Annotated in this window: 58 protein-coding genes (2 of these 58 cut by a window edge); 20 read left to right on the plus strand and 38 right to left on the minus strand. The window is 49.0% G+C overall.

The window, feature by feature from the left end:
* On the plus strand, positions 1 to 135 hold the 3' portion of the coding sequence (locus tag DS731_RS14095) for a PilZ domain-containing protein (protein ID WP_232373373.1). Its footprint begins 267 nt before the window's first position; 135 of the gene's 402 nt are visible here — the last part of the coding sequence; its start codon lies off the left edge, out of view; it ends in the stop codon at positions 133 to 135.
* A gap of 4 nt (positions 136 to 139) precedes the next feature.
* On the opposite strand, the gene radA is transcribed toward DS731_RS14095, so the two are convergent.
* A complete protein-coding gene (radA, locus tag DS731_RS14100) occupies positions 140 to 1,504 on the minus strand; it encodes a DNA repair protein RadA (protein ID WP_119501934.1) in 1,365 nt (454 codons plus the stop codon).
* Between the two features lie 167 nt (positions 1,505 to 1,671).
* Here radA and DS731_RS14105 point away from each other — a divergent pair, with 167 nt between their 5' ends.
* Positions 1,672 to 4,200 (plus strand): PilZ domain-containing protein, encoded by a 2,529-nt coding sequence (locus tag DS731_RS14105; protein ID WP_119501935.1) that lies wholly within the window; start codon positions 1,672 to 1,674, stop codon positions 4,198 to 4,200.
* Between the two features lie 55 nt (positions 4,201 to 4,255).
* On the opposite strand, the gene serB is transcribed toward DS731_RS14105, so the two are convergent.
* The gene (serB, locus tag DS731_RS14110; RefSeq protein WP_232373374.1) at positions 4,256 to 5,266 is read right to left on the minus strand and encodes a phosphoserine phosphatase SerB; all 1,011 of its coding nucleotides are present in this window, start codon (positions 5,264 to 5,266) and stop codon (positions 4,256 to 4,258) included.
* 135 nt (positions 5,267 to 5,401) lie between these two features.
* On the opposite strand from serB, the gene DS731_RS14115 reads away from it, so the two are divergent.
* Positions 5,402 to 6,007, plus strand: coding sequence for a hypothetical protein (locus DS731_RS14115; RefSeq protein WP_119501936.1), 606 nt, complete (start codon positions 5,402 to 5,404; stop codon positions 6,005 to 6,007).
* Positions 6,008 to 6,017: 10 nt separating this feature from the next.
* Here the strand turns inward: DS731_RS14115 and DS731_RS14120 are convergent, their stop codons facing one another.
* The 10 genes from DS731_RS14120 to rpoE form a co-directional block, all read right to left on the minus strand.
* On the minus strand, positions 6,018 to 6,824 hold the full coding sequence (locus DS731_RS14120; protein ID WP_119501937.1) for a TatD family hydrolase: 807 nt from the start codon (positions 6,822 to 6,824) through the stop codon (positions 6,018 to 6,020).
* Positions 6,797 to 7,435 carry a pyridoxamine 5'-phosphate oxidase gene (gene pdxH, locus DS731_RS14125; protein ID WP_119501938.1) on the minus strand — a complete coding sequence of 213 codons (639 nt, stop codon included), beginning with the start codon at positions 7,433 to 7,435 and terminating at the stop codon, positions 6,797 to 6,799. The genes DS731_RS14120 and pdxH overlap by 28 nt, the downstream gene beginning before the upstream one ends.
* A 34-nt stretch (positions 7,436 to 7,469) precedes the next feature.
* Positions 7,470 to 8,381 carry a GTPase Era gene (era, locus tag DS731_RS14130; RefSeq protein WP_119501939.1) on the minus strand — a complete coding sequence of 304 codons (912 nt, stop codon included), beginning with the start codon at positions 8,379 to 8,381 and terminating at the stop codon, positions 7,470 to 7,472.
* Positions 8,368 to 9,057, minus strand: coding sequence for a ribonuclease III (gene rnc / locus DS731_RS14135; protein WP_119501940.1), 690 nt, complete (start codon positions 9,055 to 9,057; stop codon positions 8,368 to 8,370). The genes era and rnc overlap by 14 nt, the downstream gene beginning before the upstream one ends.
* Complete coding sequence (gene lepB, locus DS731_RS14140; protein ID WP_119501941.1) at positions 9,057 to 9,962, minus strand: signal peptidase I; 906 nt, start codon at positions 9,960 to 9,962, stop codon at positions 9,057 to 9,059. Before lepB ends, rnc begins: the two co-directional genes overlap by 1 nt.
* Positions 9,962 to 11,758 carry a translation elongation factor 4 gene (gene lepA, locus DS731_RS14145; protein WP_119501942.1) on the minus strand — a complete coding sequence of 599 codons (1,797 nt, stop codon included), beginning with the start codon at positions 11,756 to 11,758 and terminating at the stop codon, positions 9,962 to 9,964. Before lepA ends, lepB begins: the two co-directional genes overlap by 1 nt.
* 172 nt (positions 11,759 to 11,930) lie before the next feature.
* A complete protein-coding gene (locus DS731_RS14150; RefSeq protein ID WP_119501943.1) occupies positions 11,931 to 12,404 on the minus strand; it encodes a SoxR reducing system RseC family protein in 474 nt (157 codons plus the stop codon).
* The gene (locus DS731_RS14155; RefSeq protein WP_119501944.1) at positions 12,397 to 13,611 is read right to left on the minus strand and encodes a MucB/RseB C-terminal domain-containing protein; all 1,215 of its coding nucleotides are present in this window, start codon (positions 13,609 to 13,611) and stop codon (positions 12,397 to 12,399) included. Before DS731_RS14155 ends, DS731_RS14150 begins: the two co-directional genes overlap by 8 nt.
* A 7-nt stretch (positions 13,612 to 13,618) precedes the next feature.
* Entirely contained in the window at positions 13,619 to 14,209 is a 591-nt protein-coding gene (locus DS731_RS14160; protein WP_119501945.1) for a sigma-E factor negative regulatory protein, read from the minus strand.
* A 96-nt stretch (positions 14,210 to 14,305) separates the two neighbouring features.
* Positions 14,306 to 14,884 (minus strand): RNA polymerase sigma factor RpoE, encoded by a 579-nt coding sequence (gene rpoE / locus DS731_RS14165; RefSeq protein WP_119501946.1) that lies wholly within the window; start codon positions 14,882 to 14,884, stop codon positions 14,306 to 14,308.
* A gap of 221 nt (positions 14,885 to 15,105) precedes the next feature.
* On the opposite strand from rpoE, the gene nadB reads away from it, so the two are divergent.
* On the plus strand, positions 15,106 to 16,797 hold the full coding sequence (gene nadB, locus DS731_RS14170) for an L-aspartate oxidase (RefSeq protein ID WP_119501947.1): 1,692 nt from the start codon (positions 15,106 to 15,108) through the stop codon (positions 16,795 to 16,797).
* Positions 16,798 to 16,808: 11 nt separating this feature from the next.
* Here nadB and DS731_RS14175 read toward each other — a convergent pair whose 3' ends face one another.
* The 3 genes from DS731_RS14175 to DS731_RS14185 are packed head-to-tail and all read right to left on the minus strand — an operon-like array spanning position 16,809 to position 18,423.
* A complete protein-coding gene (locus tag DS731_RS14175) occupies positions 16,809 to 17,738 on the minus strand; it encodes a MaoC family dehydratase (protein WP_119501948.1) in 930 nt (309 codons plus the stop codon).
* Between the two features lie 6 nt (positions 17,739 to 17,744).
* On the minus strand, positions 17,745 to 18,185 hold the full coding sequence (locus DS731_RS14180) for a hypothetical protein (protein WP_150154293.1): 441 nt from the start codon (positions 18,183 to 18,185) through the stop codon (positions 17,745 to 17,747).
* The gene (locus DS731_RS14185; RefSeq protein ID WP_119501950.1) at positions 18,172 to 18,423 is read right to left on the minus strand and encodes an FAD assembly factor SdhE; all 252 of its coding nucleotides are present in this window, start codon (positions 18,421 to 18,423) and stop codon (positions 18,172 to 18,174) included. Before DS731_RS14185 ends, DS731_RS14180 begins: the two co-directional genes overlap by 14 nt.
* A gap of 142 nt (positions 18,424 to 18,565) precedes the next feature.
* On the opposite strand from DS731_RS14185, the gene ygfZ reads away from it, so the two are divergent.
* Together ygfZ and DS731_RS14195 are read left to right on the plus strand one after the other, a co-directional pair.
* Positions 18,566 to 19,528 (plus strand): CAF17-like 4Fe-4S cluster assembly/insertion protein YgfZ, encoded by a 963-nt coding sequence (gene ygfZ, locus DS731_RS14190; protein ID WP_119501951.1) that lies wholly within the window; start codon positions 18,566 to 18,568, stop codon positions 19,526 to 19,528.
* 53 nt (positions 19,529 to 19,581) lie between these two features.
* Positions 19,582 to 20,067, plus strand: a complete 486-nt coding sequence (locus tag DS731_RS14195) for an FKBP-type peptidyl-prolyl cis-trans isomerase (protein WP_119501952.1) — start codon at positions 19,582 to 19,584, stop codon at positions 20,065 to 20,067.
* 54 nt (positions 20,068 to 20,121) lie between these two features.
* On the opposite strand, the gene DS731_RS14200 is transcribed toward DS731_RS14195, so the two are convergent.
* Positions 20,122 to 20,460, minus strand: coding sequence for a P-II family nitrogen regulator (locus DS731_RS14200; protein WP_119501953.1), 339 nt, complete (start codon positions 20,458 to 20,460; stop codon positions 20,122 to 20,124).
* A 247-nt stretch (positions 20,461 to 20,707) separates the two neighbouring features.
* Between DS731_RS14200 and DS731_RS14205 the strand changes: the two genes are divergently transcribed.
* Positions 20,708 to 21,250, plus strand: coding sequence for a GspH/FimT family pseudopilin (locus DS731_RS14205; RefSeq protein ID WP_119501954.1), 543 nt, complete (start codon positions 20,708 to 20,710; stop codon positions 21,248 to 21,250).
* On the opposite strand, the gene DS731_RS14210 is transcribed toward DS731_RS14205, so the two are convergent.
* Positions 21,247 to 21,633: a type IV pilin protein gene (locus DS731_RS14210; RefSeq protein ID WP_119501955.1), complete on the minus strand. Its 387-nt coding sequence runs from the start codon at positions 21,631 to 21,633 to the stop codon at positions 21,247 to 21,249. The genes DS731_RS14205 and DS731_RS14210 overlap by 4 nt on opposite strands.
* 83 nt (positions 21,634 to 21,716) lie before the next feature.
* Between DS731_RS14210 and DS731_RS14215 the strand changes: the two genes are divergently transcribed.
* The 4 genes from DS731_RS14215 to DS731_RS14230 are packed head-to-tail and all read left to right on the plus strand — an operon-like array spanning position 21,717 to position 24,469.
* On the plus strand, positions 21,717 to 22,226 hold the full coding sequence (locus DS731_RS14215) for a prepilin-type N-terminal cleavage/methylation domain-containing protein (protein ID WP_119501956.1): 510 nt from the start codon (positions 21,717 to 21,719) through the stop codon (positions 22,224 to 22,226).
* Positions 22,220 to 22,825, plus strand: coding sequence for a hypothetical protein (locus DS731_RS14220; RefSeq protein WP_119501957.1), 606 nt, complete (start codon positions 22,220 to 22,222; stop codon positions 22,823 to 22,825). The genes DS731_RS14215 and DS731_RS14220 overlap by 7 nt, the downstream gene beginning before the upstream one ends.
* The gene (locus DS731_RS14225; RefSeq protein ID WP_150154295.1) at positions 22,818 to 23,936 is read left to right on the plus strand and encodes a hypothetical protein; all 1,119 of its coding nucleotides are present in this window, start codon (positions 22,818 to 22,820) and stop codon (positions 23,934 to 23,936) included. The genes DS731_RS14220 and DS731_RS14225 overlap by 8 nt, the downstream gene beginning before the upstream one ends.
* 14 nt (positions 23,937 to 23,950) lie before the next feature.
* Positions 23,951 to 24,469 (plus strand): hypothetical protein, encoded by a 519-nt coding sequence (locus DS731_RS14230; protein ID WP_150154297.1) that lies wholly within the window; start codon positions 23,951 to 23,953, stop codon positions 24,467 to 24,469.
* Positions 24,470 to 24,475: 6 nt separating this feature from the next.
* Here DS731_RS14230 and DS731_RS14235 read toward each other — a convergent pair whose 3' ends face one another.
* From DS731_RS14235 to murJ, 11 genes are all read right to left on the minus strand, one after another.
* Complete coding sequence (locus DS731_RS14235; RefSeq protein WP_119501960.1) at positions 24,476 to 24,946, minus strand: type IV pilin protein; 471 nt, start codon at positions 24,944 to 24,946, stop codon at positions 24,476 to 24,478.
* On the minus strand, positions 24,946 to 29,013 hold the full coding sequence (locus DS731_RS14240) for a PilC/PilY family type IV pilus protein (protein ID WP_119503429.1): 4,068 nt from the start codon (positions 29,011 to 29,013) through the stop codon (positions 24,946 to 24,948). Before DS731_RS14240 ends, DS731_RS14235 begins: the two co-directional genes overlap by 1 nt.
* Before the next feature lie 11 nt (positions 29,014 to 29,024).
* The gene (locus tag DS731_RS14245) at positions 29,025 to 29,597 is read right to left on the minus strand and encodes a PilX N-terminal domain-containing pilus assembly protein (RefSeq protein WP_119501961.1); all 573 of its coding nucleotides are present in this window, start codon (positions 29,595 to 29,597) and stop codon (positions 29,025 to 29,027) included.
* Positions 29,597 to 30,436, minus strand: a complete 840-nt coding sequence (locus tag DS731_RS14250) for a PilW family protein (RefSeq protein ID WP_119501962.1) — start codon at positions 30,434 to 30,436, stop codon at positions 29,597 to 29,599. The genes DS731_RS14245 and DS731_RS14250 overlap by 1 nt, the downstream gene beginning before the upstream one ends.
* Complete coding sequence (locus DS731_RS14255; RefSeq protein WP_119501963.1) at positions 30,433 to 31,053, minus strand: type IV pilus modification PilV family protein; 621 nt, start codon at positions 31,051 to 31,053, stop codon at positions 30,433 to 30,435. The genes DS731_RS14250 and DS731_RS14255 overlap by 4 nt, the downstream gene beginning before the upstream one ends.
* Before the next feature lie 156 nt (positions 31,054 to 31,209).
* Positions 31,210 to 32,154 (minus strand): 4-hydroxy-3-methylbut-2-enyl diphosphate reductase, encoded by a 945-nt coding sequence (gene ispH / locus DS731_RS14260; protein WP_119501964.1) that lies wholly within the window; start codon positions 32,152 to 32,154, stop codon positions 31,210 to 31,212.
* An 18-nt stretch (positions 32,155 to 32,172) separates the two neighbouring features.
* Positions 32,173 to 32,619, minus strand: a complete 447-nt coding sequence (gene fkpB / locus DS731_RS14265; protein ID WP_119501965.1) for an FKBP-type peptidyl-prolyl cis-trans isomerase — start codon at positions 32,617 to 32,619, stop codon at positions 32,173 to 32,175.
* Between the two features lie 14 nt (positions 32,620 to 32,633).
* Positions 32,634 to 33,152: a signal peptidase II gene (gene lspA / locus DS731_RS14270; RefSeq protein WP_119501966.1), complete on the minus strand. Its 519-nt coding sequence runs from the start codon at positions 33,150 to 33,152 to the stop codon at positions 32,634 to 32,636.
* Positions 33,145 to 35,964, minus strand: a complete 2,820-nt coding sequence (ileS, locus tag DS731_RS14275) for an isoleucine--tRNA ligase (RefSeq protein ID WP_119501967.1) — start codon at positions 35,962 to 35,964, stop codon at positions 33,145 to 33,147. Before ileS ends, lspA begins: the two co-directional genes overlap by 8 nt.
* Before the next feature lie 54 nt (positions 35,965 to 36,018).
* Positions 36,019 to 36,951 (minus strand): bifunctional riboflavin kinase/FAD synthetase, encoded by a 933-nt coding sequence (gene ribF, locus DS731_RS14280; protein ID WP_119501968.1) that lies wholly within the window; start codon positions 36,949 to 36,951, stop codon positions 36,019 to 36,021.
* A gap of 90 nt (positions 36,952 to 37,041) precedes the next feature.
* On the minus strand, positions 37,042 to 38,601 hold the full coding sequence (gene murJ / locus DS731_RS14285) for a murein biosynthesis integral membrane protein MurJ (RefSeq protein ID WP_119503430.1): 1,560 nt from the start codon (positions 38,599 to 38,601) through the stop codon (positions 37,042 to 37,044).
* A 308-nt stretch (positions 38,602 to 38,909) separates the two neighbouring features.
* On the opposite strand from murJ, the gene rpsT reads away from it, so the two are divergent.
* Positions 38,910 to 39,170, plus strand: coding sequence for a 30S ribosomal protein S20 (gene rpsT / locus DS731_RS14290; RefSeq protein WP_119501969.1), 261 nt, complete (start codon positions 38,910 to 38,912; stop codon positions 39,168 to 39,170).
* Positions 39,171 to 39,403: 233 nt separating this feature from the next.
* Positions 39,404 to 40,246, plus strand: a complete 843-nt coding sequence (locus DS731_RS14295) for an alpha/beta hydrolase (protein WP_119501970.1) — start codon at positions 39,404 to 39,406, stop codon at positions 40,244 to 40,246.
* A 106-nt stretch (positions 40,247 to 40,352) separates the two neighbouring features.
* Here the strand turns inward: DS731_RS14295 and DS731_RS14300 are convergent, their stop codons facing one another.
* Positions 40,353 to 40,844 (minus strand): CPBP family glutamic-type intramembrane protease, encoded by a 492-nt coding sequence (locus DS731_RS14300; protein ID WP_150154299.1) that lies wholly within the window; start codon positions 40,842 to 40,844, stop codon positions 40,353 to 40,355.
* Between the two features lie 361 nt (positions 40,845 to 41,205).
* Between DS731_RS14300 and DS731_RS14305 the strand changes: the two genes are divergently transcribed.
* From DS731_RS14305 to DS731_RS14325, 5 genes are all read left to right on the plus strand, one after another.
* Positions 41,206 to 41,397: a hypothetical protein gene (locus tag DS731_RS14305; RefSeq protein WP_119501972.1), complete on the plus strand. Its 192-nt coding sequence runs from the start codon at positions 41,206 to 41,208 to the stop codon at positions 41,395 to 41,397.
* A 168-nt stretch (positions 41,398 to 41,565) separates the two neighbouring features.
* A complete protein-coding gene (locus tag DS731_RS14310) occupies positions 41,566 to 42,366 on the plus strand; it encodes a UDP-2,3-diacylglucosamine diphosphatase (protein WP_119501973.1) in 801 nt (266 codons plus the stop codon).
* A 126-nt stretch (positions 42,367 to 42,492) separates the two neighbouring features.
* Entirely contained in the window at positions 42,493 to 44,211 is a 1,719-nt protein-coding gene (locus DS731_RS14315; protein WP_119501974.1) for a GNAT family N-acyltransferase, read from the plus strand.
* Between the two features lie 204 nt (positions 44,212 to 44,415).
* Positions 44,416 to 44,811: a BlaI/MecI/CopY family transcriptional regulator gene (locus DS731_RS14320; protein WP_119501975.1), complete on the plus strand. Its 396-nt coding sequence runs from the start codon at positions 44,416 to 44,418 to the stop codon at positions 44,809 to 44,811.
* On the plus strand, positions 44,804 to 46,012 hold the full coding sequence (locus DS731_RS14325; protein ID WP_119501976.1) for a M56 family metallopeptidase: 1,209 nt from the start codon (positions 44,804 to 44,806) through the stop codon (positions 46,010 to 46,012). Before DS731_RS14320 ends, DS731_RS14325 begins: the two co-directional genes overlap by 8 nt.
* A 65-nt stretch (positions 46,013 to 46,077) precedes the next feature.
* Here the strand turns inward: DS731_RS14325 and DS731_RS14330 are convergent, their stop codons facing one another.
* The 4 genes from DS731_RS14330 to DS731_RS14345 all read right to left on the minus strand — a co-directional run bounded on the left by DS731_RS14330 (position 46,078) and on the right by DS731_RS14345 (position 49,572).
* Positions 46,078 to 47,598, minus strand: a complete 1,521-nt coding sequence (locus DS731_RS14330; protein WP_202980664.1) for a DHA2 family efflux MFS transporter permease subunit — start codon at positions 47,596 to 47,598, stop codon at positions 46,078 to 46,080.
* On the minus strand, positions 47,599 to 48,651 hold the full coding sequence (locus tag DS731_RS14335) for an HlyD family secretion protein (protein ID WP_119501977.1): 1,053 nt from the start codon (positions 48,649 to 48,651) through the stop codon (positions 47,599 to 47,601). It abuts the gene before it with no gap.
* 13 nt (positions 48,652 to 48,664) lie between these two features.
* On the minus strand, positions 48,665 to 49,138 hold the full coding sequence (locus DS731_RS14340) for a MarR family winged helix-turn-helix transcriptional regulator (protein ID WP_119501978.1): 474 nt from the start codon (positions 49,136 to 49,138) through the stop codon (positions 48,665 to 48,667).
* Positions 49,139 to 49,257: 119 nt separating this feature from the next.
* The gene (locus DS731_RS14345) at positions 49,258 to 49,572 is read right to left on the minus strand and encodes a hypothetical protein (protein WP_119501979.1); all 315 of its coding nucleotides are present in this window, start codon (positions 49,570 to 49,572) and stop codon (positions 49,258 to 49,260) included.
* A gap of 219 nt (positions 49,573 to 49,791) precedes the next feature.
* Here DS731_RS14345 and DS731_RS22055 point away from each other — a divergent pair, with 219 nt between their 5' ends.
* Positions 49,792 to 49,968, plus strand: a complete 177-nt coding sequence (locus tag DS731_RS22055) for a hypothetical protein (protein WP_181013630.1) — start codon at positions 49,792 to 49,794, stop codon at positions 49,966 to 49,968.
* A gap of 74 nt (positions 49,969 to 50,042) precedes the next feature.
* On the opposite strand, the gene DS731_RS14350 is transcribed toward DS731_RS22055, so the two are convergent.
* The 4 genes from DS731_RS14350 to lon all read right to left on the minus strand — a co-directional run bounded on the left by DS731_RS14350 (position 50,043) and on the right by lon (position 56,179).
* Positions 50,043 to 51,029 carry a glycosyltransferase family 4 protein gene (locus DS731_RS14350; protein WP_119501980.1) on the minus strand — a complete coding sequence of 329 codons (987 nt, stop codon included), beginning with the start codon at positions 51,027 to 51,029 and terminating at the stop codon, positions 50,043 to 50,045.
* Between the two features lie 81 nt (positions 51,030 to 51,110).
* Positions 51,111 to 53,003 (minus strand): peptidylprolyl isomerase, encoded by a 1,893-nt coding sequence (gene ppiD, locus DS731_RS14355; protein ID WP_119501981.1) that lies wholly within the window; start codon positions 53,001 to 53,003, stop codon positions 51,111 to 51,113.
* Between the two features lie 235 nt (positions 53,004 to 53,238).
* Positions 53,239 to 53,511 (minus strand): nucleoid-associated protein HU-beta, encoded by a 273-nt coding sequence (hupB, locus tag DS731_RS14360; RefSeq protein WP_119501982.1) that lies wholly within the window; start codon positions 53,509 to 53,511, stop codon positions 53,239 to 53,241.
* A 313-nt stretch (positions 53,512 to 53,824) separates the two neighbouring features.
* Positions 53,825 to 56,179, minus strand: a complete 2,355-nt coding sequence (lon, locus tag DS731_RS14365; protein ID WP_119501983.1) for an endopeptidase La — start codon at positions 56,177 to 56,179, stop codon at positions 53,825 to 53,827.
* A 302-nt stretch (positions 56,180 to 56,481) separates the two neighbouring features.
* On the opposite strand from lon, the gene DS731_RS22370 reads away from it, so the two are divergent.
* The gene (locus tag DS731_RS22370) at positions 56,482 to 56,997 is read left to right on the plus strand and encodes a prepilin-type N-terminal cleavage/methylation domain-containing protein (RefSeq protein ID WP_119501984.1); all 516 of its coding nucleotides are present in this window, start codon (positions 56,482 to 56,484) and stop codon (positions 56,995 to 56,997) included.
* A 106-nt stretch (positions 56,998 to 57,103) separates the two neighbouring features.
* On the opposite strand, the gene clpX is transcribed toward DS731_RS22370, so the two are convergent.
* Positions 57,104 to 57,671, minus strand: partial view of an ATP-dependent protease ATP-binding subunit ClpX gene (gene clpX / locus DS731_RS14375; RefSeq protein ID WP_119501985.1) — the 3' portion only. The gene runs 707 nt beyond the window's last position; the window shows 568 of its 1,275 coding nt (coding positions 708–1,275); the start codon falls outside the window, past its right edge; the stop codon is at positions 57,104 to 57,106.

Genomic DNA, 57,671 nt, shown 5'->3' on the forward strand with positions numbered 1-57,671 from the left:
GGCTGTAAAGTCGATCACATCGATGTGGAATGTCTGGCCGAACTGCGCCGCCTGATCAACCTGAACAGCGGCGACGATGCGCTGAGCGAAAAAGACATGGACGCCCTGCTTAATGCAGTCTATCCCGGCAACTGAATGCTTAGCTGAGTGCATCCAGCGCTTCTGACAATTGACTCACAGGTACCACCTGCAATCCTGCTACCGGCTGTTTGGGCGCATTGGATTTGGGTACAATAGCCCGTTTAAAACCGTGCTTGGCGGCTTCTGTGATACGCTCACTGCCGTTCGGTACCGGTCTGATTTCACCGGCCAGACCCACCTCACCAAATACAATCAAATCCTTTGGTAAAGCACGATTGCGGAAACTGCTGACCATCGCCAGCAATAAGGCTAAATCAGCACTGGTTTCTGAAATTTTTACACCACCCACCACGTTAACAAATACGTCCTGATCGTTCATCTGCACATTACCGTGACGGTGCAATACTGCCAGTAACATGGCAAGCCGGTTTTGTTCCAGACCGACTGCAATCCGGCGGGGATTAGCCATCTGTGAATAGTCCACCAACGCCTGAATCTCTACCAGCAACGGTCTGGTGCCCTCCCAGACTACCATCACACTGGATCCCGGTGCCTGATTTTCCCCCCGGCTGAGGAAAATAGCAGAAGGATTGCTGACTTCTTTAAGACCTCTTTCCGTCATGCCAAAAACGCCAAGCTCATTAACAGCCCCAAAACGGTTTTTATGACTGCGTAATGTTCTGAAGCGCCCGTCACTCTCACCTTCCAGCATCATTGAACAGTCGATACAGTGCTCAAGGACTTTCGGGCCGGCCAGATTGCCATCTTTCGTTACGTGGCCAACGATAAACATGGCGATATGATGTTGTTTCGCAAAACGAGTCAGATAAGCGGCGCTTTCTCTCACCTGCGATACGCTGCCCGGAGCAGACTGTACATCAGCCACATTCATTACCTGAATCGAATCAATAACCATAATTTTAGGCTGCTGTGTCAGTGCCAGTTCGCAGATAGTCTCCACATTGGTCTCTGCCAGCATCATCAGCTTATCAGTGGGTAACCCTAATCTTTGGGCACGCATGGCCACCTGTTGCAACGACTCTTCACCGGTAACGTAAAGCGCGCTGCGTTCTTTGGCTAACTGACACATCACCTGCAGTAACAATGTACTTTTACCGGCACCGGGTGAACCGCCTATCAACATAGCCGCGCCGGGTACAATGCCACCGCCAAGTACCCGGTCCAGCTCTTTGAAGCCGGAGCTGAATCTGGGTAATGCTTCCAAATCGATGGCATTAAGAGGCTCTATACGGGCATTCGTCTGACCGGCGTAACCACTGAATCCGGCCTTTGCTGTTGTAGCAGGGGAAACCACAAACTCTGAAATGGTGTTCCAGGATTTGCATTCGCTGCATTGTCCCTGCCACCTTGGAAACTCTGCGCCACAGTCAGAACAGACGTAGGCTGTTTTACGTTTTGCCATTTGAATTAATTTAAAGGTATTATTTTGCGCTATTCTAACGTTATTATGAAGGCACTGCATACCGGATTAAAGTAGGGATGGAGTCCGGGTAAATGTTCACTTACAGTCTCAGCGAAGTCTGCCGATAAGAAATACAACAGGGCAGCCAATTAAGATCAGTAGTTAAAATGGAAAAAGAACTTCAGCAATATGCAGACATCATAGAGCAGCTGAAATCATCAATCGGCGCCCCTGAATTCAATCAAATTTTGATGCAACTGACGCAGAACCTTCCGTCAGAAAAACGCTTTCTCATCAAAATGGAGTTGAAAAGACTGGCCAAGCCCTGTGTACGCTCAATTGATCTGCGCGGTCAGGTGGACGGTGAATGCAAGCTTTTCGAATACCGTGGCAGGAAGCACTATCTCGATGACGTTGCCATAGACGTTTTTAACCGCCAGGTGAATATCTTCGGAAATTACACCTTTGGTGTTTACGAAACGGTGATGGCAACAGAAAATAACTTCAGAGTGATGCGGGAGCGGGCTGAACAACAAGCTCTGCAGGGCACGGTTAAATCTGACGCTGAAACCAAACAGGAAAATCTTCATCAGTACTCCATTCCTGTTGTTAATTTGCTGAACTATGCTCACCGTAATCAGGAACGGATGAACTTTGCTGTCGCAGTTGAAATACAGGATGAGAGCGGCAGTCAGTACAAAGCCAGCAGTGTGGATATTTCTACCGAAGGGCTCAGGTTGAAATTACCGAAAGAATACCGCTTCCGGCCAGAACAGAAGTTACACATATTCTTCCGGGGCCTGGAAGATGAGTTTGCCATGGATAAGCGCTCGGGTATTGTTTATGAGGTCATCACCACCAAGTTTGAAAAATCAAATTATTACCTCATTCTGAAACGCAACCGTCAATTCCCTTCCCCGTCATTCGACAAGTTTCTCGATAACTTCATTCACGGTAACAAACGCCGTTATAAGGTTAACCTGACGAACACCATTGATGCCATCATCAATAAAACTGCAGAGCAGTATATTTCCCCCTGTAGTCCTTCGCTTCCGGTATTCATCGACAGTATCAATGACGCATTACTTCCCCGTTATGCCATGCTCAACACCATCAACAAGGATATCCTGGATTACTGGAAGGATGAGACCGGTGAGATCAAACTGGGCTACTTGCTGAAACCTTCGCGACTGGCAAAATTGCAGGCTGATGCAGATAAACATAACGAACTGTATGTTTATTGTTTCACCCACATCCAGAACGGTGCAGTGTACTTCTACTCGGCGTCCACACGTGAACTGGAACAGAAAGAATCACTCAAGTCTGTTTTCATCGGATTTGGTTCCCGGAAAGTCAGCTGGCGGGTATTTAAACTGACAATGAGCACCATGTCACCGGATGAAGCGCATTGTCCGCTTTCTATTCCGGATGACGCAGGCAGTGTGGCAAAGAAACAAAACACGCCGCCTTCAGCCCGGCTGATGGCAAAACTAAAACGTCTTCAATACCTTGTGCATATTACAGATATCACCTCTGAAAGCGGTCAGCGGCAATATGCGGCGTTAAAATTTGACCGTAGTCACCTTGCTCATTTACGCATTTTTGCTCACCCCAGAAATAAGCAACCTGCCCCTATCCGCCCTTACCGTTATCGTTTTCAGGAACAACGGATGGAAACCCGCTACATTCTGCGGTCGCCGGTTGTGTTAAGTGGCCTGGATGAAACCATACAGTGCAAAGGGATTTCTGAAGATATCTCCATATCCGGCCTGCGCCTTGAAATTCCCGGCGAGTTTGACGGAGAAAAAGGCAGCCTGGTGAAAATTGCGCTGCCTGAACTGCAAGCGCTGACAACCAAACACGATGTGACCGGTTTGATTTACGAAGTAGTTTATTACAATACTGACCGCAATATTGTGCACCTTCGTGCCGCTGAAGGTGAACCGGGCGCTGCAGCCAGAAAGTTTTTTGATAATCTGATCAAGCAGAACAAACAGGCACTGAAAACCTATCCGGAAGAAGAAGAAATTCCGGGTATCGGTCACGCCCTGCGTTGTATTAACGCCCGTCACACACCTAATTTCGCTTTTCTGCTGGCCAAAAACGGTATCCGCTACGAGGCGGATATGGCTGTCATGAACGGGTTGAATTCTGTGTCAGCACGCATGCTGACCCATTTCACCGGCAGTGGTAAAACCAACGTTGAGTTTCTCTACCGGGATAAGAACCTGGAAGCTCCGCTCATGCTTCATGGCATTAAAACCATGAGGCTGGAAAATCAACCATTACGCCAGGAGCTTTTTATTGCTTATGATCCGGCCCGTAAAAACAGCAAACTGGCCATATTGCCTAAGCTGGATAAAGATTTTGCCAATGATGACACCAGAAAGTCCTTTATCACTGAAGCACTGGCAAGAGGTCACTTTATTGCCATGCAGGTTATTTTAACGACCACAGGTAAACCGGATCTGGACATGCTGCAAGCCGAATTAAGCTATGTCAGCATGTACGCATTACACCGCGCTAAAGAACTGGAAGAGAAAATCTGGGGTATGGGCGCATCTGTGCACCTTGTCGACATGACCAGCGAAGTAATGATGCGTTTTGGCTATGACAAAGCAACCATTTCCCGTAACAGTCAGCTAAAGGCCATCAGCGAATCGACTGCGCAGATTGAAAAAATCCTCAACAATTAAACAAAGAAGGCATGCTCATGGCATGCCTTCATCGCTTTTACTCTGTTTCAGCTTACTAATCAGCCAGCAAATACAGCATGCCGTGCAAACCTGAGAACCGGATGGCGGTATCAGCTTTTTCCCTTACCAGCGGTTTGGCATGACAGGCCACGCCCAATGCTGCTTTTGCCATCATCACCAGATCATTAGCGCCGTCTCCCATAGCGACGGTTTGTGACATAGGTATTTGCCATTCACTGGCCAGAGACTCAACCGTGCGCGCTTTCACTTCAGCATCCACGATTTCACCGGTCACCTCTCCGGCAAGCACGTCGCCATCGGTTTTCAAGGTATTGGAGAATGCTGCATCCAGACCAAGCCGCTCTTTCACGTGATCGGCAAAATAAGTGAACCCGCCGGAGGCAATAGCGATTTTCCAGCCATGCTCTTTTAACACGGATACCAGTGGTACAACGCCCGGCATCAACGGAATACTGTCACGGATTTGGGCCAGCTGTGAAACCGGTACACCTTTCAGGCAGGCCACCCGGGATATCAAACTTTCACTGAAAGCCAGTTCCCCGCGCATGGCCTTTGCGGTCACTGCGGCAACCTTGTCACCGAGGCCGGCCAGTTTGGCTATCTCATCAATACACTCAATTTGTATGATGGTGCTGTCCATGTCCATCACCAGCAAACCGGGCGCAGACAACGATGGCCGGGCAGCCTGAACCACTATATCGACCCGCAACGATTCAGCCAGTTTTTCCAACAGCGGCTTTAACGCCGGCACATCAGCCGTTTTTATTGACCCCGTTACGACGGTTTCGTGGAACTTACCGCTAAGGGCATGTAACCGGAAACCGGAAAGCGTTGCGACTGGTGCCAGTGCATCAGACACTTTTTCAAGTTGCCAGGCTGTCAGCGCCGGCGCATAGACAGTGATAACAGCGTCATTATTGTCTGAAGAGACTGCACCTGTGCCCTGCCACTGGCCGCCTGAAAAAACGATGCCGGCGGGATGCGTTTCCAGCGCAGTGATTAGCGCAGCATGAGAATGTACTGAAGATAAAGCTACTGAATTCAATGTAGGAGGTTCCGCTACTCAAAGTATGCGTATCCTAGCGAATTCAGTGACCGGGGAAAACAGCCATTTATGAATAGATTATGCTCATGATGGCAAAAACGGTATTATGACGGCAAATGCGCTTTTTCTCTGACTATGACTGATAAATACGCGGCCTGGAGAACACCGGCCCCGGAAAAGAAACACTGGTTTGCCTGGTTGCAACGCAGAAGTGTGCACATTACTGCATTCGCCCTGCTGATTATGGCACTGGTGAGCCTGTGTGTGATTGAGTCGCGGCATGCTTTACGTGAAGCAGTACAGGCAGCGTCAGCCCCGGTCGATGTGCTGGGCGAACAATACGCCCTTATTCTGGCAGGCCCGGTTTATTCAAAGAATGGCGATGTCATTGCACTACATTTAAGCCGCCTTGCAGAAACAAACTTCATTCTCGCTGCGGCAGTATTCGATAATAAAGGCAAACGCCTCGGTGTGGTGACACAGAAATCTTCAGTAACTGAAGAGTCTCCGGAACAAAATCAGCTGGTAAGGCTATTTTCCGTAAAAGACGATCACGGCAGTCAAACCGGCGTGTTGCAGATCACCGTGGACAGTGCCCGACTTCTCAACGACGAATACGCACTATTGCAGTCTGAACGTGCAATTCAGGCGGGGATCTTAATGACCGGATTATTCGCCGGATGCATTCTGACTGCAGCGGGCTGGCGATACCGCTACTATTTTATCAATAAAATGCGTTAGCCAGTGCAGCTCAGGCCTGAGCAAACAGGTCACGGAAATTGGCAGTGGTCTTCTTTGTAACCTCAGCCACAGACACACCAAATGCTTCTGCCAGCACCTGAGCAATTTGCACCAGCCGCGCCGGTTCATTCCGTTGCCCCTGAAACCCCTGTACGGGCATGTCCGGAGAATCGGTTTCCAGCAGAATATTATCCAGCCCGGCCTTAACCAGAGCATCCAGGGTTTTCTTACCACGGGGATAGGTAATTGTGCCACCTGCACCTAATTTAAAGCCCAGGTCAACATACTGAGCAGCGACCTGTGCATTGCCGGAAAAAGCATGCACCACACCGCCACAGGAAAAGCCTGCCTGTTTAATCATTGCGGGCAAACGATGATGAGTTTTAAGGTGGTGAAGAACAACCGGTAATTCACACTGCTTTGCCACGTCCATTTGTGCGAGTAACCACTTCTCCTGTTCCGCAAGAGGCAGTTCGATTGTGGCATCGAGACCAATTTCGCCGATAGCGCATACCGACTTGCGGTGTTCTGTTACCGCCTTTTGCAATTTTGACACAGCATCATCAAGGGAGCCGCGAATAAACCAGGGGTGGATGCCAAAGGCGAGGAAGATATCAGAACGGCGGGCCTGAATGGCAAGCTGCATTTCCCAGCCTGCCGGTGTGGTGCCGGGGATCAGGAAGCCACTGATCCCGGCCTCCCTTGCCCGTTTGAGCACACCATTCAGGTCGTGTTCAAAGGCGGGTAAATCGAGGTGACAGTGGCTGTCTATCATGTTGCCGACATATCTCAGGGCATAAGCCGCTGAGTACTCCATGTACCGTCTTCTGTTTTATTGTACTCAAAACGGTCATGAAGCCGGTCTTCACCGCCCTGCCAGAATTCAATCTGATGCGGCTTTACACGGAAACCTCCCCAGAAATCCGGCACAGGAAGTTCCTTATTAGCAAACTTGTTTTTCAGTTGCTGAAATTGTGTCATCAGCAATTCACGGGTAGCAATGGGTTGGCTTTGTTTTGACGCGTATGCTGCCAGCTGGCTGTCTTTCGGGCGGGAAAAGAAGTACTTTGCATTTTCCGCAGTACTCAATTTTTCGGCCACGCCGCAAACGCGTACCTGGCGCTCCATGAAAAACCAGGGAAAATGCAGAGAGATTTTATTATTCTGCCCCAGCTCTCTGGCTTTACGGCTGCCAAGGTTGGTATAGAATAAAAAGCCTTCTTCACTCACATCTTTCAGCAGCACAATACGCTGGGACGGTTGCCCGCTGCTGTCTACAGTTGCCACAGTCATGGCTGTAGGATCAGGAATATTTGCGTTAATGGCATCGTTCAGCCACTGCCGGAACAACGCTACCGGATGCTCAGTTAACTGAGTATCATCCAGACGGCCAGCAGAATATTGCCGCCGCATATCAGAAAGAGACATAGCACCTCCTTACAACGGTGAAACAAAAAGTAGATTAATCGTCGCCGTAGCCTAATGAACGCAAGGCACGGTCGTCGTCAGCCCAGCCTTGTTTCACTTTAACCCAAAGCTCAAGAAACACTTTGTTGTCGAACAGGTTTTCCATATCTTTGCGGGCCTGCTCGCCGATAGTTTTAATATGATTGCCGGCTTTACCTATGACCATGCGTTTTTGACTGTCACGCTCAACCAGGATAAGACCGTTAATACGGTATACCCCGTTTTCCATCATTTTGAATTGTTCTATCTCAACCGTAGTGGAATAAGGCAGTTCATCACCGGTGAAGCGCATCAGTTTTTCACGGATGATTTCCGCCGCCATGAACCGGCTCGAACGGTCGGTAATGTAATCTTCGGGGAAGTAAAATTCGCTTTCCGGCAAAGACTGCTGCACGGTTTCCCGTAACGCATCCACCTGCTTGCCGTTTTTCGCACTGACAGGGAAAATATGCTCAAACGTGTGCAGTGACGACAGCTTCTGGATCTGAGCCATCAGACTTTCTTTGTCTTCTACCTTGTCGACTTTATTGACCACCAGGTAACAGGGTAAACGGCTGTTTTTCACCTTTTCCAGTACCATGGCATCGTCTTCGGTCCAGCGTGTGCCTTCCACCACAAACAGAACCAGACCCACTTCAGCCAGTGAACTCGATGCAGCACGGTTCATGTAACGGTTAATGGCCCGTTTCTCGTCCTGGTGCAACCCGGGCGTATCCACGTAAACCGTCTGGCATTGTGCCTCGGTATCGATTCCTAAAATACGGTGACGGGTGGTCTGGGGCTTTCTGGAAGTAATACTGACTTTCTGGCCCAGAATACGGTTCAGTAATGTAGATTTACCCACATTCGGACGGCCGACAATGGCCACAAGGCCACAGCGGGTATCAACATCTTCATTCAGATGCATGTTCAAGCTTCTCCAACGTTTCTTTTGCAGCTTGCTGTTCTGCTTTACGCCGGCTGTTCCCTGTGCCGAAAACGGGCTTTTCAAGTTGCGCTACAGTGCAACTGACTTCAAAAGTCTGCGCGTGATCCTTGCCGCTTATTCCTACCACTTCATACACCGGAAGAGGTTCACGGCGAGACTGTAAATATTCCTGTAAACGGGTTTTACTGTCTTTCGGATGTTCATTCGGATCGAGACGGTCAATACGGGCAGACCACAAACTCAGAATCACTTTACTGACGGTGTCGATGCCGGCATCCAGATAAATGGCACCCAGTATGGCTTCAACAGCATCAGCGAGGATGGAACTGCGGCGGTGACCACCACTTTTTAATTCACCCTGCCCCAGTTTAAGCAATTCACCTACGCCGGCTTCTTTCGCCATTTCGGCCAGGGTATCGCCCTTCACCAGGGTTGAACGCATGCGGGTCAATTTTCCCTCCGGTACAGACGGGAAACGGGCGAACAACGCATCGGCGATGACCATGCCTAATACGGCATCGCCCAGAAATTCCAGCCGTTCATTGTGCTTTTTCGCTGCACTGCGGTGGGTTAAAGCCTGCTCAAGCAAACCTTCGTCTTTAAAGCGGTAATCCAGTAATTTTGATAACCGTGCGTATCTGTCGATACCCTGCATTACTCTATGCCACCAATCCGGTTAAATCTGATACCTGTCGGTACCCATCCCGGTAACACGCTGTCTGCCGGACGTTCAAACTCAAAACTGATCCAGATAGCCACGGCTTTACCTACCAGATTATCATCAGGAACAAATCCCCAGAAGCGGCTGTCACGACTGTTTTCACGGTTGTCGCCTAGTACAAAGTATTGTCCTTCAGGAACAATCCATTCATTGCTGCGGGTACCCGGTTGCGTGTAAAAATTTGATGCAGGAATACTGCGTCCGGGATTGCGCAAAATGTCGTGGGTCACATCACCAAGTTGCTCGGTGTAGCGCAACAACGGCACCATGTCCTGCACAAATTCGCCGCGCTCTTTAAATTCCAGCGGTACCGGTTGCTGTTTCGGGCAGTCGCTGCCGCTTTCACAGTATGGTTTAATAAAAACTTGTTTGTTCTGATACACAATGGTGTCGCCCGGCAGACCCACTACACGTTTAATGTAGTCTACATTCGGATCTTCAGGGTATTTGAATACCACAACATCGCCACGCTCCGGTTCACCGGTTTCCAGAAACTTGGTGCGGAACACCGGGTCTTTTAAGCCGTAGGCATACTTTTCTACCAGAATGAAATCGCCTACCAGTAAGGTAGGCATCATAGAACCGGAAGGAATTTGAAACGGTTCGTACAAAAAAGAACGTAACACCAGTACAAACGCGATTACCGGAAAAATTTGTTGTGATGTATCCACCAGCCAGGGCAACTCACTTTGAGGACCCGTTGATGAACCACCGGCTACCGCTTCACCACCTGCGAGCTTTTCCTTTCTTGCCGGTGCCCACAGCAAACTGTCCAGCAGCCAGATTAATCCGGTTGCTACTGTCAGGATCACCAACAAAATTGAAAAATAATTTGCCATTACTTACCTACCTTGAGAACAGCGAGGAACGCATCCTGAGGTAACTCAACATTACCTACCTGCTTCATGCGTTTCTTTCCTTCTTTTTGTTTTTGCAGCAGTTTTTTCTTACGGCTCACGTCACCACCATAACACTTGGCGATAACGTTTTTGCGCAGCTGTTTAACTGTGCTTCGTGCAATAATATGGTTACCGATAGCAGCCTGAATAGCGATATCAAACATTTGACGCGGGATCAGTTCACGTAACTTTTCAACCAGCTCACGACCACGGCCCTGACTGTTTTCACGGTGGGTGATCATGGCCAGTGCATCCACACGTTCGCCGTTGATGAGTACATCAACACGCACCATGTCAGACTGCTGGAAGCGCTTGAAGTTATAGTCCAGTGAAGCAAAACCACGGCTGGTTGATTTCAACCGGTCAAAGAAGTCCATCACGACTTCAGCCATCGGTATTTCATAGGTTACCGCGACTTGCTTCCCATGATAAGTCATGCTGGTCTGCATACCACGCTTCTCAACGCAAAGTGTGATGACATTACCGAGGTATTCCTGAGGAACAAGGATGTTTGCCTCTACCATCGGCTCGTGAATCTCTTCGATTTCATTCACCGGCGGCAAATTGGAAGGGTTATCAACCTGTATGGTTTCCCCTTTGGTTGTAACAACCTGATAGATTACGGTTGGAGCGGTGGTGATAAGATCAAGATCGTATTCCCGTTCCAGACGCTCCTGAATGATTTCCATGTGCAGCATGCCAAGGAAGCCAATCCGGAAACCAAAGCCAAGAGCAGCCGAGCTTTCCGGCTCGAAAAACAGCGATGCATCGTTCAGGCTTAATTTAGATAATGCATCACGGAAATCTTCGTAATCGTCTGAACTGACCGGGAACACACCGGCATAAACCTGAGGTTTTACTTTCTTAAAGCCCGGCAGCGGCTTATCAGCCGGTTCACGTGCCAGGGTGATGGTATCCCCTACAGGGGCACCGTGAATTTCTTTAATACCGGCAATGATAAAACCAACTTCTCCGGCACGGAGAATACCGGTTTCAGTTTGCTTAGGAGTAAAGATACCCACTTTGTCCGCCTGGTGAGTCTGCCCGTTAGACATGATTTTAATTTTGTCTTTTACGTTCAGTTCGCCTTGTACAATCCGTACCAGAGACACGACGCCCTGATAGTTATCAAACCAGGAATCAACAATCAGCGCTTTCAGCGGTGCATTTCGTTCACCTTCCGGCGGCGGAACACGGTTAACAATAACTTCCAGTACGTCTTCAATACCCACGCCGGTTTTGGCTGAGCAACGCACAGCATCGATGGCGTCAATGCCGACGATGTCTTCAATTTCTTCTGCTACACGCTCAGGTTCAGCCTGTGGCAAATCAATTTTGTTGAGGATTGGCACCACTTCCATATCCATATCAATGGCGGTGTAGCAGTTTGCCAGAGTCTGTGCTTCTACGCCCTGTCCGGCATCAACCACCAGCAGCGCACCTTCACAGGCTGCCAGTGAGCGGGATACTTCGTAAGTGAAGTCCACGTGTCCCGGCGTATCGATAAAGTTTAACTGATAGGTTTCACCATCTTTCGCGGTGTAGTTCAACGTTACACTTTGCGCTTTGATGGTAATACCACGTTCGCGCTCAATATCCATCGAATCCAGCACCTGTTCGGCCATTTCCCTGTCAGTCAGTCCTCCGCAATGCTGGATAAGACGATCAGACAGTGTAGATTTACCGTGATCGATGTGTGCGATGATGCTGAAATTACGTATGTGCGACTGTTGCATAATGCTGGAAAATGTCCTGCGAGAATTAAGTTAAACAAACCGGATTTTATTTGAACCGGCAAAACCACAATACTTCTGCCCGGGAAAGTTAATACGGCAGCGCAAAGCGTGCGGATTTTACCTATTTCTTCACTGAAAAGCGAATCAGTATGCAAGCCTTATCAGGTTCAGCTCAGGGCTGATGTTGCTGAACGGCGCCGTTAGCAGGAATGGAAGAAAGAATAACAGGACGGAATCGGGTCTGGTCGCGCTTTTTCAGGTAACCTGAAATTACCGTGAAGGCGAGAAAAGTCACACACAGACTACCCAGTAAAACCCAAAATTCGCCGCGGACTCCTACAGCCGGCAGAAGTGCATTAAAGCTCAGCGCACTGGCAATAAAGATAATGAGAGGAATGACGTAAAGCCAAAGAGAAGCAGTCACAATGCCGGCTTCCGGCACGCCGATACTGACTTTGTCTCCTACCTTACAGGGCACCGGCGATTGTAAGGTCAGTTGCTGGGTTTTCGGCGACAATGCACGGGAAATCACACCGGAACCACAGTCAGATTGCGCCTGACAGGATGAACAGGTGGTTTTGATAGCGGCTTCGACGGTGATCACGTCACCGTCAGCCGCAATAACCGTAGCGGTTTCTTTAATCACCGCTGACCTCTTTGAGCTTCAGAGAAGTGGCAATAGCATTGGCCGTCTGCAGAGGAATTTCCCCGATGACTGTCACCTGGGCCTTACCATCGGTGAGAGTCAGAAACGTACTCAGGTCATGGCGCAGGACTAAATCGGAACCGATAGCGTCACTGGCAGGCTGTACGTATACAGACACATCCACCAGCCCGTCAGAGAACAGTTTGTATTCCACCACCTGCCCTGTCATCGCCAGGCGGCGGATATCTCTTTTCACTTCCACCATACCATCAGGAAGATAATCGACTTCCCAACCTTGCTGACGATTTGTCGACGGCGTCAAAGCCAGCGGCCTGGGAAGAGAAGCACGGTTCACACGGGCAAAGTACGCAGGCGGCGTGTCTGACATTGTCAGTGAAGTAACCTGAATTTGCTCCAGCACATTACCCTGTAAATCCAGCGTATTAAGTTTCAGCAACATCCCCGACTGTTCGTCCAGCCAAAGCTGGTAACTGAAACGGGTATTATCACGACTGACGATCCTGATCTGCTGAGCTGGCCGGCCGGCCACACGGGCTCTGCCCACAGACACAAACTCGTAGCCTTTGGTCAGAGAAACCGGTTCGTAAAGCAACTCTCCGGGTATAGGACCATTGATATACTGAGAATGCAGACTGTAAGGCTGGGTATCCGGTTCAAATATACTGACCACATCCCCTACCCGGATGAGCTCTCTTCCGGGGCCGTTTTGCAGATTCAACTGCTCAACGCTGGTACCGTCTTCAAGTACACCGTGTCGCCACAAATAGGGCACAGTTTCCTGATTTAACCGGCTGACGACATAGGCCACCTGAAAATTCAGTGTACGGGTCGCTGCAGTCATTTTCTCCAGCCATCCGGTCACCGACTCCGGCTTAACCTGCGCTGATCCAACAGACTCCGGTTCTGCGCTGTCATTGTGTGCTGCGGCTTTCTGGCTGATCGCTTCTTCCGCTGTCACGATAGAATCGGGAGGTAAAATATCCTGAGACACCGGATTCTGAGCATCAGATTCTGCTTCGATTTCAGCAGCAACCTGCCGCGAAGCCCCTTCAGTCCCGTTTTCCTGAGCAGGAACAGGAGAAGAAAAAACGATAAAGGAAAACGTGCATGCCAGAAAAGCATGCCCTGAAAACGCGCGTACCAGCTCCACTGGAGCTGGTACGCGTTGTATAAATGATTTTGTCATTTAGCTCTTAATTTGGATTAGCGTCAGACTCAGCACGTTCTTCTACGGCTTTACTTTGATCTTCTGCCTGCTTCAGCTGAATCTGTTGTTCATGGTCAGCGATGATAGCATTGATCTTACGCTTTTTCTCCAGCACAACATTCATATCATTGCGCGGAATCGTACGGGTCTGTTCCAGACTAACCGGAGAAAGACCACCCAGACGGGTATTCGTCTCAAACGTAGAGAACGGTTCTGCAGGTTCCGGCTGATTCATTTGTTGAACACCCAGAATCACCGCCACAGCTACAGAAGCAGCAACGGCGAATTGTCCACCTTGTTTGGCGAATGGCACCACACTACCGACCAGCGGCAATGATTTCCAGCCTGAACGCTTCGGCGCCATCACTGTAGGTTCACTTTCTAAGGCAGCGGCTACCGCAGCAGTAATGTCTAACTGAGGTGCGACCGTGGCTTCTTTACGTAAACCACTACGAATAACATGATATCGCTTCCACTTTGTTTTTAGCTCTTCATCATTTAGGATTGCATCCATGATGTCAGCGCTGTTTGTCTCGCCATCCATAAAGGCTGACAATTTTTCTTGCTGTTGCGTCATATTATAAAATCCTGATCGAAATGATCGTTTACCACCTTAACACAGCTAGTTAGTTCGTTTCATCCCGTGAAAGTTCAATTTCATCGTGAAAAAAAATCAATTTTCTAACAATGGCTGTATGACCTTGTCGATTGCCTCACGTGCCCGGAAGATCCGGGAGCGGACTGTACCGACAGGACACCCCATTACGCTGGCGATTTCCTCATAACTTAAACCTTCAATTTCCCGCAGGGTAATTGCCATACGTAAATCGTCGGGTAACTTCTCCACAACACGGAATAATGTAGCTTCGAGTTCATCAGACAACAAACTGCGTTCCGGCGTGGATTGCTCTTTCAGCGCATCACTGCCTTCATAGTAGTCTGCATCTTCAGCGTCGACATCATTTGCAGGCGGCTTTCGCCCCTGTGCCACAAGATAATTCTTAGCGCTGTTAACGGCAATGCGGTACAACCAGGTGTAAAACGCACTGTCGCCGCGAAAATTTGGTAACGCGCGGTAAGCCTTGATAAACGCATCCTGAGTGACATCTGCAACGTCACCGGAGTTTTTGACATATCGAGACACCAAATGCATCACTTTATGCTGATAACGGGTTACCAGTAAGTTAAATGCATTTTTATCACCGCTTTGTACCTTTTCAACAATCTGTTGATCGGTTATCTGCTCGCTCATCCGAGCTATTTCTCCTTAACATCTACCACATAAACAGCTCATGCAAGCATCAGGTAGACTGCATTATTCCCAATAAGTTCGCAAAAAAATGCGGACAATCTTTAAATTATCAATAAATAATATAAGAAAAATCCTGCAGACGCGCGCTCTATGCTTTGCGTTTTGCTGTGCTTCCTTTAGACTTGCCGGACCTTAGCCTACAAGTAAACCGCTAAAATACCATGAAATCAGTGGCTTCTTCACTAACATCAGCGGATCCGAAAGGAATTGAGCACCAATGTGATGTTTTAGTCATCGGCAGTGGTGCTGCCGGATTAAGTCTGGCGCTCAAACTGGCAAATCATTGTAACGTGATTGTGCTGAGCAAAAGCGACCGCAATGAAGGATCGACCCGATACGCCCAGGGCGGTATTGCCGCCGTTTTCGACGAACACGACTCTGTTGAGGCACATGTTGCTGACACACTAAATGCCGGTGCCGGATTGTGTGAAGAAGACGCGGTACGCTTCACAGCCCAAAATGCCAAAGATGCACTGAACTGGCTGATTAATCACGGCGTACCTTTTGATACTGAAACGAATGAGCAGGGTGAGGAGCGTTTTCACCTGACCCGTGAAGGTGGCCACAGTCACCGCCGTATTTTACATGCTGCCGATGCAACCGGTGAAGCGCTGCAAATTACTCTGAATGATGCCGTGTCATCCCACCCCAATATCCGCTTCCTGGAACGGTACAACGCCATCGACTTAATTAAGTCCCGCAGTAATAACCTGCACTGTACCGGTGTGTATGCGTGGAATCTGGAACAGGCCCATGTTGAAGTTATCCGCAGCCGTTTCATTGTGCTGGCCACGGGCGGCGCGAGCAAAGTGTATCAGTACACATCTAATCCGGATGTGTCCAGCGGTGACGGTATTGCCATGGCCTGGCGTGCTGGTTGCCGTGTGGCGAATATGGAATTCAATCAGTTCCATCCCACCTGTTTGTATCATCCTCAGGCAAGAAACTTCCTGATTACCGAAGCACTGCGGGGTGAAGGTGCACAGCTGTGCCATGCTGATGGGACACGCTTTATGACACGCTTCGATGAACGGGGCGATTTAGCGCCCAGGGATATTGTTGCCCGTGCCATCGACTACGAAATGAAACGTCTGGGTGCTGACTGTATGTATCTGGATATCAGTCATAAGCCGGCTGACTTCATTGAAAAGCATTTCCCGAACATTTACCGCAAGTGTCTGTCTGTGGGCATCGATATCACTAAGGAGCCTATTCCCGTGGTGCCTGCCGCGCACTATAGCTGCGGTGGTGTGATGACTGACTTTAATGCCAAAACTGACCTCGATAACGTTTATGCCATAGGTGAAGTAGCTTATACCGGCCTGCATGGTGCGAACCGCATGGCATCAAACTCTCTGCTGGAATGTGTGGTCTACGCCGCAGCTGCCGCGAAAGACATCCTTACTCATTTGCAGGACGACTACACTGAAGAGACGATTGCGCCCTGGGATGAATCACAGGTTACGAATTCAGACGAAGAAGTCATCATTCAGCATAACTGGCATGAACTGCGTTTGTTCATGTGGGATTACGTGGGTATTGTCCGCACCAACAAAAGACTTGAGCGCGCACTGCGACGGATCCAGTTGCTGAGTCAGGAAATTCAGGAATATTACGCACACTTCCGGGTCAGCAATAACCTGCTGGAACTGCGCAATCTGGTGACGGTTGCGGAACTGATTGTACGTTGCGCAATGAACCGTAAGGAAAGCCGGGGCCTGCATTACAATGTGGACTATCCGGACCTGCTACCGCAAGCCAGACCCACAGTACTCAAACCATTACCGGCCAAATGTCAGCCTGAACCCGGTTCACTGGCCACCAGTACTTACCGGGAAGATGAGCAGCTTTAACAACCGCCGGTTCAGTTTTTCGCTGAACCGGTTTCGCCGGATTTAACGGCACCTTTTATTAACGGCTCACCATTTGCGGTATTTTCCAGCAGGAAATCTGTTATGCCCCCTCCCCTGCTGATTTTAAGGTCCGCATTGCCGGGCAGAAACAGCGGGCGCTTAAATTCACAATTTATGTCAGTGCTGTGATCAGCTTTATCTGTTTCTGCATAACTCACCGCCATAGCCAGCGTCCACATGCCATGAGCAATCGCTTTGGGAAAGCCAAACAGTTTTGCAGTGAATGCGCTTAAATGAATAGGATTGGCGTCTTCCGAAATCCTTGCATAACGCCGCCCGGCATCCGCCGGAGCAGAAAAACTTGCAATGTTTTGCCAGCGTTCAGCAATTTCTGCTTCCTCTACGTTTTTATGCGCTGGCGCTGAAGGTTTATACGGTGGCGCTGAAGGCTCATGTTGGGAGGCTGAAGGCTCTGCACTGTCGCCCACATGTGGTGCTTTTACCCGCACCAGATAAGTAGCTTCTGCACGGTAACATTCCCTATCCTGTTGCGTAGCAGTGGTATACATATGAATATCCCAGCCCCGCCGGTGAGGTGTGACCGCAGAAAAACCCGTGCGTAAAGTGACAGGTTTAGACAGCCTGATCCCGCTTTGCTGGCTGATTTGGTTTTTCCTGTGTACCAGGCCAAATAAGGGGAACGGACTTCGCGGGTGTGCCAGACACCGCATCTGCAATGGCAGAGACAGCATCTGCAGATAACAGGGGTGCAGACTGTCCCCGTGCTGCCAGTGAGTCATATCGCAGTAACGGTGATAATGTGAAGGGTCAATCAATTGTGTTTTCCCCCCATGAACACCCGGCACCGCAGGAGGCTTAAATTGCTTCAACAATTGTTTGTCAGGGCGGTGCGTCAGCGCCCGGTACAATAAACTCATCATAGTTACTCAATCCCCTTGTGACTGATGCTGAACCAGCCTCACCAGACGACGATAGCAAAGCTTCTTACATTCCCCCGGTAACACCCAGCGATAGCAGGCAGTGCCATCATAATCTGTACCGGCAAGGTAAATACCGAAAATCGTCACTTTGCTGCCGGATGATATGGTCAGCGGCCTCACTGTACCGTTGCGGGCAGGCTCATACCACCGGTTTCCGTCAACCGTTATGCTTTCATAACCTTGTCGCATCTTGTGTTGCCCGGCAAGCAGGATGAGCAGAAAGGCCGGCACGACAGAGCACAGGAACACGGAAACAGTGTAATCAGGAAACCACGAAGTGACGCCGGCAGGCAATGACCATATCGCGATGCCTGCAGCAGCAAGAGGGATAGCTACCGCGGCCATCCGGATGGCGCGGTAGCGGATAATGAAGCTATACTTTGACACGATCCAGAATGATTTTGACCATTCTTGCCAGCTCAGGGTCTTCACATTTCTGATGGCCCATGAACCAGGCAAACAAATCCGGGTCGTCACAGGTAAGTAAACGTTCAAATAAAACCTGATCGTCGTCGTTTAAGTCGTCGAATGCTTCTTCTACGAATGGCAGAAATAATACATCCAGTTCCAGCATGCCCCGGCGGCATGCCCACTTTAGCCGGTTACGTCTTTTCTCAGTGAACATCAATTAGGACCTCTTCATTGAACGGCAGCACTATACCAGAAGAGTTACGCCGGCTCACCGTACTTTTTGTCAGATTACAAACTTGTGAATTACAATTCGCCCCCCATAGTTAGAGTTCACGTTTAAAAGTTACGGACGGTTTATGTCAACGCCAGATTCACTTAATGAGTTAGTTTCAGACTTTGTTATTCCTCTGACGGGTTCCACAGTCATTGCTGTTGAAGGTGAACAGCAAAACGATTACCTGCATGGACAACTGACCATCAATGTAAAAAATCTTGCTGACAATGTAGCCCGCCATGCTGCGCATTGTGACTTTAAAGGTAAGACATGGTCGCTCAGCACTGTTTGCCGCTGGCAGAACAGCATTCTGATGCTGATGCCATCAGGTTGTGCAGAAGCCTCTCTGGAACAGTTAAAAAAATACGGCGTATTTTCAAAAGTTACCATTGAGAAAAAAGACAGCCAGTTGAAGCAATATGCAGTGAAAGGCAAACAGGCAGAGCAGTGGATAAGCGAATTTTTCGGTTCACTGCCTGAACAGACACTGGCCACTGTTCAGCACTCTGACGGTGTAGCGATCCGCGCAGATTATCCGCAGGATGTGTTTATTTTGCTTCTCAGTGAAACCGCTGCCGGCACGCTGGAACAGTGGCAGGCGGATCAGAACATCCAAACTTACAATAGTTGCGTTTATGACGCCTTAATGGTGTCTCAGGGCATTCCTGAAGTCAGCGGTGAAGTGGTTAACGAGTTCGTTCCCCAGATGATGAATGTGCAGGCGCTGGACGGTATCGATTTTAATAAAGGCTGTTACATGGGTCAGGAAGTCGTAGCCCGCACCCGTTACCTGGGTAAAAATAAGCGCGCGGGATACGTCTTTTGTTTACCCGCGGCAATTGATGTTAAAGTAGGTGATACCGTTGAGAAGGCACTGGATACAGGATGGCGCAGAGGCGGCACTGTTATCCGCTGTGCAACACTGGGCAAAGAGACCTGGTTCATGGCCGTGCTGCCCAACGACACAGAAGCAGACACGCCACACAGACTGGCGGACGCGCCTGACGTTCAGGCATGTTTTTACGCATTGCCATATACTGTATAGCAGGCAATGCAAATTCACGTGTTGAGAAAACACACCCCAAAACAGGAAATATTATGACAATCACGTCAGACAGTGTGGTAACACTACACTATACCGTTTCAACAGAAGACGGCACTACACTGGACTCTTCAGAAGGCAAAAACCCGCTGGTTGTGCTGCTTGGCAGACGCTTCCTGATTGAAGGTCTGGAAGATGCTCTGATGGGCAAAAATAAGGGTGATAAATTCGACGTCGCTGTAGCGCCTGAAAAAGCTTACGGTGAACGTGCAGACGAACTTGTACAAAGCGTACCTAAGTCAATGTTTGACGGTATGGATGTGCAACCCGGCATGTCTTTCCGTGCTACTTCTGAAGGCGGCGAACAATCTGTGATCGTTATTGAAGTCAGTGAAGAAGAAGTGATTGTGGATGGCAATCACCCGCTGGCAGGCGTACCTTTGAAATTTGATGTGGAAGTAGTAGATATCCGTGAACCTACTCAGGAAGAGCTGGAACATGGTCATGTGCATGATGAAGGTGGCTGTGGTCATAACCACTAAGCCCTGACGGAATAAAAGAAGCCGGTGCAGCGTCAGCTCACCGGCTTTTTTGTATCAGATCGCTTCTTCGTTCTGTTCACCGGTACGAATACGGATAGCCGTTTCAACCGTGGTAACAAAGATCTTTCCGTCACCAATCTTGCCAGTTTTTGCTGATGACTCAATGGCTTCAATGGCCTGCTGAACCTGATCGTCTGCAAGTACCAGTTCCACTTTAATCTTTGGCAGAAAATCTACCTGATATTCAGCACCACGATACAGCTCAGTGTGCCCTTTCTGACGTCCAAAGCCTTTTACTTCGGTGACGGTCATGCCGGCAATTCCTACTTCGGCTAGTGCCTCACGAACATCATCCATCTTGAACGGCTTGATAATCGCTTCAATTTTTTTCATAACTTGCTACTCGTTGTTTAGTGAACTGATACGACTAAGTCTATGTCGTTACTGCAATAGTTTACACAAAGATTGCCTGACGTACATAGACAAAGCATCTCTTTGACCTGCAAATTACCACACCGGAACTGCATTTTACTTTGCACAGTAAAGTATAGACATCCAGCCGTTTGCTGTCTTTTATATACGCATTTTCTATGCATTTCGGTTAATCTGACCTTCGGGTAACTGAATAATTGCAACAGGTATGAACGCGCATAAAGGACTGTCTCTGATAGAACTGATGATCACTGTAGCCATCATGGCTCTGCTGATCACTGTCGGCGCACCTGCCATGCAGTCCGTTCTCCAGCAAAACCGGGTGATAGCGGCTGTAAATGATATCAGCGGCGCTGTGCGGATGGCCCGTTTTACTGCCATTGATCAGGAGCAGACTACCCTGCTTTGCCCCACATCTGACTACAAAAATTGTTCAAATGACTGGACTCAGGCAAAAATCGTTTTTATGGATGCCAATCTGAATGGTGCCAGAGACAACGATGAACCGCTTATACTCTCTACTGATCCTCTGGGTACCGGCCTTGGACTGGACGGAGTATCAGGCACCCTGACGTTTGCCGCTGATGGCAGTGTCAGCAATGCTGTCACCATCAAAATTTGCCCGTCGTCAAAGGATGCCAAAGCCGCATCGGCCGTGCTGATTACCTTATACGGCCGCGTATCTGTTGCCGCAGATGCCAGTGGTAACGGCATTAAAGAAGATCTCAACGGCAGCGATTTGTCCTGCTAATGCCAGCATTTTACGGGCGCATATGTGCCTGCAGCATCCAGCGTCAACGTATCGCAGCCATCGTTTAATGCAGTAACCCTGTCAGCACGAAGCACATACCCGCTAGCAGAAACGTTAATGACCGTGAACGTATATTTCTTAATGACCGGGGCCGATAACGCTACCTGACCGGCATAACCCGCATTCGCCAGACGAAACCGTATTTGCTCGGCCTGCCACCGCAGCAGCTGACTTCTTGCCTGTTGCCGTTCGTGCCGGTTAAGCAAATCAACGAAGCCGGGTACTGACAATGCACTGAGAATACCGGTGACAGCCAGTGCCATCATCAGTGACATCAGCGTTAAACCTTTTTGAGGTAAAAAATCTTTCCTTTGGTACAGCATACAATTCCCTGCTCACAAAATAGACTGACATCACTTTATCAAACCGGCAGAACAGTTCGCTGCCGCCTATAAGGACAGTTGTTATGCGTCAGGGATTTTCGCTTACAGAACTGCTGGCCGGACTTGCCATAACAGCGATAGTCGCGAGTCTTTCTTTGCCTGCTATTCAACATCAATATCGTCTTGGACAACTGACCAGGTTACTGGATGCAGTACAACTGCAATTCAGACGGGCGCAGGCTGTGGCACTTGCCGGCGGCCAGCACGGTTACATTGCCATCCATGCCGGCACATCCTGGTGTACGGTGGTTACCTCAACGGTGTGTCATTGCAATATTCCTGCGTCCTGCTCAGCTTCAGCACTTTTTGAGCCGGTGGACAATGGCGGGTACCCTGCCACATCTCTGGTTAATAATACGTTTAACCCGGCTCATTTTGCCCGGTTCAGCAAGGGCAGCGGCAAAGCTTCCGGTAATGCAGGCTCTCTGACTTTTGATGTGTCAGGACTACGGGGCAAGATGATTGTAAGCAGCCAGGGCCGCATCCGCGTTTGTCTTGAAAATATGGACTACGGAGGATACCGGGCATGTTAAAAATTCAGGCGGGCTTCAATCTGTCCGGCATGCTCATTTCCATGGCGACCGGCCTGACGCTCATTGCCACCTCAGCATCACTGATTGCTTCAGTGAAAAACAGTCAGCAACGCCAGACAAGTGCTCTGTTGCTGGAAGATGAAATGGTTCGTGTCACATCGTTACTGCGGCAACAGTTAAGGGAAAGCGGTAAAACGGGAAATTACCTGCAAACGCTCATTCAGTCAGGGAATCCGGATACAACGTTCACCTCAAAGCTGGCAAGCGGCGCTTACGGCAATGAACCCGCCGGCAGTTGTATTATTTATGCATCAGATCTCAATCTGAACGGCGTCATTGACAGTCAGCCTGTGAATGAGAGAAGAGGTTTCAGACTCAGAGGCAAGGCGCTGGAAACACGGATTAACGGCCGCACATGTACTCAGTCCGGATGGCAGGATATTACCGATCCAAATTTTGTGATTGTCAGTCAGTTTACTGTGAGTCTGGACAGGAAACTGCAAACCACCGATATCACCGTGTCTCTGGCCATGGGTCTCAAAACAGCCAGTGACATTTCCAGACAAAATACATTTATTGTCACGGTATATCATGATTAGACTGGCCCGAAAACACAGGCAGCAATGCTCCGGCATCAAATTAGTACCACACGGAGCAATATGGACTGGCACAGTGTTGCTGTTATTGCTAATTGTTGTACCGGCAGGTGCCACACTGACTGTTATGCTGTCCGGATCTGCCACGCAGTTTCTGTTACGAAAAAATGCAGTTGTTACCCGTGCAGATCTTGCCGGTGATGTGATTCAGGCTCAGGCCGAAATAAATTATGCAGCCAGCTGGCCACCTGCCCTGCTTTCCGGCGCGAATATGGTATTAAGTCAGCCGGGCGTTCAGACTGTCCGCCATGCAACAGTTCGCAACATCATCCTGGATGTCAGCCACGCTGTGGACAATGGTATGCTCAGCTCCCGCGTGGAACTGACAAAGTTTCCTTTTTTGCTCTCCATTCCGGCCGCACCTGTGGTGTACAACGGTTCAACGCCGTTACTGGGCACATTTGCGCTGTATCTCCCGCCGGCCGGGTCTCATCCGGATTTTGTTTATTCATTGTGGTCCGCAGCTTCTGTTGATATGTCAGTCAATGGCAGGATGACCTGTGCAGATTCATTTACCGGTCAGGACTTATGTCCGGTATCACCGCTGAGTAATACGCCGTTTAAAAGTGCTGATATCAAAGATGCAGATAATAAAATCGCTATACCACCGGGAGATTATCTCTTCGGGCTGGATTTGGACAACGCTGACTTAACTACCATCGCTCTTCTGAGCCGCAGTATCTACACGGACTGTCAGACTCTGCCTGCTTCAGATGTCATCGTATACGTAAAAGGTGACTGTGCGCTTTCAGGTAACAAAATACTGGGCAACACTGCATCCCCTGTGTTGCTCATTGTAGAAAATGGTCATATCAAAATGGAAGATGATGCGGTGGTGAACGGCGTTATTGTCAGTTACAGAAACAACAGCGGTTTTAGCCGGAAAATCCAGATTTCAGACAGCGCCATTATTAATGGCAGTTTGCTACTTAATCATCCCGCCACGACAGACAGTCACCTTCGTGTGGCCTATCACTACACTATTCTGCAGCACCTGCAACACCACCCTTTATTACAACAAACCGGCATAGTGCCCGGGGCAGCACATCCATGACGGGGCAATTAACGATGAAAGGATTTGTACAGACTGAACTGCTGGTGGCATTTATTCTTTTAACCGGCTCTCTCACTGCCTGCCTGATGACCATGCAATCAAGCATTTCAGCAGCGCTGGCACTTCATGACGCAAGTCAGGGGTTACTGCTCGCGCAGACACTGGGCAAACAATTGTCAGATACCGGAAGAAACGGTACCGGTGAAATGGCTGACTTTTTCACTCAGGGGAATAACCTGTCAGCCAACGTGGTCAGTGGTACGCATACAGTGAACAGCGGACCGGTTGCGCCGGCAATGCAGTTCACAGTCAACTGGCAAATCCAGCCCCGCTATATTCATTCAGGAAATGTAACAGGCACTGCGGCAACAGCAGATGTTCCCTGGCCGGTACTGAAATCCGGTACGCTGTCGGTGAATTGGACAAGCCATGACGGCATCCAGGCCAGTAGTCCGGTCACAGTGAGCAGCCCTCACCCGCTCATTTCTGCAGATGTGCGTAAAATCAGCCGGCTGAATGCTTTAACACCATGAGAGGGATCAGCAGGACCAGCAATACTCTGAGCTGTCGATACTGCCGCTGTTATTTTCATCCCAGGCTTTACGCCCGTCGCTGTAATACAAAATGATACCATCCGATGCCTGACTGGTACCGGACACCGGCGTAGCTTTTATCTCGTAGTCAGTTGCAGAGGCAGCCTGAATGGTCAGGGTATAGCGCTTATCTGAGGCACTTTCAGAGGCCGGTGACCAGTTATTAAAAATAGTTGGTGTACCGGTATCACTGCCACCCGATGCAGCGCCCTCATAAGTAAAACCACCGGTATGATGACGTTCCATTGCTGCTGCGAACGCCATCAAATCAGACTGTGCCGTCTTACGGTAGCTTTCCTGAATAACACCCTGATAAGCGGGATATCCTACCGCTACCAGAATGCCCGCAATAGCCACCGCAATCATCAGTTCAATCAGAGTAAAACCACGCATTTCTTTCATTTTATCCTTTTTCATTATTGGCGCTCTTTCTCTGTGGTCCAACTGTTTTGCTGTACCCGTTCGAAGCGGCCGAAGATATTTTGTGCCAGACAGGCAAAGGCCGATGTGCACTGCTCTTCGTTACCATCCTGGTCGACACTAATCACCGCAGACACACACTCTGTGCCCAGACAAACTACCGGTTCCACGATTTCCTCAATGAGGATTTTCGTTTCAGGCGCAATACCGGTCTGTTTCAGCTCAGCGTAGCGATCCTTTTCATCAATATCACCGTCATTATTCAGATCATCCACTGCATTACCCGTCAACATATCTACCAGATACGCACGGCTGTTACCGGTAGGTGGTGCACAGTCACTTTCTGAGCTCGCAGCCGGTACATACGTGGTGAAGAAAATTTTGTAATCAATGATCAGAGGTGAAGACAACACTTTTTCCCCTCCGGTAGTCAGCTTTATAAACCAGCCATCTTTGCCTGCAAGCTGGGTTGCCGCCACACTTTGTGTGTTGGCGTCTGAACTGCTCAGTAGCGAATTAGTGGCATCGTACAGAGTGGATTCAGTTACGCCAGTATTAAACACATATTCGCCGTTGCTGTCGTGCTCAAAAACACCTTTGTCTTTAATGAAATAGAAACGGTCATCCACATCTACATCCAGCGGCGATGCGCGCCAGCCAGAGCCGATAGCGACGCCATAGAATAACTCATCGCCCAGCGCGATTTCAGAGACATCTGCACCGTAATAGAAACGGCGGTTATCTGTATTGGTTGCCCCGCCTAAATCAGCGATACGGGCACCTTTAACAAAGTCGCTGCCAGTTTTGCCGTTGTAGATATCCATACGGAACAACTGCCCCCCCATGTCTGACACATACATATGGTCTGCATAACCATCGTTATCACGGTCAATCACTGAAATCCGGCTTGGTATGCTGTACTGCATCTCAGCAATATTAAGATTGGCATCACTGTTACTGGCGTGCCAGAGTAACGCACCGGTATCTGCATCAAACATGTACACAGCATTACCAATACCATCAGGATCACGGGTCAGCTTAGTATCGTGACCGTCTGCGTAACCACCACCCACAATCATGACATTCTTTTCGGTACTGCCCATTTTCACTTTGGTAATGGTAGGACGGGACCAGGTTTGTCCCATTTTCTCAAGTCCGGTTGTACCGCCACGGATTGCAAATACCAGTTTGGGAGATGTTTTGCTGGTTACATCGAATACATAATAATTACTGCCACCACGACGCATGCCAAGATACAGGTAGGTTTTACTGCCGACTGTGCGCAGAACCATATCACCGTCAAGGCCATAGATGTGTGTATACGAAGAGGCATTCTGGTAAAAGTCGTGCAGATTGGCCATCAGCTCTTTCGGAATAATCGCGAAGTTTTCTTTACCGGTGGCGGCATCAAAGGAATGCAGGAACCCCTGATTGGTTGCAACAAAAATGGCTGAATCATTGGTACCGTAGTTAACAATGACCGGCTGAGAGTGAATAGGATCGCCCATTTGCAGTCGCACATCTGAGGAGTCGCCGTCACCGTCAGAATCTTTAACGTCGACACCCCGTGACCATTTCAGCAACTCACTTCTCAAGGTTACCGGATTAGATGACGTGGTAATGGCCAGATCTGCGGTGGTAATGAGCGCATTGTTCTCATGCACGGCATTCAGACTCGATGCAATAGAACCGGGAGAGTCAAAGAAATACACATTACGGTTGATATTCATCTGGCTGGCCGTTCCGCCTTCCCTCACATCGTTGCCATCGGCCAGCGTGGACCAGTAGCTGTGAGATGAATCTGAGAAGAATCCTGTTACAGAGTCCACCGCTCCTGCGCCATTTTTATCCAGAATCGTGTCACCGCTAATTTTGTATTTTTTCACGTTACCGGGCCAGATAGTGCCCTCTGATGGCTTAAATAAAGCAAAATACAGCTCGTCTTTGTGGGTCAGACGGTTCATCTGGTTAACGGCCACCCCCGGTGACACAAAGGTAGCATTTACATCTTTTACTGAACGCAGGATAGTCTGGAAAGCCGTAAGCAAATCATCACTGTTATCCACCTGATAGAAACCACCGCCGCTTTGCAGCGCTATCTGGTTAAGGAAATTGTTCGCATTGCTGTTGGCAGCAAAACCAATAGTGTGGGTGATAACACGACGGTCTATCACAGACGTTTCGGTTTTACTGATGTTCTTGACCAGGTCCAGACCGCACTTTTCACCACCGGAACCAGTACAGGACTTGCCCAGCATTGACTGAATTTTACTGACACTATGGTTGCTGTTCGCTTCACCATCAGACAGCAACACGATGTGGTTATTGGTCTGACATTGCAAATCTGTGACCGGAGAAATATAGGTAGCGCCGGATGGAATGTATTCATTAATACAATCCGCATCACTCAGGTTGTCGTCACTGCAACCGTAAGGACGGACCGGATCTGAGCCGCTGTAAGAATTACGGTGGCTAACGCGGGTACTCTTACGCACATCACCTGACACATTGTTGTTACCCCGGGTCAGGCCATAGTCTACAGACAAGCCGCCATAGTAGCGGGTTGCCTCATACAGGGTATCCACAATGGGGGTATAACCACTGGCTTTTAGTTCGTCCACTTTGCCGATCAGGTGTTCACGTACGGTGGAAGAAACGCCCGGCGTTGCATTGCCGTTAAACTGAATGTAAAGCTGTGGAGCACGTGACGCACTGCCATTCACCGAATAAGCTCCACGGTCTCCGTAGAAATCACTTAATATCAGCATTAAATCATTACCGGCGCTCCAGCCACCACGATTAACCACTTCCTGAACCACGCTGGAAATATCCGGAGAGACATGCTGCCATTTACGATAAAAAGTTGGCATGTTCCAGGTAATGCCACTGGTCTTCGACTTATTTCTGAGCAGATAGCGGCTATAGTTCTTAAAATCCTCAGCATCATTTTCTGCCGATGCCGAAATTTTCATGGACGCACTGCCGCCGTGATAGTCATAACCGGTAAAGACCAGATACGCCTTATTGATGGTAGCGTCCTTTGGCACATTGATATTAGTAAAACGCATTCCGATGTAGGAGTTATAGTTTGAATTCATGGTCAGCTCAGTACCGGTGGACTGATAGCCGTTGTTCTTTTCCTCTGCGTTATCCCTCGTGGAAGACACCTGAAACAGACTTTCACCTGAAATACAGCCTGTGGCAGTGGATTCATCATAGGTGACCACCAGTTGCGGAGACCCAGTGGTGCCGTAATCTGCTGATCTGGCTTTGCGCTCACTGCTGCTGTCAGTACTGCTACCTTCAAGAATAAGACTCAGGTTCTGACCACCACACCAGCCTGCCTGGTCAACGATTTCCTGTATAACCGGTGAAAAATCCGGTGTTGAGATGACGTCATCAGTGACGGGAAACTCATTATCAGTGGTCCAGTCAACCTGACTTGCGGTTGTGGCTCTTGATGAGATGTCAGATGATGCTGTGGAAAACGGCTGACTGTCGGCCGCCAGTTCACCGCGAATAGTGATCTGAGAGGCCGCTGAGTTTAACTGTGAGGACGTCAGACGCATATAAGCGCCGGTAATCGTGGCGCCCTGAGGAATATTTAAACCGGTAAAACGCAAACCGCTTGTTACCGTCGCCGTACCGTAGGTGAAATAAACCGCATTGGTGTTCACATACACCGAACCGTTTATCTCGGAAGCATCGTCAGTACTGCCGCCGGTTGACGTGATCAGCTCAGGATTAATGGCTTCATCAATTCCCTGTAACGGAAAGAGTACCGGACCGCCATAATCAGAGAAACGCATCAGGCCGGCATTAATATTGGTTGCCTGGTCCAGCGCCGCTTTCAGCGCATTTTGTACTCTGAGCATCCTTGTCTGACTGGTGTTGTCATAAGCCGCCATACTGCCCGATGTATCCATAATGAACAGTACATTCGGCAAATAGGTTTTCGATGAGTCTGCTGTCCCCAGATAAATATCCAGATCGTCACCCCATGCCGCGAAGCCGATACACGACCACATAAGAAATGAAATAAACCAGCGTGATACTTTTTTCATTTTCATAATTCCTACTGCGAAGCGGGCGCGATAACAGCGGCAGTCACGGTATTTGCCACCACTGTTGAACGCTCGGCTACCTTGCCACACCCTCTGACAACAAACACGTGACAGTTAACGTTACTGCCACCAATCACATTACTTGAGCCTCTGCAGGCCTGCTCACGTACGAAAGCGGTTTTCGACCAGCTTTCAGTACGCATATCATTCTGATAATTACCGCTTCCGTTATGTTCCGAGCCGGTATTCAGTACCGAGGTGGTTACACGGCGGTCAGTCCAGTTCTGATCAGAACAACTCAACGTATCGGAATCCGGATCAAACTGAGTTCCCTGACGAGCTTCTGACAGGGGATCGGTTTTACTGGAATCGGTCAGTAATATTTCGTCTTCTGCTTCAAAAAACACTCCGGCCAGTGCCGCTTCCGCAGCATCGAAAGCCTGGCCTGAACGCTGCATCGACACAGCCATTTTACTCTGTCCAAGACTTGACGACACAGCACTGACACCAAGGATAGTCAGTGATAACAAAATAAGCAGCGCCAGAATAAGCACCATACCTTGCTGAGGCTTTAATCCTTGCATCACAGGCTCCTCACAAAATTCTTCATATTGCGTAACGCCAGTGTTTGCGTGAACACCTGAAAATAGTGCCCGCTGTCAGTAGCTACCGCGCTCTCATTCAGTACGGCAATATTACGGCTGGCGATATTTGAGACCTGAGAGGCATCACTTTTTAATAACACCCCGATGCGTACCGATACAACCTGGCGGTTAACCGCCCGCAATGCTGACAACTGACTGGCGGTGACATACTGAACAGCTTGTCCCTGAGAACCGGTTGCGGTGGCCGTAACGCCGTACTGCACCTGAAAACTCACGACATTATCCATCAGAACCACCGACTTGCTGGTACCTGTTGCCGTTTTTACACCACGCAATGCCCGGCCATCGTATCCTGAACAATAGAGCTTTTCTCCGGACACGTAGTAGCGGTTCACCACGTGAAATTCGTCATTGCCTGTGTAGCCATAACGGTTTCCGGTGCAATCCTCCCGCCCCAGAAAATTCACAACCAGTTCATCATCAGCGCCGCTTCCGCCCTGGCTTGAGCCAAGGGATGCGCTGGACAGATAATCCCCCGGCAAGCCGACAGGCCGGTTCTGAATAAATGCCGCTTCAACAAGGGGGTCTACCGTGGTATCCACTCTGGCTACTACCTGGTCGTAGCGCCCGGCCCCAATAACTTCGCGGTTCAGCCTTGCCATAACAAAACGTCCTGATTCCTGCACCTGGCTGACCGCCTGATTCAGGGAATTTGTCACTCTGGAACTGACCATTGTCTGGATCACTGCACCGCTGATCACCAGACCCAGCACCAGCGCGATCATCATTTCGATTAAGGTAAAGCCCCGCTGATTCATAGTGTGATGTCCTTAACCACGCAGGCATTACTGTCGCCTGAGTCAGGGTTACACCGGGTATTTAACGTGTACTGTTGCTTGGAGGAAGACGAAACCGGCCACGTCAACATAATATGAATGCGGGAGCCTGCTGAGCAGGTGTCCGCATCTCCGCTGTTACTGTCAGTGCAGGACACATCTAATGTAATGGCTTTATTAGTTTGTACTGCTGCACAGGACAATGACCACGCATCGTACTGCGCTATCTGTGCTTCGCTGCATGTGCCGCTTTCACAGTCAGGAATGGAAGAAGGCAGGCTCAGACAGTGACACGCATACGTATCACCGGAACCACAGGACAGCGTGGCAAAATTATAATTGTTACTACTGAAATAAGCGTTATTCACTACCATTCCGTCGCCTGCCGTGGCCGGCCGCGTGGCAGCCCGTAACCGCTCTGCTACCTGTTCGGCAACCAGCTCAGACTGTGTGCGGCTTATCGCATCCCTGTTCGCAAAAGAACCCACAAATTGCAGCGATGCAACGCCAAGCAGACCGATAGCAAGCACGAACAACGTTATGAGGACTTCAATGAAGCCCACACCGGTTTGCCGTTTTTGCAACGTATGCTGACGCATAACTAGTCTACCTGTTCAAAAATTAAACTTACCCCGCATTTATCCTACATCAGAGGGGCATTTTAATAAGTATCGGCAGAAATCGTTGGGTATTGAAAAGTATAATTCGCGGAGCAGCAACACTCCGCGATGAAGAAAGGCGTAACGGGGAAGGAGTTAACTGACTTGTTTAATACGTAACTCTTTAGGCACGGCAAATTCTACGTTTTCTTCACGTCCGGGACGTTCAGAAGCACTTTGCGCTCCCCATGCCTTAAGCTGATTGACTACCCGCTGCACCAGCACTTCCGGCGCAGAGGCACCGGCGGTAACACCGATGTGTTCAACACCTTCAAGCCACGCTTTCTGAATACAATTTTCATCGGCAATAAGATGCGCCTGCGCACCCATTTTTTCCGCGAGTTCGCGCAGACGGTTGGAGTTCGAACTGTTCGTAGCACCGACAACCAGCAACACTTCGCAATCTGTCGCCAGTTCACGCACGGCATCCTGACGGTTTTGCGTAGCGTAACAAATGTCGTCTTTGCGAGGACCGCTGATTGCCGGGAATTTGTCTCGGAGTGCATCGATAACATCCGCAGTGTCATCTACCGATAACGTAGTCTGACTGCAGAAATACAAATGCTGCGGATCCTTCACTTCCAGTTTTGCAACATCTTCGCTGGATTCCACCAGATAGATGCCACCTTCCGGATTATTGTACTGCCCCATCGTACCTTCTACTTCAGGGTGTCCGGCGTGACCGATGAGAATACATTCCGTGCCGGTTTTGCTGGCGCGTGTCACTTCCATATGCACTTTCGTTACCAGCGGACAGGTTGCATCAAACACTTTCAGTCCGCGGGCTTCTGCTTCTTTTCGTACTGCCTGAGAAACGCCGTGGGCAGAAAAAATAACGATACTGTCGTCCGGCACTTCATCAAGTTCATCAACAAACAGTGCGCCACGCTCTTTCAGACCATCCACAACAAATTTATTGTGAACCACTTCATGACGTACATAGATAGGCGGGCTGAACATTTCCAGTGCACGTTCAACAATAGTGATGGCACGGTCTACACCCGCACAGAAGCCTCGGGGATTGGCAAGATGTATTTGCATAAAACGCTCCGCTAAACCTTACGCTGCAGAATTAATTACGTCGATTATCTCGACATCGAAAATCACCGTCTGACCTGCCAGCGGATGATTGAAATCTACGGTAACAGAATCACCGGCAAGACTTCTGACAATGCCCGGTACTTCGCTGCCGTCAGGCTGTGAAAACGCCACGATCATACCTTCCTCAAGGTTTAGATCATGGCTGAAACGGGTGCGTTCCATATGATGGATATTATCCGGATTAGGCTGACCGAAAGCGTCTTCAGGGGCCAGCGTAAAAGCCTTTTTATCGCCTTTACTCAAACCCAGCAGGCACGCTTCAAAATTAGGTGTCAGGCTGCCATCGCCCATCACCAGCTTGGCCGGCTTATTCAGACGGGTACTGTCAGCGGCAGAACCGTCTTCCAGCTTTAAATCGAAGTGCATGATCACTTCAGATTGGGCATTAATCACAAAATCACTCATACTGCGTGCTCCTGTTACGAATTTGAACCGGCGCTCTCAGACGCATTGCTTTCATCTTTACTGGTAAGCATGTCCCACACCAGTAAGGCAGCACCAATAAAAATGGCGCTGTCTGCAAGGTTAAAAGCCGGCCAGTGTGACTGACCAACATAAAAGTCTAAAAAGTCGATAACGAAACCGTGAACCAGCCGGTCGTAAACGTTACCTATAGCACCGCCCAAAATAAAACAAAACGCTACCGGTAACAGCTTCTGCCCTTTTCCGGCCTGTTTCAGCCACCATAAAATAACGGCACTCACCCCTACTGCAATAGCGGTAAAAAACCACCGTTGCCAGCCTGAGGCATCATGCAAAAAGCTGAACGCGGCACCGTAGTTACGTACATAAGTTAAGTTGAAAAACGGCAATATCTGAATGGACTCAGACAATGCCATTTTGCCGATAACTTCGTACTTGCTCCATAAATCCAGTACCACCACGACAGCACTTATCCATAAAAAGCGCAGGCCGGTATCAGTCAACAGTTTAGGCATATTGACGATTTTCCCCTACACCGTCGACGTTAGTTACACAACGTCCGCATAATTCAGGGTGCGCTTCATGACTGCCCACGTCATCACGGTGATGCCAGCAGCGAACACATTTTTCACCGCTGCTCTTCGTCACTTCAATGAACAGGCCATCCAGCTCTGTGGCTTTCGCGCTGTCTGTTTTTTCGCTTAACGGCAACAGCTCAACACCGGAAGTAATCAGGACGAAACGCAGTTCATCTTCCAGCTTGTCCAGTACAGATTTCAGTGCGTCATCTGCGAACAGTTTAATATTCGCTTCCAGTGAACCACCTAACTGACCGTCCTTACGCGCCTGCTCCATCGCCTGGTTGGCCGCGTCTTTCACTGTCATCACTTTATGCCAGTAAGCATCGTTGAAGCCGCCTTCTGTCGCAAAGCCACCGAGACCTTCGTACCAGGCTTCAGTGAAAACAAACTCACTACGCTCACCGGGTAACGCATCCCAGATTTCCTGAGCAGTGAAACTGGTGACCGGTGCCATCCAACGAACCAGCGCTTCGATGATGTGGTACAACGCAGTTTGGCACGAACGACGGGCATTGCTATCCCCTTTCGCCGTGTATTGACGATCTTTAATGATATCCAGATAAAAACTGCCCAGTTCAATTGAACAGAAGTGAGTCAGTTTTTGTGATACCACCAGCATGTCGTAATTGTTGTACGCTTCAATGATTTCATTTTGCAGCTTTTCAGTGCGGGCAACGATCCAGCGATCCAGAGCAACCATATTGTCCGGTGCAACCGCATCTTTAACCGGGTCGAAGCCATTCAGGTTAGCCAGCAGAAAACGGGCAGTGTTACGGATCCGGCGGTACGCATCAGCAGCACGTTTTAAAATCTCATCGCTCACCGCGATTTCGCCGCGATAGTCAGTCGACGCTACCCACAAGCGCAGTATGTCTGCGCCCAGCTTGTTTGTGACCTGCTGCGGCGCGACCACGTTACCGATGGACTTGGACATCTTACGGCCCTGCGCGTCCACAGTGAAACCGTGCGTCAGCACTTCTTTATAAGGAGCGTGACCATACATAGCTGTGGAGGTCATTAAGGACGACATGAACCAGCCACGGTGCTGGTCAGAACCTTCTAGGTACAAGTCAGCGCTGGCCGGAATATCGTCTCTACGCTCAACAACAAAATAATGCGTTACACCTGAGTCAAACCATACGTCCAGCGTATCTGTCACCTTTTCGTACTGCTCAGCATCAGCACCTAACAGTGCGGCATCGTCCAGATCCCACCAGGCCTGTATCCCTTTATGCTCAACAGCTTGCGCAACCGTTTCGATGATTGCGGCAGTCTCCGGGTGTAGTTCACCGGAAACGCTGTGTACATAAAGGGGGATGGGAACGCCCCAGGTACGCTGACGAGAAATACACCAGTCGGGACGACCCTCTACCATTTTCTCAATGCGGTTCTGGCCCCACTCAGGGATCCACTCTGTCTTCTCTATTTGTTCCAGAGACGCTTTTCTCAGGCCTTTTTTATCCATGCTGATAAACCACTGAGGCGTAGCACGGAAAATGATTGGCGTTTTATGGCGCCAGCAATGGGGATAGCTGTGCTCATAATTGATATTCAGCAGCAGGTTGCCGTTCTCTTCGAGCTTTTCGATGATCGGTTTGTTTGCTTTAAACACGAACTGACCGGCAAACAGCGGCGTTTCGTCATTATAGACACCGTTGTTTGCAACAGGGTTGTATACTTCGATGTCGTATTGCTTACCAACATTGAAGTCGTCCACACCGTGAGCCGGTGCTGTGTGTACAAGGCCGGTACCGGAATCCGTAGTAACGTGGTCACCTAAAATGAACGGTACAGTAATATCCAGGAACGGGTGATTTACGGTCAGCTTTTCAAGTGACTGGCCCGTGCAGGTTGCCACTGTTTTAAAGTTTTCCACGCTGTAACGTGACATACAGCTTTCGACCAGATCTTCCGCCAGGATTATCCAGTCACCGCCGTCCAGTTCGACCAGCGAATAGGTCAATTCAGGATGCAAACTAATCGCACGGTTGGCAGGCAATGTCCATGGCGTGGTGGTCCAGATAACCGCTGACGCATTGTGCGCTTTTAAGTCACCGGCAGACACACCAAATGCAGCAGCAATTGCGTCTGCATCCGCTACCGGGAATTTCACATCGATAGCTGGCGAAACCTTATCTTTATATTCAACTTCTGCTTCTGCCAGCGCTGAACCACAATCTGTACACCAGTGAACCGGTTTAAAACCTTTTTCCAGATGTCCGGAATCTGCAATTTTGCCCAGCGCGCGGATGATGTCTGCCTCAGATTTAAAATCCATGGTTTTATAGGGATTATCCCACTCACCAAACACACCGAGGCGTTTAAAATCTGCCATCTGGCCATCGATTTGCTTTTGCGCGTAGTCGCGGCACTTCTGACGAAACTCAGCCGCAGAGACTTTTACGCCCGGCTTACCGACTTTCTTTTCAACCATTAATTCGATGGGCAGACCGTGACAATCCCAACCGGGAACATAAGGCGCATCGAAATCAGATAAGGTTTTAGCCTTAACGATAATGTCTTTCAGAATTTTGTTTACAGCGTGACCAATGTGAATATCACCGTTCGCATAAGGAGGGCCATCGTGCAAAATAAATGGCGTCTTACCTGCTTTTGCTGCGCGAATTTGTTTGTACAGGTCTTTTTCCTGCCAATCGTTAAGCATCGCCGGTTCTCTTTGCGCTAAGTTGCCACGCATAGGAAAAGGCGTTTCCGGTAAATTCAATGTCGGTTTGTAATCGCTCATAAACTCGTTATTTCCGTCCACCTGCCGTTGCGAAAAGTCGCAACAATTTGATAATTAAATGCCGGCAATGCCAAACAGCGCTCTTGCTGCCTGCGCATCGCGCTGAATCTGTTGTTTCAATGCGTCAAATGACGCGAATTTTTCCTCATCCCGTAATTTCTTTACCGGATAGACTTTTATCTGCCCGCCGTACAGCGAACCGCTATAGCCAAATATATGCACTTCCAGTTGCGTGCGTTTTCCTGCCACCGTCGGACGGGAACCCACATTGGCTACGCCATAATAGCGGGTGCCATTCACATCCACGGTTACGGCAAATACGCCGTTAATGGCCGGGCGGGAACGTTTCAGTAATACATTGGCAGTCGGGAACCCGATTGTGCGCCCTTTTTTCTCCCCGTGTACCACCCGACCATCTATCACGAATGGCCGTCCCAGCATGTTACCGGCTTTTTCAAATTCACCGGCAGCCAGTACTTCACGCACTGCTGTGGAACTGATGCGGCAATCATCGACCATAAAGCTCTGGGTACTTGCGACTTCAAACCCCATGCTCTGCCCTGCCCGCTGCAACATGGAAAAGTCACCGCGGCGACCACGGCCAAAACGGAAGTCATCGCCTACCACCAGGAATTTCACGCCGAGACGCTCAACCAGCAACTCTTCGATAAAGGTGTCTGCAGACTGACTGGCAAAATACTCGTCAAAGCGGACACACAATAAACGGTCAACATCCTGTGCTTTCAGTAACTGATATTTTTCCCGTAAGGTACTCAGGCGCGCAGGAGCTGTATCGGGACTGAACAGCTCTTCGGGCTGAGGCTCAAAAACCATAACGGTAGAAGGCAAGCCGAGTTCACGGGTTTTTTCATGTACATTTGCCAGTACTGCCTGATGGCCCCGGTGAACACCGTCAAACTTGCCAATAGTCAGCACGCACCCGCTATGATCGGGGCGCAAATTATGAAGACCGCGAATTAATTCCACTTGCTGCCGGGTTCCTGTAAGCCTGAGACTGAATGACAAAGCTCGCGATTATAAACGACCCGCACCGTAATACCAATCGTTGCGCATAGTTTATCCGCCAAATGCCCGAAAGTGTCGTTTGCGGACACCTGAAACAAGCAAAATGAAGAGGAAAACAGCCACAGCGGAGCCAATAGTGAGAGTCACATGATAAATTTGTGCAGTTAAATCCAGCGCATAAAATGCGTCCCCCTGATCAAAATACACAATGACACCCGCCATCAGAATGCTGGCAATCACCACCTTAAAAAGGAAAAAAAGCGTTTCTCTGCTGGCCCTGTACACACCGTTTTTATGCAGTGTTGTGTAAAGCAGACCGGCATTCAGTGTGGCTGACAAAGAGGTCGCAATAGCGAGGCCAATATAGCCGTAAGGAATAGCGAAAATCAGGTTAAACACCATATTGGCAATCATGCACCAGATCCCGAATTTTACTGGTGTTTTGGTATCCTGCCGTGAAAAGAACCCGGGCGCGAGCACTTTTACCCACATAAAACTGACCAGTCCGAAGGCATAGGCCACCAGCGAATAGGATGCCATACGGGCGGTTTCAGCAGTGAAGGCACCACGCTGGAAAATAACTGTCATAATCGGCTCAGCCATAAATGCCAGACCCACAGCAGCAGGAATACCCAGTAAAGACACCATCCGTACGCCCCAGTCCATGTTACCACTGAATGCTTTGGGGTCGTTCGCCACATGATTGCGCGACAAAGTCGGCAGAATGACCGTTGCGATGGCAATACCGAACAAACCGAGTGGAAACTCCAGCAACCGGTCTGAATAATAAAGCCAACTGATTGAGCCGGTAACAAGAAAACTGGCAATGAGAGTGTCGAACAGCAGATTGATCTGCCCTACCGACACACCAAACAGTGCGGGGATCATTAATGTGCGTACTTTCACCACACCGGGATCATGCCAGCCCCATTTTGGCTTTACCAGTAATCCGGCCCGGTACAGAAACGGCAGTTGGAATAGAAGCTGAACGATACCGCCAATAAAGACGCCCCATGCCAGCGCAAAAGCCGGCTGGGATAAAGCCGGTGCCACGAACCAGGCGCATAATATGATACAGATGTTCAGTAATACCGGCGTAAAGGCAGCCACGGCAAAGCGGTTTAACGTATTTAAAATCGCCCCGGCCAATCCGGTTAATGTGATAAAGGCAAGATAAGGAAAGGTGATTTTAAGCATGACAGAAGCGAGCTCAAATTTTTCACCGGCTTCCTCTCCCTGCCACCAGGCAATAAACCAGCCTGTACCAAAAATGGCTGTGAGTACCGGGGAAGCAAGAACACCCAATATGGCGACCACAAAAACAATCGCACCCAACGTACCGGAGACCCTCGCAATAAAAGCCCGCAGTTCTGCCTTGTCGTCCTGATGGTGCACTTCGGTCAGCACAGGAATAAATGCCTGGGCAAACGCCCCTTCAGCAAACAGGCGTCGCAGGAAGTTGGGAATTTTGTTTGCGAAGAAGAATACGTCAGCTGCCGCGCCATCTCCCATGAGTTTCGCTACAACAACATCCCTGACCAACCCAAGTATGCGGGAGATAAATGTCATCACGCTGACAATGATCCCCGACTTCAATAACTTTCCTGACACACGCGCCCTGCTAACTGAAAAATTCAGACCGCCACTATAGCGGAAGCGGGGGTTTGACGAAATCTCCGCAGAGAAAAATTCTGTACCGTAACAGTGTGTTGAATTAAAGATGAAAAAAACATGACAGACAGATGAATTCCCCATTTTGCCCTGCTATAATCCGCGCATCTCACGGGGGATGCCTTTATTGCGCAATCTCAAAACTATTTTTCCTGAGGTGTCGGGCAAAATAGTTTGACATTTGGTCGCCGGATGAGCATAATCCGCACCCTATTTTTTAGACATGTATTTATTTTGGGAGTTACACCTTGGCTAACATTAAGTCTGCTAAGAAACGTGCAATTCAAGCCGAAAAGCGTCGTCAGCATAATGCCAGCCGTCGCTCCATGACTCGTACAAGCATCAAGAAAGTAGTTGCCGCTATCGCTGCAGGTGATAAAGAAGGTGCACAAGCTGCACTGGCCGCTGCTACTCCGGTACTTGACAGAATGGCAACCAAAGGTTTGATTCACAAGAACAAAGCTGCTCGTCATAAGAGCCGTCTGTCTGCGCAAATTAAAGCGCTGTAAGACAATCTGACGAGAAGTAAAAAGCGCCTTAAGGCGCTTTTTTAATGTCTGCAATTTTTCCCGGCTATGTTTTATCACTGACTACCTTCCCTGAGTATCAGTCTTCCCCTCCCTCATTAGTTTCAACAGGTTTGCTCTGCGGGTTTTATACGTAAATACAAATGCTTTTCCGGCTTAACCACCGCAGCCATGATATTGTTGCTAAATAAATTGGTATATTTCAGGGAGGATGAATGTACAAATCAGCTTTGCTGTTAGTGTTATTCGTATTTTGGAAGACAGCCGGAGCTTCTAATGAAAGCAGTCCGGCCAGTAAGATATCTCTTCACTCAACGATTTTACAGGAAATCCGGAACGTCTATATTTACCTGCCTCCCGACTACGAAGGCTCTGACTCACTTTTTCCTGTTATTTATGTAACCGACGGAGATATTCACCGCTTAAGAGCCATTGCAGGTGTAGTGGAAGGGTTGAGTACCGCCACGCTGGAAAACCAGATGAGGCAGGCTGTTATTGTTGCGATCCCGAATACCAACAGAAGCCGTGACCTGACTCCGTCAGTTCTGCCAGAATGGACATTTGAGAACAGGAAACTGGATACTTTTGAACAATCCGGTGGTGCCAAACAATTCAGGGATTTTCTTAAAACAGAGCTTGTTCCCTATATTGAAAGGAGATACCGGGTTTCAACTGAGAGAATTCTGGTAGGAGAATCATTCGGCGGACTGTTTGCTGCCGATACTCTGCTGCAACAGCCTGATCTTTTCTCCGGATACCTTATTATCGACCCCACAGCTTTATGGGATGACAATTACCTGAACCGGCAGTATGAATTAAAAAAGGAGACTGTTCTTACTACATCACCCCGCATCTACTTTACTTTTGCCAATAACAGTCACCTAGGCAAAATCGGACTCACAAACAGAAAATGGGGTGAGCGATTTGCATCAGCACTCAAGGCCGCAAGTAGTAACCCTGCTCGTGTATCACAACGCTACTTTGAGGATGAAACCCATGGCACCGTTGCATTTCTGGCCTGGTATCATGGCCTCAGGGCACTATTGCCTGCTGAATAACCACAATCACTTCAGATAGAATCGTTTGTTTTCATAATCCGCTTATAACGTTCATCCTAAAAGTATGGAACAGTCCTGAGGACGCTCCCCACTAATCCATAAACAATTAAAATAACACGGGCAAAATTGATGATGCATTAAGTAATATATGTAATAGCAGCGCTGCAACAAAGCCTTTCCGATGACGGTACCTGAGATACAGTCGTGTCATCAGGGCAAAGCTCAGAAAGGTCGTCACTCCCCACCCCACATACACGATGCCGTGCAGGCCGCCGGCAATGAAACCACAGATAATGATAACCGGGCCATCAGTTGTTATTTTTTTCCTCAACTGATGAATAAGCCCTGTAAGGACACAATTCTCTAAAAAGGGGCCTGCGAAAACGATGAAGATGATCCCCTGCAAACTTACTGACGGAAAGCCCTCTTCACCTTCCGCGGGAAAAGGGATTCCCGCAAAAGATGCAAAGTACACGATAAAAAAAGTCCAGAGAACGCACCACACATAGCTGAGTAAAAGATCAGGCAGCAATTGGATTTGTGAATACACTAAGTCTTTACCGGGCATAATACAGGCAGTCCCCATTTTCCTGCTCAAAGCCTATCTTTTACGCCCTTCCGGTGCCACTGCGCTGAGGTACAGGTAATAATACAAAGTTGACGGGAGGTAATTCCCACCGCTGCGAAAAAACTACACAAAAGTGTGTTGCCGGGTAGCAACGTTAACGTCATTTTCTTTTACTAGTGTCAGGTACAGTGCTGAACCTTACCGCACGATCACGTGCATTTCGGCGACTTTTGGGCGAACTTTCGCCGGTGATAACAGCAGTAAGCTGAGCTGGTAGAATTTTTGCTAAGGTTGTTAGTGTTAAGAACTTAATGCTGAGTGTCACAGGCGGGAGTTCCTGCTGAGAACCCGGTGCAGTTAACGAATTTGTACAATTAAAAGTGAGATTACAATGATGAAAATCCAGGTACATGATAACAAAGGAATTGAAACCCACGAATTGTCTGCAGACGAACTCACACCGCAGGTAGAGCGCAAGCTGAAAGCGCTTTATGCATTCGGCGGATACTGCAAAATAGGAAACACACGATATCAGAGTGCAGAAGTGCTGCTGGCAGATATTGCCCCCCGTATGGCCGGATAAATCGCAAAACTGGCTGCGTCAGCGAATGCGGCCAGTTCTTTCTCCCCGCATATGGCCGTTGTCACGATACTGTCAGACAACCTTCACTAACCTGTAAACCTGCAGTCACCTGACTGTCAATTAAACATCCTAAGATGTCCTTCCAAAGTTACTGCTTTGGGAACGGCTATGAAACGCACTCACTACCGCACACTGTGGTTATCTGACATTCACCTTGGCAATAAAGATTGCAAAGCTGAATACCTTCTCGACTTTCTTAACAATGTCACCGTCGACACCCTTTATCTGGTTGGCGATATCGTTGATATGTGGGAGATGTCGCGGCAATTTCGCTGGCCTGAGGCGCACAACCAGGTGCTTCATACATTTATGAAAATGAGCCGTGAAGGGACCAAAGTGGTGTATCTGCCCGGTAATCATGACGAGCCGTTGCAGTCTTACTCCGGAATGGATTTTGGCGAAATTGAGATCCGCAGAGAATATGTCCATACCACCCTGCAGGGCAAAAAGTACCTTATCCTTCATGGCGATCAGTTCGATGCTGATGTGACCCTGGGAAAATTCCACGCCTGGATTGGTGACAAAGGCTACGACCTGCTTCTGTTCCTCAACCGCTGGTTTAACCGCTTCCGTCAGTGGCGCAACAACCACTACTGGTCTCTGGCAGGCTATATCAAAAAGCATATAAAAGGGGCTAACGAAGCCATCAGCCGTTACCGGGAAGCCTGCTGCGGCAGGGCGAAAAAGATGGGGCTTGATGGTGTGATTTGCGGCCACATCCACCACCCGGAAAGCACCATGGAGAATGGTATCCATTACATCAATGATGGCGACTGGATAGAGAACTGCTCTGCCCTTGGCGAAGATTTACAGGGAAATCTGGGGCTTATCAGCTGGATTGATCATATGCAGGCACAGGCTTCTGTTACCGAGTTCAAGCCACGCTCAAAAGCAACGAAAGCGGCTTAATTAAAAATAATAACTGACCGGCAACGCTGCCAGCAGGTGAAGTACTCTGTCACGGAAATGCCATGAAACTGTGTAAAAAGCGTCACACTCAGTTGATATCGTTCGCTCAAAACAATGGGATAAAATATGTTTACTGTTGATGATGTACTGACCCGGCATTATCCGCAGGTTGCGGATAAACCCTGGCTATTCAAATCGCTGTCTTTTGTACTGCGCCACCTGCTGCATGAGCGGGAAATGACCGAGTTCAGTGAAACCTATCCGCATTACGTGGATATAGACTTTGTTGAACAGGTGCTTGAGTACTTTAATATCAGCTACTCTACCCGCGATGTGGAAAAAGAACGTATTCCCACTGAAGGCAAAGTTGTCATTATCGCCAATCACCCGATTGGTACCCTCGACGGTCTTGCATTAATTAAACTGGTCAGTGAAGTACGCCACGACTTAAAAGTAGTCGCCAATCAGATGCTGATGGCCGTTGAACCTTTACACAACATGCTGCTGCCAGTAAATAATATGAAGGGCGGCACACCAAAACAGCACCTTGAAGCCATTCATAAACATTTACACGGTGACGGGGCTGTACTGATTTTTCCGGCCGGAGAGGTTTCCAGACTTCGCCCGCAAGGAGTACGTGATACCCGCTGGCACACCGGCTTCCTTCGTATCGCCAGACAAACAAAATCACCGGTATTACCAGTCTACATCGACGCAAAAAATTCGCCGCTGTTTTACGGCGTGTCTATGATTTACAAGCCTCTGGCAACTGTATTGCTGGTCAAAGAGATGTTTAAGCAGCGCAAAAAGCACTTACCCATGCGCATTGGCGAGGTAGTGCCATACGAAGCTTACAGCCAGCTCACCCTGCCTCTGAAAGAGCAGGTTAAACTTTTCAAACGTCATCTCTACCGCATCGGTGGTAACCGCAAGGGCGTACTGTCCACTCAGGCTCCCATCGCCACGCCGGAAGACCGCAAAGAACTGACCCGTGCAATCAAACAATGTGAGCACCTGGGTCATACCGCTGACGGCAAACATATTTACCTGTATCAGCATCAGGGCTATTCGCCCATCATGCGGGAGATTGGCCGGCTGAGAGAAATCGCTTTTCGCGCGGTGGGGGAAGGTACTAACCGCCGCCGTGATATTGATCAGTATGACTCCCACTACTACCACCTTGTCTTATGGGATGAAAACGATCTTGAGATTGCCGGCGCCTACCGCTTCGGCGACGCATCCGTATTGACCGAAGAAGGCCATCCCACCGGCCTGTATTCAGCTACCCTGTTCAATTATGGCAATGACAACGACGCTCTGTTCAAAGAAGGTCTGGAACTGGGCCGGAGTTTTGTGCAGCCACAGTACTGGGGTAAACGGAGTCTGGATTATTTATGGATTGGTATCGGAGCATTTCTGAGCCGTTATCCGAAATACCGGTTTCTGTTCGGAGCAGTATCAATAAGCAACGCTTATCCGCAACCTGCCAAAGATTTGCTGGTGCAGTTTTACCGTACCCACTTTCCGGCAAAATTCGGTAGTGCTTCATCAAGGCTACCCTATCAGGTATCACCGGAGGTGCAGGACATCTTCCCGGGTGAAGACTACAAAGCCGAATTTACCCAACTGAAACACTTGCTGGCAAATATGGGTGTCAATGTACCGACGTTGTATAAGCAATATTCTGAGATCACTAAAGCCGGCGGCGTTGCGTTTCTTGATTTCAACGTGGATCCGGACTTTAACGACTGTATAGACGGGCTTGTCGTCGTCGATACCGACAGCCTCACTGACAAAAAGCGTAAGCGCTATCTTGAGGATGCTTCACTGGCGAAATCAGCCTGACAAGGTAATACAATAAAACCATGCCCTGCCTGTAAAAGCCTTGTTCATCAGGGCTTTTCATTATCCACTCCCCTTCTGCATTGATGCATGTCACTGGTGTTTTTCCGTTTAATTAAGCGCTGATTAAAAAATAAACTTGCACATATTGATTACATGTGTAATCTTAAATTAAGACTACAAGCGTAATCCATAAGAGGCATAATAATGTCAGAAGATAAAAACCAGAAGCCCGATATTTCAAACGCTGAATTTGACGTGCTGGATGCATTATGGGATGGCTACCCGGCGACATCAGCAGACATTATTGCGCGTTTAAATTCCCGTAAAGCATGGCATGAGAAAACCATCAAAACCTTGCTTAGCCGGCTGGTGAAAAAGCAGGTTATCAGCTTTGAGAAATTGCAGCGGCAATATTTGTACACACCGCTCATCGCCCGTGAAGATTACACCAAAAAAGAAACGGCCAGTTTTGTCAGCCGGATGTTCAAAGGCAAGATTGCGCCTATGGTTGCCGGCTTTGCCAACCAGAACAGTCTTTCCAGGCAGGATGTGGATGATCTGAAAGCATTGATTGAAAAGTGGGAGAAGAACAATGACTGACTGGTTGCTGCAACAGCAGGTTGTACTGTCTGTTGCGCTTATTTTTCTGATGTTAACCGTGCGCTTTCTTATTCCTGCTTTAGGCGCCGGCCGGGCGTATCAGCTCTGGCTGCTGGTACCCGTGGTGCTCATTGCCCATAACCTGCCTGCTTCAGCAGTGAGCTTACCGGCTGGTCCGGTAAGCCGCTATGTCACCGGAACCGGCTCTTTAATCGCCAGCCCTGCTGGCAACACCTTTCTGTTCATATGGGCTGCCGGCGCATTCCTGATTGCTGCCAGTGTTGTTTTTCGCTACGTGGCTCTGGCCAGGCACATCGCAAACAAACACCATACAGCAAGTCTGCATTCAAGACACTATCTGGTCAGTCCCGCCGTTTCAACGCCACTGCTGTTCGGGATACTCCGTCCGCAGATGATCATGCCTGCGTTTTTCCACAGCGCGTTCACGGAAAGACAGCAATCAATGATCATCGAGCACGAACAAACCCATCTGCGCCGGGGCGACCACCTGTGGAATGCTTTAGCGCTGATATTACTGAGCCTGTTCTGGTTCAACCCTCTGGTCTGGGCAGCGCTGTCAGCTTTCCGCACCTGCCAGGAAGTTTCATGCGACGCAGCAGTGCTGAGCCACAAATCTCAGGCAGACAAAATTCATTATGCAAAAGCACTTGTGCAGTGTGCTGAGCATACTACCGGCAATAACACCTTGTACCCCGCTTACGGAGAAAAGAAAACCATGCTTACACGCCTTACACAGATGCAAAAAACCACTACGGGCAATAAAACAATTACTCTGGCCACCTGCCTTGCTATCAGTATTTTTACAGCAAACACTGCGCTGGCAAAGCTCGCCGGAACGCTGGTGAAAGCAGAACAGGTTAATCTTGCGCAGCCTGTTATGCGAATTGACCCTGTCTACCCTGCTGAAGCCGCCGCAAACAATCAGGAAGGCTCGGTAATATTGAAATTTGATATTTCTGCCACCGGCACTACAGAGAATATTGAAATTGTGGATGCCTTTCCTGATGGCGTTTTTGACGAGAGTGCCAGAGTTGCCCTGTCTCAGTGGGAATATAAGCCACGGGTTCAGGGCGGTAAAGCCATGCGCCAGACAGGTATACTGGTTCAACTGGATTTCCGTCTTGATAACACCCGTGCATCAAACGCAAATGAAATGGAGAAAATCAGCGTAACGCGGTAACGTTTTATGAATGGAATGATCAAAGCCGGGGCAAACCGTTGCCCCGGCTTTGTTATATTAACTGGTTATGCTGCTTTAGCCGGCGCAGTTGCAGGACGCATAAGCAACAAAAGCGGAACCGATGCCAGCGTGATCCACATCATCAGACGAAAATCCTGCAGATAGGCCAGCGTGGTCGCCTGAGTAGTTACCAGTGTATTGAGGCTGCTCAACCCTGTACCCGACGTCGCGTAAATTCCGTGAGCCACACTTTCCTTAAAGCCGGCATTATCCAGCGACATAAATTCTGCAAATACTGCATGATTCCGCTGTGCAGACTGAGCCAGATAGGTCATCACCACAGAGATGCCGATGCTGCTGCCAATATTACGTAACAAACTGAACAATGCTGTTCCTTCATTCCGGTACGAGGCCGCGAGAGTGGCGAAACTGGCGGTTGAGAGGGGAACAAAAACAAACCCAAGGCCCAGCCCCTGAATAACACCGGTACGGATAATTTCATGGGCACTGACATCCGCGGTAAACAGGGTCATCGCCCACAATGAGTAACTCATCAGCATGAGTCCGGTAAATATCATCAGCCGCACATCGACTTTACCTGAAAGGCGCCCCACCAGAATCATTGAAATCATGGTACCTATTCCTCTCGGAGCAAGCAGATAGCCTACGTCCACCACCGGATAGCCCATGAGGTTTTGCATAAACGGTGGCAACAGCGCCATGGTGGCCAGCAAAATAATACCGACGATAAAGATAAACAGCAGTCCCACCGAGAAATTTCTGTCCCGGAACATGGCCGGTTCGATAAAAGGTTTGCGGTGAGTGAATATATGCACAATAAAGAGGTACATTCCCAGCGCTGCCAGTGCCGCTTCGATAACGATTTCTCTGCTGGCAAACCAGTCCTGAGATTCTCCTCTGTCCAGCATCATTTGTAACGCGCCAATGGCCAGCGCCAGCATGGCAAAACCTGTGAGATCAAAACGTCTGTCAGGATCCAGCTCAGTTTCCGGGACAAATCGCATGAGGCCAAACCAGGCGAGGATACCGAATGGCAGGTTGATGTAAAACACCCAGCGCCAGTCGTAATATTCTGTCAGTAATCCGCCAAGGGTAGGCCCGAGAATAGGACCAAGCATAACGCCCACGCCCCACATGGCCATCGCCTGTCCGTGTTTTTCTTTCGGCCAGGTATCCAGCAGTACAGACTGAGATAACGGCACCAGGCTGGCGCCGAATATCCCCTGCAGCAACCGGAAGATCACTATCTGATTTAAGTTCTGCGCTGCGCCGCAAAGCATGGATGCCACAGTGAATCCGACGACTGACCACATGAACAAGCGGCGGCGGCCAAATCTGGCACTGAGCAATCCGGTAAGCGGCATGAAAATCGCCGCGGCAACAATGTAGCTGGTCAGCACCCAGCTTATCTGATCCTGCGTGGCACTCATACTTCCCTGCATATGGGGCAAGGCCACATTAGCGATAGTTGTATCCAGCGCCTGCATGATAGTCGCCAGCATCACCGATAAGGTGATCATGACGCGGTTAGCAGATGATGGTGACGTATCCGGCTGTGCAGACATCTACAGTGTCAGCCCTAATACTGAACGCTGATGCTGCGTGTCAATTTCCGTAATCACACTGAGCCCTGCTCTTAATAACGGCAAATCAGGCTCATCATCAAGCCGGATGCGCACAGGCAAACGCTGGGCGATCTTCACCCAGTTCCCGGTCCCGTTTTGTGCGGGCAGCACTGAAAATTCCGCGCTGGTTGCCGGACTCAAACTCTCTACCACTCCGTGCCACTGATGATCCGGATAAGTATCGACGTTGATGGTCACTTGCTGACCGGGCTTGACCCAGGTCAGATCGGTTTCAGTATAATTTGCCTCAATCCACATTTGCCGGTTCATGACCATCGACAAGGCCTGACTGCCGGCAGAAAAATACTGCCCGGTTTTAGGCGGTATACGCACTACCCCGTCCTGCGGTGCCAGTATCTGTGTATGTTTGTAATCAAGCAGTGCTTCCGCCAGCGTCGCTTTTGCTGCCAGATAATCAGGGTGCTGCTCTACCGGCAGTGTATCGCTGCCTCCGAGAGACTCTGCGATTTGTTTAAGATCATCTTTTACCGCCAGTACGTTAAGTTTGGCAATGGCCACATTTTGATGGGCTGCGTCAAAATCTGCATCCGACACATAGCGCTTTTTCAACAGGTTATCCTGACGAACTTCCTCTTTTTGCGCATAGGCCAGCTTACTTTCTGCCAGTTTCAGTTCCGTTTGTTTCTCAACGTAAGAAGCTTTCAGGGCAGACAGTTCTGTTCTGACCTGAGCCATATTCGCAGCGGCCTTCTCCATGGCTACCTGATAGGGTTCAGCGTCAATTTCAAAAAGAATATCGCCTTTTTTGACTTGCTGATTTTCACGCACGTTGACGTGAATAATATTACCGCTGACCTGAGGACTGATTTGGATTAGATCGGCTTTAACATAAGCATTATCCGTTTCAACCAGTCGCCCGCCGTGTAACCATGCCGCACCGCCGGCAAGACATGCCAGTACCGGGACAACGACCATAAATAAAAATCTTTTGCTGCGTGAAGACGGCGCAGCTTTTGTGGATTCTTCTGACATTTAATTCTCCGTATCAGAAAGACATTGACATAAGACGTTCACGAATGAGCGTCAGCACATCGACAAACTGTGCCCGTTGTTGCTCACTGAGGTCCTGCAGCATTTCCTCGCGCAATGCTTCAATTGTCACTTTGATGGTTTTTAAGACGGGTTCTGCATCTGCGGTCAGGTTAATCAGGTGAGCACGGCGGTCTGCCGGGTCCTTATCCCGACGGACCAGCCCCCGTAACTCGAGATTGTCCAGCAGCTTTGCAATAGTCATTGGCTGAATTTCAAGCATCTGCGCAAGCGCTTTTTGCTGAACACCGGGATTCATGGCGATCAGTTTCAGTGCTCTCGCCTGTGAAAGGGTGAGATCACTGCCATCTAACCTGTCCTGAAAAGCGCCACGCATGCGCCTTGTGATATCAGCCAGTAAAAAACCTTCTACCGGGCCATGCCGGGTATCGTAGTAACAGGGGGTGTCACGGGATGTGGAATTTTCCATATCAACCTCAATTAGTAAGCAATACTTATTATATGCTTCAATTACTAATCATCAACAGCCGGACACGGAGTTACGGACGAATAACGGGAAAAGCAGGATGGATGTCAGGGGAGGTAGAATTAACCGGCTATATCAACAATTTCTCTGGTATCCGGGCGGATACGTACGGTTTGACCGGCAATGGCGATTGATACGGTACCGGTCAGCGGATCTCTGCCGACAACTTTACCTGTCCGGTATACGTCATAACCGAGGATCATGCCGGGTTGCAAAATCTCATCAGCAACCGGTTCAACCGGTGTCAGCGCTGACACTTCAGTAACGGGAAAACTGTAATCATCCAGTGTGATATTTTGTGCTCTGTCAGCGGCCAGTACAGGACCTGCAATCAAGGTAACGACGACTCCCGCACACAACGCTTTAAAACTGAACATTAACTGCCTCCATTGCAACTTATTTTCTGTCTGATTACCGGGTCAGACGTTAAGCCGGTTACTGAACTTGTACTTCTGCTTATAAGAGATGTAAGCAATTGGCAGGCCACTACACATTTGTTAATAAAATCAGTAGTTAATGTAGATATAAGAGTAATGACTGGAAAATAGTGACGTTTTTCCGCATCATAATTGCAACACACAAGGAAAAGATTACCCGTGATAAAGATAATTGTACTGATCCCTCTTCTGCTCAGCCTGCTCTGGTTTGCCTATCTGAAAGCTAATAAATGGACACTCGCCCAGGGTAAACAGGGATTTATTTATATTCTGGTGCTGTCTGCGGTCATCGCGGCGTTTTATACCCTGATGATGTTTTTGACACACAGGGTCTGATAAGGATGTAGCTGTCCGGAAAAACGGGAATAAGCGGAACATTAAAATGCTGTTCCGCAGGCTGGCAGAGGAGGTTAATCCGTCATGGGGAGAATTTCTGATACATTCCCCGTGGCGTGAGGTTGTGCATCATTCAGTACGTGACCGTTAATCACCTCTTCGTAAAGCTTGTAATAACGCTGTTCCATCACTTCAGCATTAAACACATCACGGGCATATTCGTGGCAGGCCTGCCGGGAAAAACTGTCTGCCTGAGCAACAGCCTGCTCAAGCTCTTTGTAACTTGACGACAAAAAACCTACATCAGTATTGTTGATAAGTTCAGGCAATGAGCCGTAGGGTGTAGAAAATACCGGTGTTCCCAGGAACAAACTTTCTGTGATCGCCAGCCCGAAAGGCTCATGCCAGCGTACGGGAAAAATAAGTCCTTTTGAGCGCCGGATTAACCTGTGCTTTTCCTCTCCGCCCACCATCCCCTTGAAGCGGGTGTGAAGGTGAAAATCGAAATACGGATTTCTGCCGAAGTTAAACCGGTTTCCCCCCAGCACAGCCAGCTTCTCCTTGACGTTGCCGGCAATGCGGACAGCACCGTCCAGGTTTTTCAGTGCAGAGCGGGCCTTGCCGAGAAAATGAAAATAATTATCCGGCTTACCGGTATGAGGCTCACCATAATCCCGCCAGTCCAGTCCGTTATAAACGTAGCAGCTGGCATGGTGATTAGACGCGTGTTTCTTTGAAAGGAAAACCGTATTCTGCGGATAAGTTCTGGCTTCCCCTGCATTACCATGCTCGGTGCACAGGAACGGTTTATCCAGCTCACCTTCGTATGGCCAGTGAAAATGCACCACATCAGGCCAGTCTGTGATTTGCTCCCTGACCGGCTTATCACGGTCATATTTCAATGTCTGTGAGGCCAGATCACCGGCATTGCGGGCCAGGAATTTGACTTCATGACCTTGCCTCATCTGAGCCTGAGCCAGTGACCAGATAACCCTTTCCGTGCCACCGTACTTTTTAGCCGGTAACGGAAGTCGCGTTGCATAGGCGTGAAGAATACGCATTAAAAGTCCTTATATACCGGTTATGCCGGTGGCAAAAAAAAGGTGCGCAAAGCGCACCTTCTGTGATTCAGCAAATGTCGTTTAACGGGCCGTACCAAGAGTAACATCAGCCTCATCACGCAGCGCTTTAACAAAAGTTGCATAGGTAGACTGGCTGTTCGCCTGCGCCAGACGCTGACGGATGGCAGAAACTGTTGCATCATCCGCCGCTTCAGGCGCATGTACTGCAGTCAGTTCAATCAGTGCTACGTCGCCACTGCCTAACAGGGCCACACGGCGGGATTTGCCTTCAGCCAGCGCCAGAGTGAACAGGGTATCAAGCAGATTACGTGGTAATTGCTGATCACCGCGATTCACGTTTTCAACGGTTTCCCAGTCCAGTGAACGGGCAGACAGAGAGTCAGCAATATCATTACCACTTTCAAGCTGAGCCAGCTGAGCTTCCGCCCAGTCCTGCGCAGCCTGCTGCGCCTTCTCGCTGCGCAGAGACGCAGTGATAGACTCTTTTACTTCATCCAGTGACTTGGTGCGTTGGGCCTCATGTTCGTTAACACGTACCACCATTACGGTGCTGGCATCAAGTTCGATGAGATCGCTGTTCACCTGCTCTTCGATTAATTCAGGAGAGAATACGTCATTAACCACCTGAGGATTATCGATTTCTGCAGGTACATTGTTACGGGTAAACAGCGGAGTAGTCTCAATCGATGTATTGGCAATGGCTGCCACTTCATCCAGAGTATCCGGTACTTCGAAGGCTACTTCTGCCATACGGGACTGAAGTTCATAGAAACGATCAGTCGCTTTTTCAGTGATCAGGTTTTCACGGATTTCACCGGCAACATCACTGAAAGGCTTAATGGTTTCAGGCTTCAGATCGGTCAGTTTGATGATATGGAAGCCAAACTCTGTTTTCACGACATCTGTCACATCACCCACATTCTTAAGTGAGAATACTGCTGAGTCGAAAGCGTCGTCCATCATGCCGGGCGTGATGTAATCAAGATCACCACCATTTTCAGCAGAGAAACTGTCTTCAGAACTTTCTTCTGCCACGGTTGCGAAGTCTGCACCGCCTTTAATTTCTGCCAGCAATGCTTCTGCTTTCGCTTTTGCAGCCGCTTCATCATCGCCGGTTTCAATCAAAATATGCGAGACGCGACGCTGTTCTTCATCACGGTACTGGTCTTTATTTTCTTCATACCACGCAGAAACATCATCGTCAGATACCGTTACGTCGCCTTTTAAATCATCGACTGACAATTTGACATAGGCTACGCTGACTTTTTCTTCAGTATCAAACGAAGTGATGTTGGTATCGTAATAACCCTGAATGTCAGCATCAGAAATTTCAACTTCGTCAGCAAAAGGCGCTGCGTCCACTACGACATAGCGGGCATCGCGGGTCTGAGCCTGTAAGTCAAATACACGGCGGGCTTCACCGGGCAGGGCGAAGTCAGACACGCCAAGAGCGCGTGTCAACTGTTCACGGGTTAACTGTGTACGCAGGAAATCGCGGAAATCTGACGGCTGGTAACCGTTCTGACGCAACAGAGCCAGGTAACGGTCGTTGTTAAACTGTCCGCCAAGCTGGAATTCAGGCATGCTGCGAATGGTGTCACGGATTTGATCATCACCCACACGTAAACCTAATTCGCGGGCTTTCTGCTCAACCAGCTTTTCGTCAATCAGGCTGTCCAGTACACCGCGGCGGAATTGCTGCATGTAACCTTCATCAGCAAACAGCGCTGATACGCTCTCACCGTATTGTGATTCCATACGGCTGCGCTGTGACTGATAAGCACGCTCTAACTCATTCAGACCAATTTCTTCGCCATTTACAGTGGCGGCGACAGTTTCACCGGAACTGTTCAGGTAACTTCCTACACCGGCAAAAACAAAGCTCAGCACGACCAGACCAATGATAATCATTGCCCACGGGCCTTGCGAACCTTCTCGGATTCTCTCTAACATGACTTACTTTCAACTCCGTTGCTTACTGCTTCGCTCCGGCTTTGTTCAACACTCACCGGAAAAATATGGCAGATTATATCGATTCCCCGTGCCAAAGGCGATAATCCCGTCAGTCAATTTGCAGGAAATCCGTTGAATTCCAATAGATAGAGTTGGGTGACAGCGGAAAATGCGGGCAGGAGAAATAAAAAAGGCGATGGTACTGACCATCGCCTTTTATCGAATCTTTTTCTGCTTAGTTACAAGCGTCTTTCAGAGCTTTACCAGCTTTGAAAGAAGGAACTTTAGCAGCTGCGATTTGAATAGTCTCACCAGTTTGTGGGTTACGGCCACTACGCGCTGAGCGTTCGCGAACCGCAAACGTACCGAAACCTACCAGTGCAACCTGATCACCTTCTTTAAGCGCTGCGGTAACTGCATCAGTGAATGCATCTAATGCACGGCCTGCAGCAGCTTTAGAGATATCTGCACCAGCAGCGATTTGGTCGATGAGTTGAGACTTGTTCACAATTATGATCCCCTTCGATTGTTATTATACTCTTGTCCGAAAACAGTGATTGTCTTCAGAACGTTATAACAAGCTTGATTTCGACAATCAAGCTAAGTGTTACAATTAATTAACGTTTAATGAATCGCTGCAATCCCTTTAGAGACAAGGCTTCAAGCGAGTACGTAGTAAAGGTAACACAACTTCTGACAGTTGAAAGCCCTAAATTTAAAAAAAAAGGTTAATTTGGGGCTGTAATGGGTGTTTTTTGAGCAAACAGTTCAAAAAAAGGCTACATCCCGCGAATTTACTGGTATGCAGCCAATTTCTACCGTTACTTATTAGCGACAACTTTAAAAGACTCAACAGGCTCCTGCAGAGCAATATCGAGTACTTCATCAATCCATTTAACCGGATGGATAGACAAGTCCGCCTTCACGTTTTCAGGAATTTCTTCCAAATCACGCTCATTCTCGTGTGGAATGACGACAGTTTTAATACCGCCACGGTGTGCAGCCAGCAGCTTCTCTTTTAAGCCGCCGATTGCCAGCACTTCTCCGCGAAGGGTAATTTCACCGGTCATGGCAACATCACATTTCACCGGATTACCTGTGAGCGTGGACACCAGTGCAGTACACATTGCAATACCGGCGCTCGGACCATCTTTTGGCGTGGCACCTTCGGGCACGTGCACGTGAATATCACGCTTTTCATAGAAGTCTTCATTGATGCGTAGTTTTTCAGCACGGCTTCTTACTACAGTCATCGCCGCCTGAATGGACTCCTGCATCACGTCACCCAGAGAACCGGTGGTGGTCATCTTGCCTTTGCCGGGTACCGCAGTGGTTTCGATAGTCAGCAAGTCTCCGCCTACCTGTGTCCATGCAAGGCCGGTCACCTGCCCTATCTGGTTTTCTTTATCCGCTTTACCATAGTCAAAACGCTGCACGCCCAGATAGTCTTTCAGGTTATCCTGCGTCACAACGACTTTGTCTTTACTCTTACTTAGCAGAATATCTTTTACTGCTTTACGGCAAACTTTAGAAATTTCTCTTTCCAGGCTTCGTACACCCGCTTCGCGGGTATAGTAGCGAATCATACCGATGATAGCGGACTCTGTGATATCCAGCTCTTTGGCTTTAAGGCCGTTACGCTCCATCTGTTTAGAAATAAGATGGCGTGTCGCAATATTCAGCTTCTCATCTTCGGTGTAACCCGACAGACGAATCACTTCCATCCGGTCGAGCAATGGCCCGGGAATATTCATGCTGTTTGAGGTCGCTACGAACATCACATCTGACAGATCGTAGTCGACTTCAAGGTAATGGTCGCTGAAGCTGCTGTTTTGTTCAGGATCTAATACCTCGAGCAGCGCCGATGACGGGTCACCACGCATGTCAGAGGACATTTTGTCGATTTCATCAAGCAGGAAAAGCGGGTTCTTCACCCCTACTTTGGCCATTTTCTGAATCAGTTTGCCCGGTAATGAACCGATGTAAGTACGACGGTGACCACGAATTTCTGCTTCGTCCCGCACCCCGCCTAATGCCATACGTACGTACTTACGTCCGGTGGCTTTGGCAATAGACTGACCCAACGAGGTTTTACCCACACCCGGAGGACCGACTAAGCAAAGGATTGGACCTTTCAGCTTTTTAACCCGTTTCTGTACCGCCAGATATTCAACAATGCGCTCTTTTACTTTCTCCAGACCATAGTGATCTGCATCCAGCACTTTCTCGGCCAGTGACAAATCTTTCTTCACTGCACTGCGCTTATGCCAGGGAACATTGGTCAGCCATTCAATATAACTGCGTACCACGGTGGCTTCTGCTGACATGGGAGACATCATTTTCAGTTTCTGCAACTCAGCCCGTGCCTTATCTTCGGCATCTTTAGGCATCTTCGCTTCTTCAATCTTTTTGCTCAGCGCCTCAAACTCGTCCGGTGCATCATCCAGTTCACCCAGTTCTTTCTGAATGGCTTTCATTTGTTCATTCAGATAATACTCGCGCTGGCTTTTTTCCATCTGCTTTTTCACGCGGGTACGAATTTTCTTTTCGACCTGCAGCAAATCAATTTCGCCTTCCATCAGCGCCATCAGGTACTCAAGACGCTCGTTCACGCCTTTCATTTCCAATACCTTCTGCTTCTCAGCCAGTTTAAGCGGCATATGAGCAGCCATGGTATCGGCGAGACGGGCAGCGTCATCAATGCCGTTAAGCGAGGTTAACACTTCCGGCGGGATCTTCTTATTCAGTTTTACGTATCCCTCGAACTGGGATACCGCAGAGCGGATAAGTACTTCCTGCTCATTGTCAGACAGTAGTTCATCTTCAACACGGCTTACTTGCGCCACGAAGAATGGCTCAGCCTGCTCGTACTGATGAATTTCACCACGAACATTACCTTCGACCAGTACTTTCACTGTGCCGTCAGGCAGTTTTAATAACTGTAAAATAGTGGCTAATGTGCCAACCTGAAAAATGTCATCAGATTCAGGCTCATCAACACTGGCGTCCTTCTGTGCAACTAAAAAGATTTGTTTATCATTTTCCATCGCTGCTTCAAGACAACGGATGGACTTTTCCCTGCCAACAAATAGCGGTATGACCATATGGGGATAAACGACTACGTCCCGTAAGGCAAGTACGGGGATCTCAATGCGATCTTCACGCTCAACTGTCATACGTGTTCTCTGTATTGTTCATAATGTGAATTGATATGGGGATGCACAGGCAAAGTTCAATCAATCCTGTGTTAAACCTTGTTACTTTTACCATTATCGATTTTTAATGATGGTGCAACCTTTTTGTGCCGGAGAGCAGAGCAAAGTCAAACGACTGTACAAATATACGACGAAGGCAGGTTATTGCTTATTAAAAATGATAACTATTCCCAATAAAATAAACCTGTTATGCTCAAGAAATTGGAAAAAATACAGTTAAAATCTTATTCTTCAAAGATATCAAGATTGCAGTGAAACTTGTTATGACACCATCTTCTTCACATTCCGGATTCACGCTCATTGAGCTGGTTATTGTTATTGTTATCCTCGGCGTACTGGCAGTTACCGCAGCGCCCCGCTTCATCGATCTTCAGGATGACGCTCAGGCGGCCAGTGTTCAGGGTGTGGGAGCGGCCTTTGCTTCTGCGATTAATCTGGCCCGTTTAAAGTGGCGTGCCGGTGGTCACACGGGGCCGGTGGATAATCTGGATGTGTTCGGCAACGGTCAAAACGTCATTGATTTTAATCAGTATGGCTGGCCTGCACAGAGCTATACGCCGTATGAAGCCAGCCCGGTAACGGACAACGCCTGGGATTGCACATCGTTATGGAATGCCTTGCTTGCAAGCGGCAGCCCCACGGTTGCAGAAGATACCTCGGCGGACTACCAGGCCACCTATGCAGACGGTACCTGCACCTTTATTTTGCAGGCACAACCGGCGTTTTCCGTCTATTACAGTTCACTGACCGGTGAAGTCACCATCGATGACACCTTGTAACAGCACTGCCCTTTCACGGTAATTGCGGCTAACCGGATGCCGGATGACCCGGTGACAGATAACAAAAAAGGTCCCGAAGGACCTTTTTCTTTATCTTACATGACAATCACTCAGAGACCGCTTTCTTCTCTTCGTTCTTATACATCAGAATAGGTTTAGATTCGCCTTTAATCACAGACTCGTCGATAACCACTTTGCATACGTTTTCCATTGAAGGCAAATCGTACATGGTATCGAGCAATACTGCTTCCACGATAGAACGCAGGCCACGGGCACCGGTTTTACGTTGCATCGCCTTTCTTGCGATGGCGTGCAATGCATCATCACGGAACTCCAGTTCAGTTTCTTCCATGGCAAAGAGCGCACCGTACTGTTTGGTAATGGCGTTCTTCGGCTCACGAAGGATCTGGATCAACGCTTCTTCGTTCAATTCTTCCAGGCTGGTCACTACCGGCAGACGACCAATGAACTCCGGAATTAATCCGTACTTCACTAAATCTTCCGGCTCTACCCGCTTGAACAGATCGCTGAGTTCCTGCTTGCTTTCTTTAGACTTCACCGACGCACCGAAACCGATTCCGGTATCTTTATTTGCACGCTGCTCAATCACTTTATCCAGACCGGCAAACGCACCACCACAGATAAACAGGATTTTAGACGTGTCGACCTGCAGG

It is taken from the genome of Alteromonas sp. RKMC-009, from assembly GCF_003584565.2.
Taxonomy (GTDB): domain Bacteria; phylum Pseudomonadota; class Gammaproteobacteria; order Enterobacterales; family Alteromonadaceae; genus Alteromonas.

Excerpts from the sequence above, each read along its gene's own strand:
- radA (WP_119501934.1), bottom strand. The coding sequence starts at position 1,504 with ATGGCAAAACGTAAAACAGCCTACGTCTGTTCTGACTGTGGCGCAGAG.
- DS731_RS14105 (WP_119501935.1), top strand. The coding sequence starts at position 1,672 with ATGGAAAAAGAACTTCAGCAATATGCAGACATCATAGAGCAGCTGAAA.
- DS731_RS14115 (WP_119501936.1), top strand. The coding sequence starts at position 5,402 with ATGACTGATAAATACGCGGCCTGGAGAACACCGGCCCCGGAAAAGAAA.
- DS731_RS14120 (WP_119501937.1), bottom strand. The coding sequence starts at position 6,824 with ATGGAGTACTCAGCGGCTTATGCCCTGAGATATGTCGGCAACATGATA.
- pdxH (WP_119501938.1), bottom strand. The coding sequence starts at position 7,435 with ATGTCTCTTTCTGATATGCGGCGGCAATATTCTGCTGGCCGTCTGGAT.
- era (WP_119501939.1), bottom strand. The coding sequence starts at position 8,381 with ATGCATCTGAATGAAGATGTTGATACCCGCTGTGGCCTTGTGGCCATT.
- rnc (WP_119501940.1), bottom strand. The coding sequence starts at position 9,057 with ATGCAGGGTATCGACAGATACGCACGGTTATCAAAATTACTGGATTAC.
- lepB (WP_119501941.1), bottom strand. The coding sequence starts at position 9,962 with ATGGCAAATTATTTTTCAATTTTGTTGGTGATCCTGACAGTAGCAACC.
- lepA (WP_119501942.1), bottom strand. The coding sequence starts at position 11,758 with ATGCAACAGTCGCACATACGTAATTTCAGCATCATCGCACACATCGAT.
- DS731_RS14155 (WP_119501944.1), bottom strand. The coding sequence starts at position 13,611 with ATGACAAAATCATTTATACAACGCGTACCAGCTCCAGTGGAGCTGGTA.
- DS731_RS14160 (WP_119501945.1), bottom strand. The coding sequence starts at position 14,209 with ATGACGCAACAGCAAGAAAAATTGTCAGCCTTTATGGATGGCGAGACA.
- rpoE (WP_119501946.1), bottom strand. The coding sequence starts at position 14,884 with ATGAGCGAGCAGATAACCGATCAACAGATTGTTGAAAAGGTACAAAGC.
- nadB (WP_119501947.1), top strand. The coding sequence starts at position 15,106 with ATGAAATCAGTGGCTTCTTCACTAACATCAGCGGATCCGAAAGGAATT.
- DS731_RS14175 (WP_119501948.1), bottom strand. The coding sequence starts at position 17,738 with ATGATGAGTTTATTGTACCGGGCGCTGACGCACCGCCCTGACAAACAA.
- DS731_RS14185 (WP_119501950.1), bottom strand. The coding sequence starts at position 18,423 with ATGTTCACTGAGAAAAGACGTAACCGGCTAAAGTGGGCATGCCGCCGG.
- ygfZ (WP_119501951.1), top strand. The coding sequence starts at position 18,566 with ATGTCAACGCCAGATTCACTTAATGAGTTAGTTTCAGACTTTGTTATT.
- DS731_RS14195 (WP_119501952.1), top strand. The coding sequence starts at position 19,582 with ATGACAATCACGTCAGACAGTGTGGTAACACTACACTATACCGTTTCA.
- DS731_RS14200 (WP_119501953.1), bottom strand. The coding sequence starts at position 20,460 with ATGAAAAAAATTGAAGCGATTATCAAGCCGTTCAAGATGGATGATGTT.
- DS731_RS14205 (WP_119501954.1), top strand. The coding sequence starts at position 20,708 with ATGAACGCGCATAAAGGACTGTCTCTGATAGAACTGATGATCACTGTA.
- DS731_RS14210 (WP_119501955.1), bottom strand. The coding sequence starts at position 21,633 with ATGCTGTACCAAAGGAAAGATTTTTTACCTCAAAAAGGTTTAACGCTG.
- DS731_RS14215 (WP_119501956.1), top strand. The coding sequence starts at position 21,717 with ATGCGTCAGGGATTTTCGCTTACAGAACTGCTGGCCGGACTTGCCATA.
- DS731_RS14220 (WP_119501957.1), top strand. The coding sequence starts at position 22,220 with ATGTTAAAAATTCAGGCGGGCTTCAATCTGTCCGGCATGCTCATTTCC.
- DS731_RS14225 (WP_150154295.1), top strand. The coding sequence starts at position 22,818 with ATGATTAGACTGGCCCGAAAACACAGGCAGCAATGCTCCGGCATCAAA.
- DS731_RS14230 (WP_150154297.1), top strand. The coding sequence starts at position 23,951 with ATGAAAGGATTTGTACAGACTGAACTGCTGGTGGCATTTATTCTTTTA.
- DS731_RS14235 (WP_119501960.1), bottom strand. The coding sequence starts at position 24,946 with ATGAAAAAGGATAAAATGAAAGAAATGCGTGGTTTTACTCTGATTGAA.
- DS731_RS14240 (WP_119503429.1), bottom strand. The coding sequence starts at position 29,013 with ATGAAAAAAGTATCACGCTGGTTTATTTCATTTCTTATGTGGTCGTGT.
- DS731_RS14245 (WP_119501961.1), bottom strand. The coding sequence starts at position 29,597 with ATGCAAGGATTAAAGCCTCAGCAAGGTATGGTGCTTATTCTGGCGCTG.
- DS731_RS14250 (WP_119501962.1), bottom strand. The coding sequence starts at position 30,436 with ATGAATCAGCGGGGCTTTACCTTAATCGAAATGATGATCGCGCTGGTG.
- DS731_RS14255 (WP_119501963.1), bottom strand. The coding sequence starts at position 31,053 with ATGCGTCAGCATACGTTGCAAAAACGGCAAACCGGTGTGGGCTTCATT.
- ispH (WP_119501964.1), bottom strand. The coding sequence starts at position 32,154 with ATGCAAATACATCTTGCCAATCCCCGAGGCTTCTGTGCGGGTGTAGAC.
- fkpB (WP_119501965.1), bottom strand. The coding sequence starts at position 32,619 with ATGAGTGATTTTGTGATTAATGCCCAATCTGAAGTGATCATGCACTTC.
- lspA (WP_119501966.1), bottom strand. The coding sequence starts at position 33,152 with ATGCCTAAACTGTTGACTGATACCGGCCTGCGCTTTTTATGGATAAGT.
- ileS (WP_119501967.1), bottom strand. The coding sequence starts at position 35,964 with ATGAGCGATTACAAACCGACATTGAATTTACCGGAAACGCCTTTTCCT.
- DS731_RS14295 (WP_119501970.1), top strand. The coding sequence starts at position 39,404 with ATGTACAAATCAGCTTTGCTGTTAGTGTTATTCGTATTTTGGAAGACA.
- DS731_RS14305 (WP_119501972.1), top strand. The coding sequence starts at position 41,206 with ATGATGAAAATCCAGGTACATGATAACAAAGGAATTGAAACCCACGAA.
- DS731_RS14310 (WP_119501973.1), top strand. The coding sequence starts at position 41,566 with ATGAAACGCACTCACTACCGCACACTGTGGTTATCTGACATTCACCTT.
- DS731_RS14315 (WP_119501974.1), top strand. The coding sequence starts at position 42,493 with ATGTTTACTGTTGATGATGTACTGACCCGGCATTATCCGCAGGTTGCG.
- DS731_RS14320 (WP_119501975.1), top strand. The coding sequence starts at position 44,416 with ATGTCAGAAGATAAAAACCAGAAGCCCGATATTTCAAACGCTGAATTT.
- DS731_RS14325 (WP_119501976.1), top strand. The coding sequence starts at position 44,804 with ATGACTGACTGGTTGCTGCAACAGCAGGTTGTACTGTCTGTTGCGCTT.
- DS731_RS14330 (WP_202980664.1), bottom strand. The coding sequence starts at position 47,598 with ATGTCTGCACAGCCGGATACGTCACCATCATCTGCTAACCGCGTCATG.
- DS731_RS14335 (WP_119501977.1), bottom strand. The coding sequence starts at position 48,651 with ATGTCAGAAGAATCCACAAAAGCTGCGCCGTCTTCACGCAGCAAAAGA.
- DS731_RS14340 (WP_119501978.1), bottom strand. The coding sequence starts at position 49,138 with ATGGAAAATTCCACATCCCGTGACACCCCCTGTTACTACGATACCCGG.
- DS731_RS14345 (WP_119501979.1), bottom strand. The coding sequence starts at position 49,572 with ATGTTCAGTTTTAAAGCGTTGTGTGCGGGAGTCGTCGTTACCTTGATT.
- DS731_RS14350 (WP_119501980.1), bottom strand. The coding sequence starts at position 51,029 with ATGCGTATTCTTCACGCCTATGCAACGCGACTTCCGTTACCGGCTAAA.
- ppiD (WP_119501981.1), bottom strand. The coding sequence starts at position 53,003 with ATGTTAGAGAGAATCCGAGAAGGTTCGCAAGGCCCGTGGGCAATGATT.
- lon (WP_119501983.1), bottom strand. The coding sequence starts at position 56,179 with ATGACAGTTGAGCGTGAAGATCGCATTGAGATCCCCGTACTTGCCTTA.
- DS731_RS22370 (WP_119501984.1), top strand. The coding sequence starts at position 56,482 with ATGACACCATCTTCTTCACATTCCGGATTCACGCTCATTGAGCTGGTT.